This window comes from Peptoniphilus grossensis, assembly GCF_001940285.1.
Lineage (GTDB): Bacteria > Bacillota > Clostridia > Tissierellales > Peptoniphilaceae > Peptoniphilus_A > Peptoniphilus_A faecalis.
In genome coordinates, this window is sequence record NZ_MJIH01000001.1 from 1,845,485 (window position 1) to 1,903,155 (window position 57,671).

60 protein-coding genes, 2 pseudogenes and 1 riboswitch (1 of these 63 cut by a window edge) are annotated in these 57,671 nt (G+C 30.8%); of the genes and pseudogenes, 54 read left to right on the forward strand and 8 right to left on the reverse strand.

Features of this window, described 5'->3' with window-relative positions; translation table 11 throughout:
• Positions 1 to 116, reverse strand: the start of a protein-coding gene (locus BIV18_RS08855; RefSeq protein WP_075660242.1) for a stalk domain-containing protein. It extends 793 nt beyond the left edge of the window; the window shows 116 of its 909 coding nt (coding positions 1-116); it begins with the start codon at positions 114 to 116; its stop codon lies beyond the left edge, outside the window.
• Positions 117 to 202: 86 nt separating this feature from the next.
• Here BIV18_RS08855 and BIV18_RS08860 point away from each other — a divergent pair, with 86 nt between their 5' ends.
• The 5 genes from BIV18_RS08860 to BIV18_RS08880 all read left to right on the forward strand — a co-directional run bounded on the left by BIV18_RS08860 (position 203) and on the right by BIV18_RS08880 (position 5,093).
• Positions 203 to 1,156, forward strand: a complete 954-nt coding sequence (locus tag BIV18_RS08860) for an AEC family transporter (protein WP_075660243.1) — start codon at positions 203 to 205, stop codon at positions 1,154 to 1,156.
• A 41-nt stretch (positions 1,157 to 1,197) separates the two neighbouring features.
• Positions 1,198 to 1,290: riboswitch (SAM riboswitch) on the forward strand.
• A 120-nt stretch (positions 1,291 to 1,410) separates the two neighbouring features.
• Complete coding sequence (gene metK / locus BIV18_RS08865) at positions 1,411 to 2,583, forward strand: methionine adenosyltransferase (RefSeq protein WP_075660244.1); 1,173 nt, start codon at positions 1,411 to 1,413, stop codon at positions 2,581 to 2,583.
• Positions 2,584 to 2,688: 105 nt separating this feature from the next.
• Entirely contained in the window at positions 2,689 to 3,645 is a 957-nt protein-coding gene (locus tag BIV18_RS08870; RefSeq protein ID WP_075660245.1) for a histidine racemase CntK family protein, read from the forward strand.
• A 116-nt stretch (positions 3,646 to 3,761) separates the two neighbouring features.
• On the forward strand, positions 3,762 to 4,679 hold the full coding sequence (locus tag BIV18_RS08875) for an SAM-dependent methyltransferase (protein WP_075660246.1): 918 nt from the start codon (positions 3,762 to 3,764) through the stop codon (positions 4,677 to 4,679).
• Positions 4,680 to 4,814: 135 nt separating this feature from the next.
• Positions 4,815 to 5,093, forward strand: a complete 279-nt coding sequence (locus BIV18_RS08880; RefSeq protein ID WP_075660247.1) for a non-specific DNA-binding protein Hbs — start codon at positions 4,815 to 4,817, stop codon at positions 5,091 to 5,093.
• Positions 5,094 to 5,374: 281 nt separating this feature from the next.
• Here BIV18_RS08880 and BIV18_RS08885 read toward each other — a convergent pair whose 3' ends face one another.
• Positions 5,375 to 6,535 (reverse strand): ISL3 family transposase, encoded by a 1,161-nt coding sequence (locus tag BIV18_RS08885; protein WP_083635506.1) that lies wholly within the window; start codon positions 6,533 to 6,535, stop codon positions 5,375 to 5,377.
• Between the two features lie 990 nt (positions 6,536 to 7,525).
• Here BIV18_RS08885 and BIV18_RS08890 point away from each other — a divergent pair.
• The 8 genes from BIV18_RS08890 (at position 7,526) to BIV18_RS08925 (ending at position 14,915) form a co-directional block, all read left to right on the forward strand.
• The gene (locus BIV18_RS08890) at positions 7,526 to 7,768 is read left to right on the forward strand and encodes an RNA-binding S4 domain-containing protein (RefSeq protein ID WP_075660248.1); all 243 of its coding nucleotides are present in this window, start codon (positions 7,526 to 7,528) and stop codon (positions 7,766 to 7,768) included.
• 29 nt (positions 7,769 to 7,797) lie between these two features.
• Positions 7,798 to 8,151, forward strand: a complete 354-nt coding sequence (locus BIV18_RS08895; RefSeq protein WP_075660249.1) for an FtsB family cell division protein — start codon at positions 7,798 to 7,800, stop codon at positions 8,149 to 8,151.
• 14 nt (positions 8,152 to 8,165) lie between these two features.
• The gene (locus BIV18_RS08900; RefSeq protein WP_075660250.1) at positions 8,166 to 8,543 is read left to right on the forward strand and encodes a S1 RNA-binding domain-containing protein; all 378 of its coding nucleotides are present in this window, start codon (positions 8,166 to 8,168) and stop codon (positions 8,541 to 8,543) included.
• 43 nt (positions 8,544 to 8,586) lie between these two features.
• The gene (tilS, locus tag BIV18_RS08905) at positions 8,587 to 9,921 is read left to right on the forward strand and encodes a tRNA lysidine(34) synthetase TilS (RefSeq protein ID WP_075660251.1); all 1,335 of its coding nucleotides are present in this window, start codon (positions 8,587 to 8,589) and stop codon (positions 9,919 to 9,921) included.
• On the forward strand, positions 9,908 to 10,444 hold the full coding sequence (hpt, locus tag BIV18_RS08910) for a hypoxanthine phosphoribosyltransferase (protein ID WP_075660252.1): 537 nt from the start codon (positions 9,908 to 9,910) through the stop codon (positions 10,442 to 10,444). Before tilS ends, hpt begins: the two co-directional genes overlap by 14 nt.
• Before the next feature lie 10 nt (positions 10,445 to 10,454).
• Positions 10,455 to 12,398: an ATP-dependent zinc metalloprotease FtsH gene (gene ftsH / locus BIV18_RS08915; RefSeq protein ID WP_075660253.1), complete on the forward strand. Its 1,944-nt coding sequence runs from the start codon at positions 10,455 to 10,457 to the stop codon at positions 12,396 to 12,398.
• 78 nt (positions 12,399 to 12,476) lie between these two features.
• On the forward strand, positions 12,477 to 13,412 hold the full coding sequence (locus tag BIV18_RS08920; RefSeq protein ID WP_075660254.1) for an AEC family transporter: 936 nt from the start codon (positions 12,477 to 12,479) through the stop codon (positions 13,410 to 13,412).
• A gap of 192 nt (positions 13,413 to 13,604) precedes the next feature.
• The gene (locus tag BIV18_RS08925; protein ID WP_075660255.1) at positions 13,605 to 14,915 is read left to right on the forward strand and encodes an ISL3 family transposase; all 1,311 of its coding nucleotides are present in this window, start codon (positions 13,605 to 13,607) and stop codon (positions 14,913 to 14,915) included.
• Positions 14,916 to 15,017: 102 nt separating this feature from the next.
• On the opposite strand, the gene BIV18_RS08930 is transcribed toward BIV18_RS08925, so the two are convergent.
• Positions 15,018 to 17,441: a transglycosylase domain-containing protein gene (locus BIV18_RS08930; RefSeq protein WP_075660256.1), complete on the reverse strand. Its 2,424-nt coding sequence runs from the start codon at positions 17,439 to 17,441 to the stop codon at positions 15,018 to 15,020.
• A 131-nt stretch (positions 17,442 to 17,572) separates the two neighbouring features.
• The gene (locus BIV18_RS08935; protein ID WP_075660257.1) at positions 17,573 to 18,112 is read right to left on the reverse strand and encodes a biotin transporter BioY; all 540 of its coding nucleotides are present in this window, start codon (positions 18,110 to 18,112) and stop codon (positions 17,573 to 17,575) included.
• 177 nt (positions 18,113 to 18,289) lie between these two features.
• Between BIV18_RS08935 and BIV18_RS08940 the strand changes: the two are divergent.
• The 12 genes and pseudogenes from BIV18_RS08940 (at position 18,290) to BIV18_RS08990 (ending at position 29,579) form a co-directional block, all read left to right on the forward strand.
• A pseudogene (locus tag BIV18_RS08940) lies at positions 18,290 to 19,071 on the forward strand (type III pantothenate kinase).
• Between the two features lie 10 nt (positions 19,072 to 19,081).
• Positions 19,082 to 20,005, forward strand: coding sequence for a tRNA dihydrouridine synthase DusB (dusB, locus tag BIV18_RS08945; RefSeq protein ID WP_083635568.1), 924 nt, complete (start codon positions 19,082 to 19,084; stop codon positions 20,003 to 20,005).
• A gap of 171 nt (positions 20,006 to 20,176) precedes the next feature.
• Positions 20,177 to 20,341, forward strand: a complete 165-nt coding sequence (locus tag BIV18_RS10685; RefSeq protein ID WP_178385789.1) for a hypothetical protein — start codon at positions 20,177 to 20,179, stop codon at positions 20,339 to 20,341.
• Between the two features lie 4 nt (positions 20,342 to 20,345).
• A complete protein-coding gene (locus BIV18_RS08950; protein WP_075660258.1) occupies positions 20,346 to 20,639 on the forward strand; it encodes a hypothetical protein in 294 nt (97 codons plus the stop codon).
• Positions 20,640 to 20,824: 185 nt separating this feature from the next.
• On the forward strand, positions 20,825 to 21,298 hold the full coding sequence (gene greA, locus BIV18_RS08955) for a transcription elongation factor GreA (RefSeq protein WP_075660259.1): 474 nt from the start codon (positions 20,825 to 20,827) through the stop codon (positions 21,296 to 21,298).
• A 43-nt stretch (positions 21,299 to 21,341) separates the two neighbouring features.
• Positions 21,342 to 23,216 carry a lysine--tRNA ligase gene (gene lysS / locus BIV18_RS08960; protein WP_178385800.1) on the forward strand — a complete coding sequence of 625 codons (1,875 nt, stop codon included), beginning with the start codon at positions 21,342 to 21,344 and terminating at the stop codon, positions 23,214 to 23,216.
• A gap of 693 nt (positions 23,217 to 23,909) precedes the next feature.
• Positions 23,910 to 25,094, forward strand: coding sequence for a phosphoglycerate kinase (locus tag BIV18_RS08965; protein WP_075660261.1), 1,185 nt, complete (start codon positions 23,910 to 23,912; stop codon positions 25,092 to 25,094).
• Positions 25,091 to 25,834: a triose-phosphate isomerase gene (tpiA, locus tag BIV18_RS08970; RefSeq protein WP_075660262.1), complete on the forward strand. Its 744-nt coding sequence runs from the start codon at positions 25,091 to 25,093 to the stop codon at positions 25,832 to 25,834. The genes BIV18_RS08965 and tpiA overlap by 4 nt, the downstream gene beginning before the upstream one ends.
• A complete protein-coding gene (gene gpmI / locus BIV18_RS08975) occupies positions 25,831 to 27,333 on the forward strand; it encodes a 2,3-bisphosphoglycerate-independent phosphoglycerate mutase (RefSeq protein ID WP_075660263.1) in 1,503 nt (500 codons plus the stop codon). Before tpiA ends, gpmI begins: the two co-directional genes overlap by 4 nt.
• Before the next feature lie 12 nt (positions 27,334 to 27,345).
• Complete coding sequence (gene eno, locus BIV18_RS08980; RefSeq protein ID WP_075660264.1) at positions 27,346 to 28,632, forward strand: phosphopyruvate hydratase; 1,287 nt, start codon at positions 27,346 to 27,348, stop codon at positions 28,630 to 28,632.
• Complete coding sequence (locus BIV18_RS08985) at positions 28,629 to 29,048, forward strand: SixA phosphatase family protein (protein WP_075660265.1); 420 nt, start codon at positions 28,629 to 28,631, stop codon at positions 29,046 to 29,048. The genes eno and BIV18_RS08985 overlap by 4 nt, the downstream gene beginning before the upstream one ends.
• Positions 29,049 to 29,093: 45 nt before the next feature.
• Positions 29,094 to 29,579, forward strand: coding sequence for an FMN-binding protein (locus BIV18_RS08990; protein ID WP_083635569.1), 486 nt, complete (start codon positions 29,094 to 29,096; stop codon positions 29,577 to 29,579).
• A gap of 109 nt (positions 29,580 to 29,688) precedes the next feature.
• On the opposite strand, the gene BIV18_RS10555 is transcribed toward BIV18_RS08990, so the two are convergent.
• From BIV18_RS10555 to BIV18_RS10690, 3 genes are all read right to left on the reverse strand, one after another.
• Positions 29,689 to 30,888 (reverse strand): ISL3 family transposase, encoded by a 1,200-nt coding sequence (locus BIV18_RS10555; protein ID WP_075660266.1) that lies wholly within the window; start codon positions 30,886 to 30,888, stop codon positions 29,689 to 29,691.
• A 179-nt stretch (positions 30,889 to 31,067) separates the two neighbouring features.
• Positions 31,068 to 32,228, reverse strand: a complete 1,161-nt coding sequence (locus BIV18_RS09000) for an ISL3 family transposase (RefSeq protein ID WP_083635506.1) — start codon at positions 32,226 to 32,228, stop codon at positions 31,068 to 31,070.
• A 115-nt stretch (positions 32,229 to 32,343) separates the two neighbouring features.
• Positions 32,344 to 32,484: a hypothetical protein gene (locus BIV18_RS10690; protein WP_178385790.1), complete on the reverse strand. Its 141-nt coding sequence runs from the start codon at positions 32,482 to 32,484 to the stop codon at positions 32,344 to 32,346.
• 280 nt (positions 32,485 to 32,764) lie between these two features.
• On the opposite strand from BIV18_RS10690, the gene prfB reads away from it, so the two are divergent.
• The 28 genes from prfB to BIV18_RS09140 all read left to right on the forward strand — a co-directional run bounded on the left by prfB (position 32,765) and on the right by BIV18_RS09140 (position 55,761).
• Entirely contained in the window at positions 32,765 to 33,880 is a 1,116-nt protein-coding gene (prfB, locus tag BIV18_RS09005; protein ID WP_075660267.1) for a peptide chain release factor 2, read from the forward strand.
• Positions 33,881 to 33,887: 7 nt separating this feature from the next.
• A complete protein-coding gene (gene pyrF, locus BIV18_RS09010; protein ID WP_075660268.1) occupies positions 33,888 to 34,595 on the forward strand; it encodes an orotidine-5'-phosphate decarboxylase in 708 nt (235 codons plus the stop codon).
• Positions 34,592 to 35,221 (forward strand): orotate phosphoribosyltransferase, encoded by a 630-nt coding sequence (gene pyrE, locus BIV18_RS09015; protein ID WP_075660269.1) that lies wholly within the window; start codon positions 34,592 to 34,594, stop codon positions 35,219 to 35,221. Before pyrF ends, pyrE begins: the two co-directional genes overlap by 4 nt.
• Positions 35,222 to 35,272: 51 nt before the next feature.
• Entirely contained in the window at positions 35,273 to 35,653 is a 381-nt protein-coding gene (locus BIV18_RS09020) for a YkvA family protein (RefSeq protein ID WP_075660270.1), read from the forward strand.
• Positions 35,628 to 36,242, forward strand: coding sequence for a DNA-3-methyladenine glycosylase (locus BIV18_RS09025; protein WP_083635583.1), 615 nt, complete (start codon positions 35,628 to 35,630; stop codon positions 36,240 to 36,242). Before BIV18_RS09020 ends, BIV18_RS09025 begins: the two co-directional genes overlap by 26 nt.
• A 53-nt stretch (positions 36,243 to 36,295) precedes the next feature.
• The gene (locus tag BIV18_RS09030) at positions 36,296 to 37,123 is read left to right on the forward strand and encodes an energy-coupling factor transporter ATPase (protein WP_075660271.1); all 828 of its coding nucleotides are present in this window, start codon (positions 36,296 to 36,298) and stop codon (positions 37,121 to 37,123) included.
• A complete protein-coding gene (locus tag BIV18_RS09035; protein ID WP_075660272.1) occupies positions 37,111 to 37,977 on the forward strand; it encodes an energy-coupling factor transporter ATPase in 867 nt (288 codons plus the stop codon). The genes BIV18_RS09030 and BIV18_RS09035 overlap by 13 nt, the downstream gene beginning before the upstream one ends.
• Positions 37,970 to 38,767 carry an energy-coupling factor transporter transmembrane component T family protein gene (locus BIV18_RS09040; RefSeq protein ID WP_075660273.1) on the forward strand — a complete coding sequence of 266 codons (798 nt, stop codon included), beginning with the start codon at positions 37,970 to 37,972 and terminating at the stop codon, positions 38,765 to 38,767. The genes BIV18_RS09035 and BIV18_RS09040 overlap by 8 nt, the downstream gene beginning before the upstream one ends.
• Positions 38,764 to 39,495 (forward strand): tRNA pseudouridine(38-40) synthase TruA, encoded by a 732-nt coding sequence (truA, locus tag BIV18_RS09045; RefSeq protein WP_075660274.1) that lies wholly within the window; start codon positions 38,764 to 38,766, stop codon positions 39,493 to 39,495. Before BIV18_RS09040 ends, truA begins: the two co-directional genes overlap by 4 nt.
• Positions 39,496 to 39,649: 154 nt before the next feature.
• Positions 39,650 to 40,036: an Asp23/Gls24 family envelope stress response protein gene (locus tag BIV18_RS09050; RefSeq protein ID WP_075660275.1), complete on the forward strand. Its 387-nt coding sequence runs from the start codon at positions 39,650 to 39,652 to the stop codon at positions 40,034 to 40,036.
• Complete coding sequence (gene nusB / locus BIV18_RS09055) at positions 40,033 to 40,431, forward strand: transcription antitermination factor NusB (protein WP_075660276.1); 399 nt, start codon at positions 40,033 to 40,035, stop codon at positions 40,429 to 40,431. Before BIV18_RS09050 ends, nusB begins: the two co-directional genes overlap by 4 nt.
• A 1-nt stretch (position 40,432) precedes the next feature.
• Positions 40,433 to 41,884 carry an exodeoxyribonuclease VII large subunit gene (gene xseA, locus BIV18_RS09060; protein ID WP_075660277.1) on the forward strand — a complete coding sequence of 484 codons (1,452 nt, stop codon included), beginning with the start codon at positions 40,433 to 40,435 and terminating at the stop codon, positions 41,882 to 41,884.
• Entirely contained in the window at positions 41,885 to 42,109 is a 225-nt protein-coding gene (gene xseB / locus BIV18_RS09065) for an exodeoxyribonuclease VII small subunit (protein ID WP_075660278.1), read from the forward strand.
• On the forward strand, positions 42,093 to 42,950 hold the full coding sequence (locus tag BIV18_RS09070) for a polyprenyl synthetase family protein (protein WP_075660279.1): 858 nt from the start codon (positions 42,093 to 42,095) through the stop codon (positions 42,948 to 42,950). Before xseB ends, BIV18_RS09070 begins: the two co-directional genes overlap by 17 nt.
• Positions 42,950 to 43,750, forward strand: a complete 801-nt coding sequence (locus tag BIV18_RS09075) for a TlyA family RNA methyltransferase (RefSeq protein WP_075660280.1) — start codon at positions 42,950 to 42,952, stop codon at positions 43,748 to 43,750. The genes BIV18_RS09070 and BIV18_RS09075 overlap by 1 nt, the downstream gene beginning before the upstream one ends.
• A gap of 7 nt (positions 43,751 to 43,757) precedes the next feature.
• On the forward strand, positions 43,758 to 45,419 hold the full coding sequence (recN, locus tag BIV18_RS09080) for a DNA repair protein RecN (RefSeq protein WP_075660281.1): 1,662 nt from the start codon (positions 43,758 to 43,760) through the stop codon (positions 45,417 to 45,419).
• Positions 45,420 to 45,971: an NUDIX hydrolase gene (locus BIV18_RS09085; protein WP_075660282.1), complete on the forward strand. Its 552-nt coding sequence runs from the start codon at positions 45,420 to 45,422 to the stop codon at positions 45,969 to 45,971.
• A complete protein-coding gene (locus BIV18_RS09090) occupies positions 45,964 to 46,764 on the forward strand; it encodes a purine-nucleoside phosphorylase (RefSeq protein WP_075660283.1) in 801 nt (266 codons plus the stop codon). Before BIV18_RS09085 ends, BIV18_RS09090 begins: the two co-directional genes overlap by 8 nt.
• Positions 46,764 to 48,065 carry a thymidine phosphorylase gene (locus BIV18_RS09095; protein ID WP_075660284.1) on the forward strand — a complete coding sequence of 434 codons (1,302 nt, stop codon included), beginning with the start codon at positions 46,764 to 46,766 and terminating at the stop codon, positions 48,063 to 48,065. Before BIV18_RS09090 ends, BIV18_RS09095 begins: the two co-directional genes overlap by 1 nt.
• A gap of 1 nt (position 48,066) precedes the next feature.
• A complete protein-coding gene (locus tag BIV18_RS09100; protein WP_075660285.1) occupies positions 48,067 to 48,699 on the forward strand; it encodes a site-2 protease family protein in 633 nt (210 codons plus the stop codon).
• Entirely contained in the window at positions 48,678 to 49,412 is a 735-nt protein-coding gene (locus BIV18_RS09105; RefSeq protein ID WP_075660286.1) for a segregation and condensation protein A, read from the forward strand. Before BIV18_RS09100 ends, BIV18_RS09105 begins: the two co-directional genes overlap by 22 nt.
• Positions 49,393 to 49,920, forward strand: a complete 528-nt coding sequence (gene scpB, locus BIV18_RS09110; RefSeq protein WP_075660287.1) for an SMC-Scp complex subunit ScpB — start codon at positions 49,393 to 49,395, stop codon at positions 49,918 to 49,920. Before BIV18_RS09105 ends, scpB begins: the two co-directional genes overlap by 20 nt.
• Positions 49,917 to 50,624, forward strand: a complete 708-nt coding sequence (locus BIV18_RS09115) for a pseudouridine synthase (RefSeq protein WP_075660288.1) — start codon at positions 49,917 to 49,919, stop codon at positions 50,622 to 50,624. The genes scpB and BIV18_RS09115 overlap by 4 nt, the downstream gene beginning before the upstream one ends.
• Positions 50,621 to 51,175, forward strand: coding sequence for a tRNA 5-(aminomethyl)-2-thiouridylate-methyltransferase MnmM (gene mnmM, locus BIV18_RS09120; protein WP_075660289.1), 555 nt, complete (start codon positions 50,621 to 50,623; stop codon positions 51,173 to 51,175). The genes BIV18_RS09115 and mnmM overlap by 4 nt, the downstream gene beginning before the upstream one ends.
• Positions 51,172 to 52,362 carry a BaiN/RdsA family NAD(P)/FAD-dependent oxidoreductase gene (locus BIV18_RS09125; RefSeq protein ID WP_075660290.1) on the forward strand — a complete coding sequence of 397 codons (1,191 nt, stop codon included), beginning with the start codon at positions 51,172 to 51,174 and terminating at the stop codon, positions 52,360 to 52,362. Before mnmM ends, BIV18_RS09125 begins: the two co-directional genes overlap by 4 nt.
• Before the next feature lie 85 nt (positions 52,363 to 52,447).
• Positions 52,448 to 53,068: a (d)CMP kinase gene (cmk, locus tag BIV18_RS09130; protein ID WP_075660291.1), complete on the forward strand. Its 621-nt coding sequence runs from the start codon at positions 52,448 to 52,450 to the stop codon at positions 53,066 to 53,068.
• A 3-nt stretch (positions 53,069 to 53,071) separates the two neighbouring features.
• The gene (locus BIV18_RS09135) at positions 53,072 to 53,662 is read left to right on the forward strand and encodes a lysophospholipid acyltransferase family protein (RefSeq protein WP_075660292.1); all 591 of its coding nucleotides are present in this window, start codon (positions 53,072 to 53,074) and stop codon (positions 53,660 to 53,662) included.
• Complete coding sequence (locus BIV18_RS09140) at positions 53,647 to 55,761, forward strand: bifunctional 4-hydroxy-3-methylbut-2-enyl diphosphate reductase/30S ribosomal protein S1 (RefSeq protein ID WP_075660293.1); 2,115 nt, start codon at positions 53,647 to 53,649, stop codon at positions 55,759 to 55,761. Before BIV18_RS09135 ends, BIV18_RS09140 begins: the two co-directional genes overlap by 16 nt.
• Positions 55,762 to 55,861: 100 nt before the next feature.
• Here BIV18_RS09140 and BIV18_RS09145 read toward each other — a convergent pair whose 3' ends face one another.
• Complete coding sequence (locus BIV18_RS09145) at positions 55,862 to 57,172, reverse strand: ISL3 family transposase (protein WP_075660294.1); 1,311 nt, start codon at positions 57,170 to 57,172, stop codon at positions 55,862 to 55,864.
• Between the two features lie 341 nt (positions 57,173 to 57,513).
• Between BIV18_RS09145 and BIV18_RS11470 the strand changes: the two are divergent.
• Positions 57,514 to 57,666: pseudogene (locus tag BIV18_RS11470) on the forward strand (plasmid mobilization protein); the annotation flags it as partial.
• Positions 57,667 to 57,671: the final 5 nt, after the last annotated feature.

Below are 57,671 nucleotides of genomic sequence, written 5' to 3' on the forward strand. Positions count from 1 at the left end.
CCAGTATCCTTTCCATCTAGAACAATACTTTGGCTAGAAACTTTAACACTGGCAAATACATTTACACTTGAAAACAAAATAAGAGATGCGACAATTGTACCCATAATTTTTTTCATAATATTACCTCCTACTTCTATTGTATTTGAAAAGATGACACTCGACAAGAGAAAAAATTTAACCTATAATTTATATAGGTGATTAAATGGAAAACTTATTAATGGGACTTAATATTGTAACTCCAGTTTTTTTTGTTTTGCTTCTTGGATACTTTGCAAAAAAGAGAGGATATATAGATAATAATTTTGTGGACAAGGGTACATGGCTAGTTTTTTATTTAGCTCTGCCCTTTAAATTATTTTATGATATAAAGAGTTCAAGGATTGAATCCTTTCATCTAAAATATGTGGCATATATTTTGTTGGGAATAATTTTTGTAATTTTCATTTCTATTGTTATTGCAAAATCTTTGAGAATTAAGGACAAGAAAAAATTGTCTGCCTTTGTACATTGTGCCTATCGCTCTAATTTTGTCTATGTTGGATTTCCAATTTTAGATATAATTTATAATGGTGCACCTTCAATGGAGCATATGATAATTATAATTTCCTTTGGACTTACTCTTTATAATATTTCAGCAATAATTCTTTTAACTTATTATAGCGAGTCAGAGGAGAAGAGAATTTCAATTATAGATATTGCGATAAAAATTATAAAAAATCCAATGATCATCAGCATAATTGTTGGTGCAATTTTTAATTTTTTACATATTCCAGTTTATCAGGGAGTGGACAAGGCGATAGAAATGGTATCGAAAATTTCTACACCAATGTCCCTTATATTAATTGGTGCTAGTTTAAACTTTGAAAGCTCAAAGAGTGATTTTAAGTTAATGTTTATTTCTGCATTTATTAAGACCATTCTTGCACCAGCAATATTAATTCCAATTGGTGTAAAACTTGGATTTACAAATATGGAACTTGGCATAGCCTTTGTTTTTTGGGCGACACCATGTGCGGCAAATTGTTTCATATTCACAAAGCAGATGAAATCTGATTATGAATTTGCATCAAAGGTAATAACTCTTAGTTTTATAATGAGTATAATTACCTATCCAGTGGGAATATCTCTTATGAATTACTTTAATCTATTGCATTAGATAAATATTAATGCTATAATCATTTTACAACTAAAAATAATACCTTATTGAGAGTGGTGGAGTGAATAGGCACTTTGAAACCCGGCAACCTAGTTGGTGCTAAATCCTACAGAATTTTATCTGAAAGATGAGGTTTGATGATCCTCACTTTTGCGTGAGGATTTTTTTATGAATGCATTTTAATTTTCAAAATTATAAACTTTAAATAAAATTCATACATTAAATCAAGGGTATTTAAAATGGAGGAATTAAAAATGAAAAAATGGCAATTTAGTTCAGAGTCCGTAACAGAAGGACATCCTGATAAAGTTTGCGACCAAATATCTGATGCTATATTAGATAAAATTTTAGCTGAGGATAAAAATGCGAGAGTGGCTTGCGAAACTATGGCATCCACTGGAATGATAGTAATTACAGGAGAAATTTCAACAGATACTTATGTAGATTTTGAAAAGACAGCAAGGGAAGTATTAGAAGATATTGGATATAATAGGGCAAAATATGGTTTTGACGGGAGAACTTGTGCAGTTTTATCTGCAATAAAGGAACAATCTTCTGACATTGCTATGGGTGTTGACAGATTTAAACAAGAAGGAGTTGACGAGCTTGATTCCTTTGGAGCTGGAGATCAAGGAATTATGTTTGGATTTGCTTGCAATGATACAGAAGAATTGATGCCACTTCCAATTTCCCTTGCACATAAACTTGCTAGAAGACTTACTGAAGTGAGGAAAAATAAAACTCTTAATTATTTAAGACCTGATGGAAAGACTCAAGTAACTGTTGAATATGAAGAAGACAAACCAATTAGACTAAAAAATGTGGTAGTATCTTCACAACATGCACCAGAAATTCCAATGGAAAAGATTAGAGAAGATATTATTAGAGAAGTTGTAGAAGAAGTTGTGCCTAAAGAATTTATAGATGATGATACAGAATTCTTTATAAATCCAACGGGAAGGTTTGTAATTGGTGGACCAATGGCAGATGCAGGGCTTACTGGTAGAAAAATTATTGTAGATACTTATGGAGGCTTTGGAAGACATGGAGGAGGAGCTTTTTCAGGAAAGGATCCAACAAAGGTAGACAGGTCTGGTGCATATTACGCAAGATACATTGCAAAAAACTTAGTAGCAGCAGGACTTGCAGACAAAGTTGAGATTGGACTTGCCTATGCCATTGGAATTGCGAGACCAACTTCTGTATATGTAGATACTTTTGGCACTGGAAAATTATCCAATGAAGAAATTGAAAAAATTATAATGGAAAATTTTGACATGAGACCAGCTGCAATTATACGTGACCTCGATTTATTAAGACCAATTTATAGGCAAACAGCAGCCTATGGACATTTTGGTAGACCTGATTTAGACCTTACTTGGGAAAAAACTGATAGAGCAGAAGAGTTAAAAAAGTATTTAAAATAAATAAAATTTAAAAATCTTGTAATTATAACTATCGAGCAAAAAATACTGACTTAGTATGTTATAATATTTAAGAAGCCAAAACTTTATAGTCGAGAAGGGATTATTATGAAGAAAAATTTTAAATATTTTAGAGCAAATCCTTGCGGAAATATTACAGGATTTGTAATTGCACCAGTGTATCCGGGATATAGAAAAGCTTACACAAAGTGCATCATTGAACAAATAGATAAAGATGTTGAACAAGTTGGTTTTATATCTCCAGCATACGAAGGTGCACCACTGAGAATGGACATGATGGGTGGAGAATTTTGTGCCAATGCAACTAGAGCCTATGGACTTTATTCAGCAGGATTTTACGATGTAGATGGACTTGTTGATATTGAAGTATATGTAAGTGGTCACGAAGGAACTACTGATGTAATTGCAGATGTAAAAAATCAAAGGGCTTATGTAGCAATGGAAGCTCCTCTTGACAAAAAAAATGTCGAAATTAATGGAAAAGAATACAAATTAATAGAACTTAACGGCATCAGCCATCTAATTGTTGAAGAAAAAGAAGATAAAAAATTTGTAGATGAGGCTTTAAAGGTTTTAAAAGAAAAATACAAAGCTGAAGCCTATGGAATAGTATTTTTTGACAAAGAAAAACTTCAAGCTATTCCCTATGTATTTGTAGAAGGATCAGAAACTCTAGTTAGAGAAGGATCTTGTGGTTCAGGCACTATTGCAGTAGTAAACTATCTCGTAGAGGATATAAACTCTCTTGACGAAGATTACAAAATTTCAATAAAAAATCCAGCAGGAGAACTTGAAGTTTTTGTTTACGAATTTGGAGACGGCAAAAAGTTATGCGTAGGCGGAGAAGTTGAACTTTCAGAAGTGGAAAACAAATCAATTGATATTCCACAGGAAGTTGTAGCACAGGTTATCGCTGAACACGACAAAATTGTAGAAGAAAGAAAAAAACAAAGGGCTGAAGAAGAAAGAGAAAAGCCAGTTGACGAAAATGATTTAACTGATGAAGAACTTGAAATCATGAGAAAAAAGTTTGGATTTGATTAATTTAAAGTTTTAAAGGAGAGGGCGACCTCTCTTTTTTATGCAATAGATTTTCTTATCATTTTTTCAAATAAAGGATTTTTTTAATTACAGCTGATATAATATTAAAGGTGATAAAAATGATAAATGTAGTTGGGCTAGGCTCCACTTCTGCCAAGGATCTCACTCTTGAAGCAGTAAAAATTATGAAAAATGGAAATAAAAATTTTCTCAGGACAGATAGACATGATTCTCTTTCCTTTTTTAAAGAAAATAATATAAAATATAAATCTTTTGACTATCTCTACGATGAGATGGATAGTTTTGATAAAGTTTATTCTAAAGTAGTCGAGATTTTAATCGAAGAATCTAAAAACAAAGACATAAATTATTTTGTACCAGGCACACCCCTTGTAGCAGAAAAAACAGTGAAGATGTTAATAGAAAAAAAGATCGACATAAATATAATAAATGGAATTTCCTTTATTGAACCAGTGCTTGCAGCAGTAGGAAGAGATGCAGTGGACGGGCTATTGTTTTTGGATTCGGATGCCAATAAATTCGACTTTGATACTAGAAGAGATACTATAATAACTCAAGTTTACAACAAGAGAATTGCATCGGATTTATCCTTAGAACTTCAAGAAATTTATGACGAAGAAGATTTAGCTTATGTTATTACAAATGCAGGTATTAAAGATGAAATTGTAAGAGAAATAAAAATTTATGAACTTCCAAGACTTGACGACTACAATCATCAATCCTGTGTTTATATTCCAAGGAGCAAAGGCAAAAATCTTAATATTATTCTAAATAAAATGTCATCTATTATAAATGAAGAAGATTTATATTTAGATGAAGCTAATTTAAAAAATATAAAAAATGAAATTATAAAAAAGTCCAATTCAATTTCTATGGATTATGAAAATGAAGAAAATATCTTAGCATTGTCACTTTTATTAATTTTGTTAAAGAGTAATGATGGTCTAATTGATTTACGACAAATTTATAATAAAATCTATAAAAGATTGGATAAAATAGCGGATTTTTTTAAATAAATGTAGAAAATAAAGTCAATATGAGTTATAATTGTAACAGTCTTAGGTTTGCGTGCCCTTTATAAGTGCGTGATGTTTTCTGAAACATGGCAATTCTAAGAAAAGATTAAAGAAAATCTTCAAGGAGGATATTAAATGAACAAATCAGAATTAGTAGCAAATATTGCTGAAAAAGCAGGTCTTACTAAAAAAGACGCTGAACAAGCTTTAAACGGATTTATCTCTTCAGTTCAAGAAGCTCTTGCTAAGGGAGAAAAGGTTCAATTAGTTGGATTTGGAACTTTTGAAGTTAGACAAAGAAAAGCTAGAGAAGGAAGAAACCCTAGAAATCCAGAAGAAGTTATTAAGATTCCTGCATCTAAAGCACCAGTTTTTAGATCAGGTAAAGCTCTTAAAGAAGCTGTTAATAAGTAAGATCTAGTGCTTCTTTAAACTAGGTGATAAAGTAGCATGAGAACTACTTATTTTTAGTACAAAATAGTGTAAGAAGGTGTTAATGCCTATCTTGCACTATTTTTTTAGGCTCTATGTCAAATATTGGGGAGACTCGTTAATTCGAGTCTCTCTTTCCATTAAAAAATCAATACTTAGGCGCTATTAGAATATCAAAACTAAAATAACTAAAAAATTACTAAAAATAGGTATAGCAAACAAAACCCCTAGGGGTTTTGCAAAATTTTCCCGTTTTCATATCATTACTTACAAGCAAACATGATTCTCTTTCTAAACAAATTGAAATTTTTCATACCAAAACAATTTCTTTTTAAAGTCTTTATCTTAGTATGAGTACCTTCAAGTGGACCATTAGACCAAGGATAATCAAAAGAATTACATATCTCATCAAACCAGTTATTAAAAGCAGTGATACAAGATTTAAATTCTTTTAAATCAGATTCTTCAGCTCTTCTTATCCATTCCCTTAAAGATTTAGATGCTCTAACTCTATTGGGTTGACTTAGAACATATTGGTAAAACAGTTCCTTTAACCTATATGCTAACTTCAAATCGTTGTTTAAATCAAGCATTAAAGAAACTTCTTTAGCTTGTTCAGTTGTTAAATTAGAAGCAGGTTTTGTAAGTAGACTCCTACTTCTCTTAAAATACTTTCTAAGCTTAGAAGAAATATCTTTTTGAATCCTCTTTCTAACATTCTCTAAAGCCCATGAAACTTGTCTTATGAAGTGATACCTATCAACAATATGGATAGAAGTTTTAAAGAACCTATTCTTAACAGACTTAAAGGTATTGGACATATCACTTACAAAAAACTTAACTTCTTGTCTCTCCTTGTTAGGAACTTTTTTAAAGTATTTAAACAAAAAGTTCTTATCCCTAGTAGGCAAAATATCAATGACAGAGTGCTTATCACCATTAAGAAGAGAAGTTTGATACTTAATATTTCCACTATCACCTTTAAACTCATCTATACACAATACACTTGAAAGTTTTGCTCTTGAAACATATAAACAATGTAAAATTCTCAAAACAGTATTAGAAGAAACATTATACCTACTAGCAATAGAAGAGCTAGAATGAAGTTCATTAAATTCAGCAACAATAGCAAAAACAAGCCTATAAGTCATAGTGTGACCCTTAGCAATAAAATCAAGTTCTCTTTCAAAACGACAACCACAAGACTTACAATCATACCTAGTCTTCTTTAAATGAATAAGACATTTCTTACCATGAATATGAGTATCCTTAATCTTTTGAATCCTATGATCATGAACCCAAATCTTTGTAGAACCACAGTGAGGACAAGTATCCATCTTTGTAACAGAAGCATAAATGTGAACAAATTCCTTATCCTCACAAAAACTATCAAAAATTACATCTTTAAAACCCAACAAATTCATGTTATTATTATTTTGCACTTATATGCACCTCCTAACAAAGTTTGTTGTTATTTTAAGTTTAGGACTAAATGCGTATAAGTGCAATTTTTTTTACATAAAAATATCTGTTAGAGATTTACTCCCCAACAGATATTATAGAGCCTTTTTTTATTTATTATAATGAAGAATTAGAAAGAGGATAATTTTTTAGAGCTTAAGTATATGCAATTAAAAGTTAATTTATTTTTCATTATATATTATTAACAGGTTTGAGAAAAATATTTGCTTTAAGATCTAAAATTAAGAATGGTCAAGGTAACTATATAATAAAAAGAAATAGGTGAATAAAGCATAGTTATATATGTATGTTTCAAAAGAAAAGTGTTTATAAATATAATTGATGGGTATCTTGTTAATAACTAATTACTAGTTTAATGATGAGATAGATTATAGAAAATGGGAGTCTATCCAGTGTGAGAGTTATATTTTAAACTATGATTTCAAAAGGAACTAATTGAAGAACATTATAAGTATGAAATATATGATCCTCAAGGGGGGTATATAACTACAGTACACTGGAGTGGAAGAAGGTAAATTTTAATGCCTAGATATTTTTTAACAGACAAGTATACAATTTTATACTTTATACTACAAATCATGTGTCTTCTAGCTATGTATAGAAGTTTCAAAAAAGGTTATAAAAAGTCAGCGATAGTATTTATGTTAATCTTAATAATATTTAATTATCTTTACTTATCAATAAATTACGTAGTTAAGTGGTAAAATTAAAAGACTTTAGTAAAGATTAAACACTTGCATAGAAATAGATTTTAAAAAGTAATGTAAAAGAAAGGTACTTTTTCGAGCTTTACAATAGCTAATGCTGGGAAGGGAAATTATAAATATATGGTTTAAAGAGAAATCTTAGGCCATATATTTTTTTATGAACAACTCTCTTCTTAGTATTGAAATTTTCTAGTTTTTTTGATATATTCTTATGTGGAGTATATTATGAGATTAGATAAATTTTTAAAAAACTCAAGACTTATTAAAAGAAGAACTATTGCTAAAGAGGCTTGTGAAAAGGGTCTTGTTAAAATCAATGACAAAGTCGCAAAACCATCAGAAGAGGTAAATATAGATGATGTTTTGACTTTAAAGCTCGGCGAAAGAGAAATAAATGTAAGAGTCAAGGATATAACTGATGTAAATAGCAAAAAGGATGCACAGACTCTTTATGAGAGAATTGATTAAAGAGTTGAAATTTAAATTGGAGAGATTTTATGAAGGCTAATAGAAAAAAATTTCCAGTGGCACTTGCCATTATTATTTTGTTTTCTGTTTTATATGGGTCTGTGAAAATTGGTAAATCAATTTCCATGAGAAACCAAAAACTAGAGATAATTTCTGAAAATAAAAAAGAAATTTCCAATTTAAAACTTGAAATAGATAATTTAAATTCAGAACTTGAAAATTCTTCTTCTGCTGATTTTGTTGAAAAGGTGGCAAGAGAAGAGTTGGGCATGGTAAAACCTAGAGAGGTTATCTATGTTGACAAGAACAAAGAAAAAGCTTTTGACAAAGATAAAGTTTTAAATAATGAAAAGAAATCTAATGATAAAGAAAATTTTAAATAAAATAGGAGGAAATTATGGATTTATCGCCAGGCGATATTGTTGAAGGTATTGTAAGTAAAGTTACTAAGTTTGGGGCTTTCGTCGATTTAAAAGAAGGCAAAAGTGGTCTAGTACATATTTCAGAGATTGCAGATACTTTTGTTAAAAATATTAATGATCACATTAAAGAGGGCGACGAAGTTAAAGTTAAGGTTCTAAGTATAGACGAAAAGGGGAAAATTGCTCTTTCAATAAAGGATGCGGTTGAAAAAAAGGAAGAACCTAAAGATGAAAAAGTTGATTCGAGATTTGAAGATATTTTGAGCAAGTTCCTAAAGGAAAGCAATACAAAACTTGATGAAGCAAGAGCGAGATATAATCAAAAGACTAAGAAGAGGAATTCTAGAAATTAACAAGTGGTTGACTATCTTTTGATAGTTCTACCACTTTTTTATTATGGATAAATTATTTTGTGAAAATTTAAAAAAATTAAATATTATTAAAAAGGGCGACAAGTTAACTCTAGCAGTTTCTGGTGGTGCAGATTCAATGTATCTTTTCTATAATTTTATGGACATAAAAGATGAATTGGATCTTGATATCATAGTTTGCCATTTAAATCATGGAATCCGTGAAACTGCAAAAAGAGATGAGGATTTTGTAAAAAATATTTGTGAGAGTTACAAGATAAAATGCATAACAAAAACTGTTAACATGGATAAATATGCAAGGGAAAACAAACTTTCTTCTGAAGAAGCGGGAAGGATTTTAAGGTACAATTTTTTTAGAGAAAACTCTAAGAATAGAAAAATTTTAACTGCACATAATGCCAATGACAGAGCAGAAACTCTTTTATTTAATATTATTAGAGGAACGGGAATTTCTGGATTAGTTGGCATTTCTGAAGTCAAGGGCGATATTTTTAGACCTATCCTAGACATAAAGAGAAGGGAAATTGAAGACTATCTGCATAAAAACAATTTAGCTTATGTAGATGATGAGACTAATTTTGAAGAAATTTACACGAGAAATAAAATTCGCCTAAGTTTAATTCCCTATTTAAGCAAGCTAAATCCAAATATAATTGATTCTCTTTTAAGGCTTTCTAAAAATGCCAGGGACGCAGATGATTTTATTAAAGAAATTGTTGAAAAAAATTATAAAAAAGCTGTTAAAGAAAATTATTTTGTAGTAGATGAAATTATAAAAATTCACAAATTTTTGGCTTGTGAAATAATAAAAAAATACTTAATAGAAAATTTTTACGCAGAAAATATTTTAAATCGAGATAATATTTTAAGTATTTACAATTTATTTTTTGGGGAAAGTGGAAAAGTTCTTCAACTTGGAAGCAATATTTCTGCTAGAAAATCCTATGATAAAGTTTTTATTGAAAGAGAAAAAGCTGAAAGAGAAAAAAGATATGCTAAGTTAAAATTGGGTATTAATAAAACTGATTTTGGAGAAATCTTTATTTCAAGAGATGAAAGAAATTCTGAAGCTCCTTCCTTTATAAAAACTATAGACTGTGATAAAATTAAAGGAAAGCTTTTTATTAGGACAAGGCAGAGTGGCGATAGATTTAAGCCTCTTGGCATGAAAAGAAATAAAAAGGTAAAGGACTATTTTATTGATAGAAAAGTCGATAGATTAAAAAGAGATAAAATAGGAATTGTTTGTGATGAAGAGAAAATCATCTATATTATTGGCATGGATATTTCTGAAGATGTCAAAATAGATGAAAATACTTTGAATAAACTCGTCTTGGAGGTTAGAAATGTCAGATATTAAAGAAGTTATTTTTTCGGAAGAAGAAATTCAAAATAAAGTTAAAGAACTTGGCGAGAAGATTACTGAAGATTACAAGGACAAGGATTTATTTTTGCTTGGAATATTAAAGGGAGCTGTTCCCTTTATGGCAGATATTATGAGAAAAATAGATTTGAATCTTGAATATGATTTTATGGATGTATCAAGTTATCAAGGAACAAGGTCAATGGGCGAAGTTAGAATTTTAAAGGATATTTCTACTTCGATTGTTGGAAAAGATATTTTAATAGTTGAAGACATTATTGATACAGGCATTACTCTTTCTTATCTCACAAAGGTTTTAAAGTCTAGGGGAGCGAATTCTATTGAAATTGTAACTATGCTTTCTAAACCAAGTAGAAGAAAAATTGATTTGCCTGTTAAATACAATGGCTTTGAAATAGAAGATTATTTTGTAATAGGATATGGTATGGATTATAACGAGAAATACAGAGCTCTTCCTTTTATAGGAATATTAGATGAGTCTGTGTATTCAAAACAATGAGGTGATATTATTGAATAAAAAATTTGGGGGAGCTGGATTTTATATTTTACTAATAGTTGTATTAGTGCTTACAATAAAATTTTTTAGTCCACCAGCAAGTGCAGTTGAAGAAAAAAGTTTTACTGAATTTGTAACGGAACTTGACAAAGGAAATGTAAAAAGTGTAACTCTTCAAAATGGAGTGGATTCCGTTGCTAGCGTAAAATTAAAAAATGATGAATCCTTTAGAACTGTAATACCGCAAGAGGCATCAGATACTTTCTATAAAGATTATTTAAAGGAAAAAAGTGATGCAGGAGAGATAAATGTATTGTCTACTCCAACTAAGCAAACTTCTTTTTTAGTTGAGTGGATCCCTACTCTATTGATGTTTGGACTTCTAATTTTTTTCTGGTATAGAATGATGCAACAAGCTGGCGGCGGTGGAGGAAAAGTGAATTCCTTTGGAAAGAGCAAGGCTAAGCTAATTAACAAGGAAGAGGCAAAAAATCTAGTTAAGTTTAAAGATGTTGCAGGACTTGAAGAAGAGAAGGAAGAACTTGGTGAAATAGTTGACTTTCTAAAAAATCCTAAGAAATTTATAAATATGGGCGCAAGAATACCTAAGGGAGTCCTTTTAGTAGGGCCTCCAGGGACTGGTAAGACTTACCTTTCTAAAGCAGTTGCGGGTGAGGCTGGAGTTCCCTTCTTTATCATGAGTGGTTCTGACTTTGTAGAAATGTTTGTAGGTGTTGGTGCATCAAGAGTAAGAGATTTATTTGAAAATGCAAAGAAAAACGCACCTTGTATAATTTTTATTGACGAAATTGACGCTGTTGGTAGGAGAAGAGGTGCAGGTCTTGGCGGTGGACATGACGAAAGAGAACAAACTCTTAACCAACTGCTAGTTGAAATGGATGGTTTTGGAACTAATGAAGGTGTAATAGTAATGGCTGCAACTAATAGAGCAGACATACTTGACCCTGCAATATTAAGACCAGGTAGATTTGATAGAACAGTATATGTAGGAAAGCCTGACGTGCGTGCAAGAAAAGCAATCCTTGAAATACACGCAAGGGGCAAAAATCTTGCAAGCGATGTTGATCTCGAAGTAATTGCAAAGAGAACTCCTGGATTTACTCCAGCAGATCTTGAAAACTTGATGAATGAATCGGCTCTACTTGCTGCAAGGCGTGGCGACAGTGAAATTTCAATGGAAGATGTTGACGAAGCATCTATAAAAGTTCAAGCAGGTCCTGCAAAGAAATCCCGTGTAGTTTCTGAAAAGGAAAGAAAGCTAACAGCAGTTCACGAGTCAGGACATGCAATTGTGTCAAGACTTCTTCCAGAAGAAGATCCTGTGCACATGATTACAATTATTCCAAGGGGAATGGCTGGAGGATTTACAGCCTATCTTCCTGAAGACGACATTTCTTTCATGACAAAGAAAAAAATGGAAGCATCCATAGTTTCACTTCTTGGAGGAAGAGTTGCAGAGTCCTTGGTTTTAGACGATATTTCTACGGGGGCATCCAATGATATTGAGAGAGCTACAAAAATTGCTCGTGCCATGGTTACTCAATATGGAATGAGCGACAGACTTGGTACAATAAACTACGATTCATCTGAAAATGAAGTTTTTATTGGTCGTGACCTTGGCAGATCAAAGGATTATTCTGAAAGGACTGCTGCTGAAATCGACGAAGAAGTTTCTAGAATTGTTAACGAAGCTTATTTAAGGTGTAAAGAACTTTTAAGCGACAACTTAGACAAAATAATTGCACTTTCTGATGCACTTTTGGAAAAGGAAACAATTTATTCGAAGGACTTTGAAAAGATTTTTAACGGTGAAAAATTAGAAGAGGAATCCATTGATATTGACGATTCAATAAAAATCACCGACCTTTCCGAAGAAGCTCGTGAGATAATTAATAAAAAGGGAAAAGAAAAGAAAACTTCAGAAGATGATAATTAAGTGAAGATAATATTTAAGAATTAAATCTAATAGAGTGAGCCTCTGTAAAAAGAGGCTTTTTTTATATATAGGAGGAATATGGAAACTTTTATACTTTTTAAAAATTTAATGATATTTTTAATTATCATTATGATTGCATTTTTTGTTAGAAAGTTTAATAAAGTTAGCAATAAATTACAAAGGGATATGTCCTATTTACTAACAGATATTACAACTCCATGTATCATAATAACATCAATGACAGTGGAATTTACAGAGGACAAATTAATTCAAGCACGAGATACCTTTTTAATTGCAAATATAATTTTTATTTTTTCTTATTTTTTAATATATTTCATAATGAAATTTTATAAAGTAAAAGAACCTAATAAATCACAAATGATGATGGGAGGAATTTTTACAAATTTAGGATTTTTAGGATTTCCGCTAATACTCGCCATGTTTGGCAAAGATGGTCTTTATATAGCATCTATTGTAAATATGGTTTCAAATTACTTTACTTATACAATGGGCATTGGACTTATTAAGAAAAATTCTACAAAAGAAGGAAAACTAAAATTTCGTGATTTTTTCAACAATGCTAATATTGCTACAATAGCTGGGTTAATTATTTTATTTTCGGGCTTTAAAATTCCAGATTTTATTTATAGCGTACTAGAAATTGTAGGCAATGGCACAGGTTTATTTTCTATGATTATAATTGGTTTAATGCTTGGAGAAATGGATATAAAGGATATTTTTGTAGAAAAAAGAGTTTATGTAATGAGTTTTTATAGGCTTATTTTATTTCCAGTAATATTAATAGCTTTATTTTGTATAATGCCTATTAGTATAGATCCCTTTGTGGAAAAAATAATTATAATTTTATTTTCAATGCCAGTTGCATCTATAACGGGAATTTTTTCTACAAAATACGATGTAGATCCTGTTTTTGCAACAAAACTAGTAATGCAGTCGACTATTTTATGTGTTATTACACTTCCTATAATTTTATACCTATATAACTTTTTATAAAAATTTTAAGAAATTATTTTTTGAAAAATTAATCGCTCGAAATATTTTAGACATAAAAAATCTCGGTTCTATAATAAATAGTGTTGGTGAGAAATCATCAGCACTATTTTTGTATGGAAATGTATAAAAAATAGACATAGAAATCACATTCCTATAAAATATAGTTGCAACCAAATACCAAGGAGTGATTCTATGTCTATTAATAATTATATAAAAGATTTGTTGAATATTAAAGATAAAAATATAGTAATTGATACTGAAAATATTATTGTAAAGAAAGTTAAGTACATAGATACTAAATTTATTTATGGAAAATTAACTTATACACCAGAGGTTTGCCCATGTTGCGGTCATGTTAATGAATCTTTTAACATTATAAAATATGGTACTAAGATTTGTAAGATTAAACTTCCTGATGTTTCTAATATACCAACTATTCTTTTTCTAAAAAAGCAAAGATTTTTATGTAAAGAGTGCGGTTCTACCTTTAGTGCTAAAACCAATATAGTTAATGAGTATTCTAATATATCTAATGATGTAAAAAGAAAGATTGCTGTAGATCTTACTAAAATTTCATCCTTTAAGTCTATTGCTGAATCTAATAGTGTAAGCCCTAATACTGTTGTTAGAGTTTTTAAAGAATGGAGTAAATCCTTTAAACAGGACTTTTCTTATCTTCCACCTGTACTATCTATAGATGAATTTAAGTCTACTAAAAATGTATCAGGCGCGATGAGCTTTATTTGTACCAATTCTATTACTGGTGAGATTATTGATATACTTCCTGATAGGAGACTATTTAAATTAGACACTTATTTTCTAAGATTCCCAAGAAGAGTTAGAGATCAAGTTAAGATTGTTGTTTGTGATATTTACTCTCCCTATATGGAACTTGTTAAAAAGGTTTTTAAAAACGCTTGTATTGTTCTTGATAAGTTCCATATTGTTCAAAATTTTACTCGTGCTTTTAATATGGCAAGAGTTCAACTAATGAAGAAGTTTAAAACAGACTCTCATGAGTATAGGTGTTTAAAAAGGTACTGGAAGTTATTATTGCTTCCTAAGGCTAAGTTAATATCAACACATTTTAAGAGTTTTCCTTGTTTTAAAGGATTTATCTCTCAAAAAGAAATAGTTGAACATATTTTAGATTTTGACTATTCTTTCAGGAAGATTTATGACTTAATCCAAAATATTTTATTTGCTATTAGAGAGAAAAATTTTGACACTTTAAAAACTATTTTGCAGGAATTTAAACCTGATGAGTATGGGGAAATATATAGCAAAATTAAGGCAGCGATAAGTACAGCTATCAAACATTTAGAAAAGATTAAGAATACTTTAAATACTAATTACAACAATGGAAAGGTTGAAGGTATTAACAACAAGATCAAAGTTATTAAGAGAATCTCATATGGCTATCGTTCTTTTGATAATTTTAGATTAAGAATTTTTTTATGTTTTTACCATAAAAAAATATATGGTTTAAGCCATAAGACATAAACCATATATCATTAATTTTTATTCACCAACACTATTTGACAAAGAACCAAAATCTCTAAAGCTTAATTAAACTTTAGAGATTTTTACTTTTAATTACAAATTTTATTCCTCATTTTCATCTGTAATTATTGACTTTGAACTAGATTTTTTTCTAGTTTTACTTTCATTTTCATTTGATGATTTCTTCTCATTGTCATTATTTTTGTCATTATCATCTTTTTTATCTTCGCTCTTTTTCTCTTGAGAATCTTTATACCAACCCATTTTATTTGTGTAATGTGGTTTAGTTCCATCGGCAAAGAGTTCTCGCCTTCCGTTAACGTATTTTGTATAAATTCCATTAGGTTCCTCAAATTCCTTTTTATCTAAGTCTTCATGAACAGCTCTCATAATTTGTTTCCAAAGATAAGCTGACTGAGTTGAACCGAAGGATAATTTTTGATTTTTGTCATTGCCAATCCAAACAGAGCAAGTGTAGTAAGGAGTGTAACCGACAAACCAGACATCTTTCTTGTCGTTAGTTGTACCAGTCTTACCTGCAATATCTTGTCCTGCAAAGGATGCATTTCGACCTGTTCCTCGTTTTACAACATCTCTAAGCATATCTGTTAAAATATATGCATTTTGAGGCGTTGTAATTTCTTCTTCTTTAGGATCAACTTGGTAGATAACTTCACCAGTATTTGATTCGATTTTTGAAACTACATAGGGATTTGCATATTTTCCTTCATTGGCAAGTGTAGTAAAAGCACCAGCCATTTCAAAGGGACTTATGCCGTAGCTCATTCCACCTAGAGTTAATGGAGAATAGTCCATGTCATTCCATGTTGGATTGTCTTTCTTTTCTACAATTGTGCTCACGCCAATGGATTTTAGAGTGTCCACCATTTTATTAATTGATTCTTCATCATTGTATACTTTTGAGTATGTTGAATTTTTATTTGCCTTTGCATCTTTATCAGCAGAAATATCTCTTGCAACTTGAAATGCACCAACATTTGAAGATTGACGAAGGAGATTCCTTATAGTAGTCCAACCTTGATAATAATTTCCTGAATTTCTAGGTGAATAGCCAAATATTTTTTCTGGCATTTTAGAGTCAAGATAAACATCGCCTGCAGTTGCTCCATTGTTAAAAGCAGTTAAATAAACTGAAATAGGTTTAATAGAAGATCCAGGTTGTCTAGGAACTAGAGCTCTATTTAACAATCTACCGCCACTTACATTTCTACCACCTACAAGAGCTTTAACTTCATGAGTTTTTTGGTCTATTATAACTGATGCAACTTGTGGTTGAATTACTCCATTTTTGTCGGTGAAGCCTCCATAATAATATTTAGGGTTTGAAACCACTTGTTCCAATGTTCTTTGTATATCGATGTCCATGGGAGTGTAAATTTTCAATCCACCGTTAAATAATTTGCTTGTAGCTTCTTCCTTTGTATAGCCCGAGTTCATTAAAATTTTAATAGTATTTTTTTGAACTACATCTGTGTAGAAAGAGGAAATTCCACTCTCTTTACGAGAACCAATGTTGATGTCGATTTTTTCATTTAAGGCATTTTCATATTCTTCATTAGTAATGAGATTTTGCTCATGCATTTTCTTTAAAACTAATTTTTGTCTTTCTTGAGAAGTCTTATTGAAGACAGCCTTCACTGGAACCATTAAATCATTTTGTATTTGAATAAGATCAAAATTATCTATTTGTCCTAGCTCATTTAAACTTTTTGCAATTTCAATGATTTCATCGGAATTAGGTTTTGAATTTTCATTTTTTGGAAGTAAAACTACTTCGATATTTCCAAGGTCATCCTCTGGACTAATCTCTTGAGTATTGTAAGGGGTGTACTTTTCTGGCAAGTTTGTAACGCCTGCTAAAAGTGCACATTCGGCAAGGTCAAGCTCAGATACATTTTTATTAAAAAAAGTTTTAGCAGCAGCTTGTACGCCAACAGTTCCCTTAGAAAAACCTGCAGAGTTTAAGTAAGCTTCAAGTATTTGCTCTTTAGTAAGGTCTTCTTCTATTTGGTAGGAATAATAAACATCTGTAATTTTTCTCACTACGCTTTTAGAGAAAGAAGTGTACAAGTTTTTCGCAAGCTGCATAGTAATAGTTGATGCACCTTGATCAAAGGATCTGGTTTTTAAGTCGTGGATAAGAGCGCCAACAACTCTTTTATAGTCAACTCCACTGTGTTCGAAAAATCTTTCATCCTCTATCGCCACAATGGCATTTACTAAATTTTTTGGTATATCCTCATAGGGAACAAACTCACTAAACTCATCGGATACCAATGTTTCAATTAGTTTTCCGTCATTTGTATAGATCCTTGAAGTCTCAGAAAGTTGTGATCTGTACTCTGAGGGGTCTATTACGGGAGCTTTTTTAAAAATACCAAGTACAATAGCGGTAGCCATTGAGCCTAAAATAATAATTGCAGCAACAACTATTAATATGAGTATTTTTAATACGCTAGAAAGTTTAATCATTCCACGAGGTTTATTGTTTTTGGAATATTTCATAATAACCTCCTACCAAGATATTATAACAGAATTTTTAATATATAACTATAATTAGAATAGAAAAAATCTCGCACAGAAGCGAGACTTTTCTATTAATTATTCTATTATTTATAAATTATTAAACTTTAAAATTACTTATTTATTACTTTTAAAATTTTTGGTGCAATAATTGCAGCAACAACTGCCTTTACCATATCAGGTATAATAAAAGGTATCATACCTAAAGAAAGTATCTTAGCGACATCCATTGAGTTGCCCATTACATTATTTAATATTAGATACATATAAGGAAGACCTATTGCATAGAAAATTACTTCAGCTAAAATTAATACAAGCATAATTTTTCCAAAGCTTTTTTCACCATGAGCAAATTTAGATATAAATGCAGCCCCTATAATAAAGGCAATTAAAAATCCAAAGCTTGGTTTTAAAAAGGATTCAAAGCCTCCAGTAAAACCTGCAAAAATTGGAATACCAATTAGCCCAAGCAGAACATATATAAAAACTGTAAGTCCCGCATAAAAAGGTGTAAGTAAAAGTCCTGTCATAAATACAAAAAAGTTTTGTAGAGTAAAGGGAACTGGTCCAATTGGAATAGAAATAAATGCTCCTACAGCAATAAGTGCAACTAAAAGTGCAATTTTTGTTATATCTTTTGTTTTAATCTTCATCATTAACCTCCAATTAACATAGTACACAATGTTTACTAGATTGTCAATAAGGTTGACGCAAATATTTATCTTAGATTAAAAAAGATTGAGCAAATAATATTTTTTGGGTAAATAATTAGTTGAAAGAGAATATTATAAAATATATAATAAAAACAATTTGTTATATGAGGTGTAAAAATGTTATTAGTGATAGATGTAGGAAATACTTCCATAACTTGGGGAGTTTATAAGGGAGACGAACTTGTAAATGATTTTAGAACTTCTACTGTGAAGACTAGAACATCAGATGAATATGGTTTAATTTTTATAAACACATTAACTCATGCCAATATTGATCCTCAAGATATAGAAGATGTAATTATTTCATCAGTTGTGCCTAATCTTATGCACACACTTCCTTCTATGGTGAAAAAATATTTTAATAAAAATCCAATGATTGTAAACTGTGAATTAGATTTGGGAATTAATATTAAATACGATAATCCCAAAGAAGTTGGTGCCGATAGAATTGTAAATGCTGTGGGAGCATTAGAAATTTATGGCAAAAAATCAATAATCGTAGATATTGGAACGGCAATGACTTTTTGCGTAGTTGATGAAGAAAAAATTATCTTGGCGGACTTATTATGCCTGGCATAGGAATTTCTGCTGAAGCACTGTTTATGATGACTTCAAAACTTCCAAAGATAGAAATTATTGCGCCAGATAAGGTTATTCAAGCAAATACAGTTGGAGCTATGCAATCAGGTTTATATTATGGTTTTAAAGAAATGATCGATGGAATAGTTGCTAAACTTTTAAAAGAACTAAATTGGAAGGAAGAAGACACTAATATTATTTCAACTGGTGGTTTCTCAACAATGCTTACAAGTGATTCAAGGTATAATTTCATAATCAATAGATTTTTAACTCTTGAAGGACTAAAAATTATATATGAAAAAAATAATAAAATAGATTGAGAGTGATTTTTTGTTAAAAATTTTAGCACCAATGGCAGGCTACACCGACATTGCATTTAGAGAAATTGCGACTGAAAAGGGTGCGGACATAACAGTAACAGAAATGGTTTCAGCCATGGCAATTGTCTATGAAAATAAAAAGACAATGGACCTTTTGAAAATATCTCCAAAGGAGAAAAAAGTTTCTGTGCAAATTTTTGGAAGTGATCCAAAAATTATGGGCGAGGCTACGTGTATTTTAAATGATTACAATTTTTCTTATGTAGATATAAATATGGGCTGTCCTGCTCCAAAGATTGTAAAAAACAAATCAGGTTCCTATCTTTTAAGTGACCCATCCTTAGTATATGATATTGTAAAATCTGTTGTAGAAAATTCAAAAAAACCTGTTTCTGTAAAAGTAAGGAAGGGAATAAAGGGAATTTCTTCTATGAAAGCTATAAGAAACATTGAAGCAGCTGGAGCATCCTTTGTAACAGTTCACGGCAGAACAAGAGAAGAATATTACACAGGAAGAGCCGATTGGGATTTTATAAAAGAAGTAAAGAAAAATGTAAAAATTCCAGTAATTGGAAATGGCGACATTAAAAACCCAGAAGATGCAGTTGAAAAGATTAAATATTCTGGAGTAGATGGAGTTGCAATTGGTCGTGGTGCAATTGGAAATCCCTACATTTTTAATCAAATCGAAGAACTTTTAAAAACTGGATCTTATAAAACCCCCACAGATAAAGAAAAACTTCTCTTAATGATTGATGAATTAGAGCGAAAAATAAATTATAGAGGAGAAAAACTTGGCATCCTAGAGATGAGAAAGGTCTACTCAAATTATTTTAGGGGTATGAAGGATTCAAAGGAAATAAGAAATAAATTAAATACTCTAAAGGACAAGGATGAGATAATAGAAGTTATAAGAAATTATATGAATTTTTGATATATCTATTGCTTAATAGTTTTATACTTTGTTATTTTTTAATAAAAAGGGTAAATAGATTAAAGAGAAAAATAAATAGTAAAGTGATATTGGCGGTGATTTCGATGGATAACTGAATTTTTATTTAATTTGTTACATAGTTTAAATGAAAAGAATTAGGAGCAAATATTTATGGAAAAAAGATTTTTATGTTTTTTATTGGGATTTATTTTTTCAGAACTAGCTAGATATCATACAGGAGTTAGTTTATATCTCACAGAAAGATACCAATATGGTGAATATGAAGGCTATGGCAAATGGTATTTAATAGATGCTGACTATAGGTTTTGGAACTAATCATATGTTATTAGAAATTTTTAAATTCTTATGGATTATTGTATTTATTTTAAATCATAAGAAAAATATTATAAAGAGAATACCATTTTTAATTTTTCTACTAATTTTGATAATTCTTTTAATGATTTTGATATTTGATTATTTTTTGGCAGGATTAAATGATAATACTTTTTTGGAAGACTTAACATACCATGAAATATATGACTTATTTATTTGTGCTTGCGTAATAGATAATGCAATATATTACACTCAAGAAAAGCGTAAGGTAAAAAAAGAAAAAATTGAAAATAAAGAATGAAATTTACTCTGCAATATAATTTAATATTGCAGAGATTTTTTATTTTGAAGAAAAAGACTAAACAAATTCTCGAAAACTTTAAATTCTTGACATTTAAAGAAGTTTCGACTATAATAGCTTAGATTAAAAGGTTTTTGTTAAGGGCGGCTGACGCCTTATTTTTTATATATTGAGGAGAGAGAATTTTGGCAAAGGATATATTTTTCACACCGGAAGGTTTAGAAAAAATCGAAAATGAAATTGAGTATTTAAAAACAGTTAGAAGAAAAGAAGTTTCTGAAAGAATTAAAGTAGCTTTAGGCTATGGCGATCTTTCAGAAAATTCTGAATATGACGAAGCTAAAAACGAACAAGCACAAGTTGAAGAGAGAATTGCAAAACTTGAAATGATGGTTCGCAATGCAAAAATTATAGATGAAAAAGACTTAAATACAGAAGTTGTCAACATTGGTTCTAGCGTAAGAGTTAGAGAAGTTGATACAATGGAAGAAGACGAATACACAATTGTTGGTTCAGCGGAAGCAGATCCTCTTGAAGGAAAAATTTCAAACGAGTCACCAGTTGGGTCAAAATTAATTGGCAATCATGTTGGCGATGTAGTTGAAGTTGAAGTTCCAGATGGAATTATTAGGTACGAAATTTGTGGAATAACTATTTAGGAGGCAATTTGTGAAAAAGACAGAAGATGCAAATCTAAATGAGATGCTTTTGTTAAAAAGGCAAAAGCTTGAGGAATTAAAAAGTGAAGGTAAAGATCCCTTTGTAAAGGAAACTTATGATGTAACTGCTCATTCAAAGGATATCAAAGAAGGATTTAATGAAGATGAAGAGAGAGAAGTATCCATTGCTGGTCGTGTAATGAGCAAAAGACGCCATGGCAAAATTTGTTTTTTAGACATTAGAGATTCAGTGGGAACTATCCAAGTATTTGCAAGAAAGGATGTCCTTGAGGATAAATATGAGGAAGTTAAGGGATTAGATATTGGAGATATAGTTGGAGTAAAGGGAGTTGTATTTAAGACAGAAGCTGGTGAAATTACTGTTCGTGCAACTGACTTAACTTTGCTTTCAAAATCACTTCAAATTCTTCCAGAAAAATTCCACGGACTAAAGGATCCTGACCTAAGATATAGACAAAGATATGTGGATCTAATTGTAAATCCAGAAGTAAAAGATGTATTTATTAAGAGAAATAAAATCATAAAAAAAATTAGAGAATTTTTAGATAATAGGGGATTTTTAGAAGTTGAAACTCCAATACTTGGAACTGTGGCAGGTGGAGCAAATGCTAGACCTTTCTACACTCATCACAATACCCTTGACATCGATATGCAACTTAGGATTGCCAATGAATTATTCTTAAAGAGATTAATAGTAGGTGGATTTGAAAAAGTTTATGAAATGGGCAAGATGTTTAGAAATGAAGGAATGGATCCAAAACACAATCCTGAATTTACAAATATTGAACTCTATCAAGCCTATGTTGATTACGAAGAAATGATGAGGATAACTGAAAATTTATTTGAATATGTTGCAACAGAAGTTCTTGGCACAGATACAATAAATTATCAAGGTACAGAAATTTCACTAAAGGCACCTTGGAAGAGAATAACGATGATCGATGCAGTTAAAAAATATGCAGATGTAGACTTTAACAAAATTGATACAGATGAAAAGGCAAGAGAAATCGCTAGAGAAAAGGGACTTGAAGTTTCTGAAAATGATACTTGGGGCAAGCTTCTTTCTGAAATGTTTGAAGAATTCTGTGAAGAACATCTTGTTGAGCCAACATTTGTAATTGGTCACCCAGTAGAAGTTTCTCCACTTGCAAAGAGAAATCCAAAGGATCCAAGACTTACACAAAGGTTTGAAGCTTTTATCAACACTTGGGAATTTGCCAATGCCTTTTCTGAACTTAACGATCCAATTGACCAAAGAGAAAGATTTGAAGCACAAGTTGCAGAAAAAGAAGCAGGAGACGATGAAGCACATCCAATGGATTCAGATTTCATCAATGCAATTGAAGTAGGTCTTCCACCAACAGGAGGACTTGGGATTGGCGTTGACAGAATGGTAGTACTTTTGACAGACCAACCTAGCATAAGAGATGTTCTTTTATTCCCAACAATGAAACCAATAGGAAAAGAAGTTGCAGAAATAAATGAAAATAAAGCAGCAGATGAAAAATCAAAAATAAAACTTGACCTTTCAAAAGTAAAAGTTGAACCACTTTTTGAAGATTATGTTGACTTTGATACTTTCTCAAAATCTGATTTTAGAGTTGTAAAAGTTAAGAACTGCGAAGAAGTTCCAAAGTCAAAAAAACTATTGAAATTTACATTAGATGATGGTTCTGAAAAGAAAAGAACAATTCTATCAGGTATTAAAAACTTCTACTCAGCAGAAGAATTAGTAGGAAAAACATTATTGGCAATTACAAATCTTCCTCCAAGAAAAATGATGGGCGAAGAATCTTGTGGTATGCTATTGTCAGCAATATGCGATTATGATGGAGAAGAACTACTAAACCTAGTGATGTTAGACGACAATATCCCAGCAGGGGCAAAATTATATTAATAAAGGAAAAGGAACTGATTTAAAGATCGCAGTTCCTTTTTTATGTTAAAAATTTTATTGATTTTTAAAGTGTTTTAAAAGATTTAATATTTTAACTAATAAAACAATCTTGATAACATGCAAAACAGTATAGGGAATTAGACTCGTAAGAATTCGTACACTTTCAGAATATTTTTCCATAAAATCACATCTCCTTAAACAACTCTTTTAATTTATTTAATATTAAAATTAAAAGTAATATTTCAATAATATTAAAAAGATAGTGAGGATGAATTAATGTAAGAAATTTTAATATTTGCATTTTCATAAATTACCCCTTCTAACCTCCCTTAATTTAAAATACAAATTAGCGTTTTTATCCAAATAAAATGTCTCTGTTTTTATATCGTTTAATATTATGAAACATATTTTTCATCTTCCTTTTAATAAAATTAAAAAATTTATAACGACTTAATTATTACTTAAATTATTAGCAAAAAACTACATATAATTCAACGATTTATTTGTTTAATATAGTACGATAAAATAAATCAAAAAGTCAAGTATTTTACATTCTATTAATAATACATTTATGAAATTATACTTCACGATAAATTATAAATATTAAACTATTCTACAAATATAAACTCTTTTTAATTTATGGTATAATTTAATTGATAATTTTAATGAGAAATCAAAAGTAAGAGGTGTAATGTGAAAAAGACTATTAGGGATTTTGATTTTAATGATAAAACTGCATTAGTTAGAGTTGATTTTAATGTTCCACTAAAGGCTGGCAAAGTTAATGGAGAGGATAGAATTGTAAAAGTCATTCCTACTATTAATTATTTAATAGAAAAGGGTGCAAAAGTTGTGCTTATGAGCCACCTTGGAAGGCCTAAGGGTGAATACAAAGAAGAATTTTCTCTTGAACCAGTGGCAAAAAGAGCTTCTGAACTTTTAAAGAAGGATGTTAAATTCATTGCTTCAAGGGAAATTGTTGACGAAAAGGTTCTTGAAGAAGTTAAAAAACTTAAAAAGGGTGAAATAGCTCTTCTTGAAAATCTTAGATTTGTAGAGGGCGAAGAAAAGAATGACGTTGATTTTGCAAAAAAACTTGCTTCTCTTGGAGATATTTTTGTAAATGATGCCTTTGGAATAGCGCACAGAACTCATGCTTCAAATGTTGGTGTTACTAAATTTTTACCATCTTGTGTGGGATTTTTAGTTGAAAAAGAAATAAAATATTTTGACGATGCTCTTAAAAATCCAGAAAAGCCCTTTGCTGCAATTCTTGGAGGATCGAAGGTTTCTGACAAAATTGGTGCAATTGAAAATTTGCTAGAAAAAGTTGATGTGCTTGTAATTGTTGGTGCTATGGCGAATACTTTCTTAAAGTCAAAAGGGCTTGAAGTTGGTAAATCTTTAGTTGAAGATGATAAACTAGACCTTGCTAGAGAATTTATGGTAAAGGCAATTGACAAGAGCGTAGATTTAATTTTGCCAAGAGATGTAATTGTTGCTCCAGAGCTTTCTGAAAATGTAAAGGGGACTTTGAAGAATGTAGAAGATGTAAGTGAAGGTGACATGATCCTAGATATTGGAAGCGAGAGCTTAAAAGATATTGAAGCAGCTATAAGAGATGCAAAGACAGTTGTACTAAATGGACCTTGTGGAGTTTTTGAAATAGAAGAATTTTCTCATGGAACTATTGAACTTGCAAAAATCTTAGCAAATCTTGATGCAACAGTAATTGTTGGTGGGGGAGATTCTGTTTCTGCAGTTGAAAAGGCTGGTGTTGCAGATAGATTAACTCACATTTCAACTGGTGGTGGCGCAAGTCTTAAAATGCTTGAAGGTAAAAAGCTTCCTGGTATTGAGGCAGTTGAAGAAGCATGAGAAGAAAATATATTTGTGGAAATTGGAAGATGAATAAAACTTCTAGTGAGGCTCTTGCATTTGCAAATAAAATAAATGATTTTGAATTTGAAAATGTAGATGTTCTTATTGCACCAAGCTTTGTTTCTCTCGAAAGTTTTAAAAAAAGTGTAAAAGATAAAATTGAAGTAGCTGCACAAAATGTTTCTGAATTTGACGATGGAGCCTTTACTGGTGAAGTTTCGACTAACATGCTCAAAGATATTGGAGTTAGGAATGTAATCATCGGTCATTCTGAAAGACGAGAAAAATTTTTGGAAAGCGATGAGATTGTAAATGCAAAGATAAAAAGAGCCCTTTCTGATAATTTATTTGTTATTCTTTGCCTTGGTGAATCTCTTGAAATAAAAGAAGAAAATAAAGAATTAGATTTTGTAAAAAATGAACTGCTAAATTCCCTTAGTGGTGTAGAAAATCTTAAAAATATTGCCATTGCCTATGAACCAATTTGGGCAATTGGCACTGGAAAAACTTGTTCTCCTGAAGATGCAGAAAAGATGTGTAGAGAAATTCGAGAAATTATAAATAAAAATTATGGAGAAATTTCTAAAGAAATTAGAATTTTATACGGCGGATCTGTAAAACCATCTAATGCAAAAGAAATTTTGGCAAAAGAAAATATTGACGGAGTCCTTGTTGGAGGCGCAAGCCTTGATGTCAATGATTTCATTGAAATAATAAAGTGTGGTGAAAATTTATGAAGCCAACTATGCTGATAATTTTGGATGGGTTTGGGATAAATGAATCTAAAATAGGAAATGCAGTAAAACTTGCAAAGACTCCTACTCTTGACGAGCTTTATAAAAATTCACCTCATACAGAAATTTTTGCTAGCGAAGAATATGTAGGTCTTCCTCATGGACAAATGGGAAACTCTGAAGTTGGACATTTAAATATAGGTGCAGGAAGGATAATTTATCAAAATCTTACAAAGATAACTGAGGCGATTAAGTCAGGCGAATTTTTTAAAAATCCTGAATTTAAAAGAGCTATTGATAGCGCAAAGAAAAACAATTCAAAAGTTCATTTAATTGGACTTGTGTCAAAGGGTGGAGTTCACTCACATTTTGATCATCTGAAGGCTCTTATAAAATTAATGGCAAAGGAAGGAATAGAAAAAACTTATATCCACGCAATAACAGATGGTCGTGATGTATCGCCACATGCTGCATTAGAAGATATTAAAGAACTACAAAAGGAAATAGATAAAATAGGAAAGGGAAAAATTGCTACAATTTCCGGTAGATTTTATGCCATGGACCGTGACAACAGATGGGAAAGGATTAAGAGATATTACGACAACCTCGTGTCAAAGGTGGATTTTGTAGATGAAAATATTTTAGATTATATAAAATCTTCTTATGATAAAGATATTACTGATGAATTTTTATTGCCTGCAAAATTCGTAAAAAATTCTGAAATTGAAGAAAAGGATTCAATAATAATTTTTAACTTTAGACCAGATAGAGTTAGACAAATTACAAGAGCCTTAGTTGACGATGACTTTAAAGGATTTGAGAGAGAAAAAATAAATACGACTCTTGTAACTATGACAGAGTATGATAAAAATATTAAAAATAAATTTGTTGCCTTTAAAGATGAAATCCCAAGGGACACTTTGGGTGAAATTTTGGAAAAAAATAAAATAAATCAGCTTAGAATTGCAGAGACAGAAAAATATGCACATGTTACATTTTTCTTCAACGGTGGAAGAGAAAAGCCCTTTGAAGGGGAAGACAGAGTTCTTATTCCATCCCCAAAGGTTGCAACTTATGATCTAAAACCTGAAATGAGTGCCAATGAAGTTACGGATGCTGTAATTGCAAAATTAAAAGAAGATAAATACGGAGCAATAATTTTAAACTTTGCAAATCCCGACATGGTTGGACACACAGGAAATTTAAGGGCGGCAATAAAAGCTGTGGAAACAGTTGATGCAAATTTAGGCAGAATTTTAAGAGTTTTAAAGGAAAAAGATGGTGTTGCAATAATAACTGCCGACCATGGAAATTGTGAATATATGATTGACAAAGAGGGAAATGCTGTCACAAGTCATAGCACAAATCCTGTTCCACTTTTCCTTTTTAATAAAGATGCAAAACTAAGAAGTGGCGGGGCACTTTGTGATCTTTCGCCAACAATTTTAAAAATCATGGGAATTGAAAAGCCAGAACTTATGACTGGCGAAAGTTTATTTTAAATAGGAGGAATTATGAGTTTAATTGATTATGTTTATGCTAGAGAAGTTCTTGATTCAAGGGGAAATCCAACTGTTGAAGTAGAAATTGGAACAGTTAATGGCGGATTTGGCTCTTCAATTGTGCCAAGTGGTGCATCGACTGGCGTTCACGAAGCTGTTGAACTTCGTGACGGAGAAGAAAGATATAATGGCAAGGGTGTTGAAGAAGCTGTTAAAAATGTAAATGAAAGAATTGCCGAGGAATTAATTTGTTTTGATGTATTCGATCAACTTGGAATCGACAAAATGCTAATAGAACTTGACGGAACTGAAAACAAGGGAGAACTTGGAGCAAATGCAATCCTTGGAGTTTCAATTGCAGTTGCGAAAGCTGCAGCAAATGAAGCAGGACTCCCACTTTATCAATATCTTGGCGGAGTAAACTCAAAGACAATGCCAATTCCAATGATGAATATAATAAATGGTGGCGAACACGCTGATAACAATGTGGATATACAAGAATTTATGATCATGCCAATTGGCGCAGAAACTTTCAAGGAAGCACTTAGAATGGGAGCAGAGGTTTACCACGCACTTAAAAAGGTTTTAAAGGACAAGGGACTTTCAACTGGAGTTGGAGATGAAGGTGGATTTGCACCAAATCTTGAATCCAACAAAAGGGCTTTTGACTGCATACTTGAAGCAGTAAAAGCAGCTGGATATGAACCAGGTAAGGACATTGTACTTGCAATTGACGCAGCGGCTTCAGAATTTTATGATGTAGATAAGAAAAAATATATCCTTGCAGGCGAAGGCCGTGAATTTAGTTCAGAAGAGCTTTCAAAGTTCTATGAAGAACTAGTAAATGAATATCCAATTTATTCAATAGAAGATGGACTTGCAGAAGACGATTGGGATGGTTGGAAGCATATTACAGAACTTCTTGGAGATAAAGTTCAATTAGTTGGCGATGACTTTTTCGTTACAAATACAAAAAGGCTCCAAGAAGGAATTGAAAAGAAATCTGCAAACTCAATTTTAATTAAATTAAATCAAATAGGAACAATCACAGAAACACTAGATGCAATAGAACTTGCAAAAAGACATAATTACACTGCAATAATTTCTCATAGATCGGGAGAAAGTGAAGACTCAACAATTGCAGATTTAGCAGTTGCAACTAATGCAGGATTTATAAAAACTGGAGCACCAGCAAGAAGTGAAAGAGTAGCAAAATACAACGAACTTCTCCGAATAGAAGACGAACTTGGTGATCTTTCAAATTATCCCGGCTTTGATGCCTTTTACAATTTAAAATGAAAATTTATTTTATAAGACATGGCGAAGCAGAAATTTATGCAGATGACGACTTCAAGAGAAAGCTAACTACTATTGGCAAGAGAAAATTGGAAGAATCCTTTAAAGTATTTGCAAATAATTTAGAGGATAAAAGATCTTATAAAATTTATTCATCACCCCTTGAGAGGGCAAAGGAAACTGCAGAAATTTTAGCAAAACATCTTGACTTTACTTATGAGGTCAAGGAATATCTCGCTGGTGGAAAAATAAGAGATATTTTAAAAAGCTTAGATAAAGGGGAAAATTATATATTTGTTTCACATGAGCCCTTTATTTCAAATTGGATTTATCAACTAACAGGCGAAATGAAAATTATTTCGAGAGGAAGTATAAATTTGGTAGAAATTGATTTGTCAAAGTTTTTAAATTTAGAATGATTTTGGCAAGTTAGTTAATATAATTTTATTATTAAGGAGGACATTATGAAGAAAAAATTTACAATGGCTACAGTTGCAATGTTGTCACTAACACTTGTGGGATGTGGCGGAGCAAAAAACAATGCAAAGGAAAATGCGGCAAAGGAAAACAATAAGAAAGTAGAAGCAACTGCTAATGCAAAAGCTGAAACAGCAGCAATGCTTAAAGATGGAACTTATACAGGAAAATCTTCTGAAGACAAATACGGGGGATATGTTGAAGTTACTATTACAGTTGCTGACGGAAAAATAAGTGATACTGTTGTTAAAAATCTTGACAAAGAAGGAAAAGAAAAGGGCGAAGATTACGGAAAAGAAGCTGGAGAGGATGGATACAAAACTGCTCAAATGACTCTTGAAGCTTCTCAAAAATATGGAAAAGAGCTTACTGAAAGGGGTTCAGTTGAAGAAGTGGAAGCAATAAGTGGTGCAACACAAAGCTACGATCAATTTGTTGAAGCAGCAAATAGCGCTCTAGAACAAGCAAAATAATTTTTTAGGCATTGGGAGACCAGTGCCTTTATTTTTATAAAGATATAGACCTCTAGAAAACGGTTCTTTGTCAAATAGTGTTGGTGAATAAAAATTAATGATATATGGTTTATGTCTTATGGCTTAAACCATATATTTTTTTATGGTAAAAACATAAAAAAATTCTTAATCTAAAATTATCAAAAGAACGATAGCCATATGAGATTCTCTTAATAACTTTGATCCTGTTGTTAATACCTTCAACCTTTCCATTGTTGTAATTAGTATTTAAAGTATTCTTAATCTTTTCTAAATATTTGATAGCTGTACTTATAGCTGTCTTAATTTTTCTATATATTTCCCCAAACTCATCAGGTTTAAATTCCTGCAAAATAGTTTTTAAAGTGTCAAAATTTTTCTCTCTAATAGCAAATAAAATATTTTGGATTAAGTCATAAATCTTCCTGAAAGAATAGTCAAAATCTAAAATATGTTCAACTATTTCTTTTTGAGAGATAAATCCTTTAAAACAAGGAAAACTCTTAAAATGTGTTGATATTAACTTAGCCTTAGGAAGCAATAATAACTTCCAGTACCTTTTTAAACACCTATACTCATGAGAGTCTGTTTTAAACTTCTTCATTAGTTGAACTCTTGCCATATTAAAAGCACGAGTAAAATTTTGAACAATATGAAACTTATCAAGAACAATACAAGCGTTTTTAAAAACCTTTTTAACAAGTTCCATATAGGGAGAGTAAATATCACAAACAACAATCTTAACTTGATCTCTAACTCTTCTTGGGAATCTTAGAAAATAAGTGTCTAATTTAAATAGTCTCCTATCAGGAAGTATATCAATAATCTCACCAGTAATAGAATTGGTACAAATAAAGCTCATAGCGCCTGATACATTTTTAGTAGACTTAAATTCATCTATAGATAGTATCGGTGGAAGATAAGAAAAGTCCTGTTTAAAGGATTTACTCCATTCTTTAAAAACTCTAACAACAGTATTAGGGCTTACACTATTAGATTCAGCAATAGACTTAAAGGATGAAATTTTAGTAAGATCTACAGCAATCTTTCTTTTTACATCATTAGATATATTAGAATACTCATTAACTATATTGGTTTTAGCACTAAAGGTAGAACCGCACTCTTTACATAAAAATCTTTGCTTTTTTAGAAAAAGAATAGTTGGTATATTAGAAACATCAGGAAGTTTAATCTTACAAATCTTAGTACCATATTTTATAATGTTAAAAGATTCATTAACATGACCGCAACATGGGCAAACCTCTGGTGTATAAGTTAATTTTCCATAAATAAATTGGCTCTATGTCAAATATTGGGGAGACTCGTTAATTCGAGTCTCTCTTTCCATTAAAAAATCAATACTTAGGCGCTATTAGAATATCAAAACTAAAATAACTAAAAAATTACTAAAAATAGGTATAGCAAACAAAACCCCTAGGGGTTTTGCAAAATTTTCCCATTTTCATATCATTACTTACAAGCAAACATGATTCTCTTTCTAAACAAATTGAAATTTTTCATACCAAAACAATTTCTTTTTAAAGTCTTTATCTTAGTATGAGTACCTTCAAGTGGACCATTAGACCAAGGATAATCAAAAGAATTACATATCTCATCAAACCAGTTATTAAAAGCAGTGATACAAGATTTAAATTCTTTTAAATCAGATTCTTCAGCTCTTCTTATCCATTCCCTTAAAGATTTAGATGCTCTAACTCTATTGGGTTGACTTAGAACATATTGGTAAAACAGTTCCTTTAACCTATATGCTAACTTCAAATCGTTGTTTAAATCAAGCATTAAAGAAACTTCTTTAGCTTGTTCAGTTGTTAAATTAGAAGCAGGTTTTGTAAGTAGACTCCTACTTCTCTTAAAATACTTTCTAAGCTTAGAAGAAATATCTTTTTGAATCCTCTTTCTAACATTCTCTAAAGCCCATGAAACTTGTCTTATGAAGTGATACCTATCAACAATATGGATAGAAGTTTTAAAGAACCTATTCTTAACAGACTTAAAGGTATTGGACATATCACTTACAAAAAACTTAACTTCTTGTCTCTCCTTGTTAGGAACTTTTTTAAAGTATTTAAACAAAAAGTTCTTATCCCTAGTAGGCAAAATATCAATGACAGAGTGCTTATCACCATTAAGAAGAGAAGTTTGATACTTAATATTTCCACTATCACCTTTAAACTCATCTATACACAATACACTTGAAAGTTTTGCTCTTGAAACATATAAACAATGTAAAATTCTCAAAACAGTATTAGAAGAAACATTATACCTACTAGCAATAGAAGAGCTAGAATGAAGTTCATTAAATTCAGCAACAATAGCAAAAACAAGCCTATAAGTCATAGTGTGACCCTTAGCAATAAAATCAAGTTCTCTTTCAAAACGACAACCACAAGACTTACAATCATACCTAGTCTTCTTTAAATGAATAAGACATTTCTTACCATGAATATGAGTATCCTTAATCTTTTGAATCCTATGATCATGAACCCAAATCTTTGTAGAACCACAGTGAGGACAAGTATCCATCTTTGTAACAGAAGCATAAATGTGAACAAATTCCTTATCCTCACAAAAACTATCAAAAATTACATCTTTAAAACCCAACAAATTCATGTTATTATTATTTTGCACTTATATGCACCTCCTAACAAAGTTTGTTGTTATTTTAAGTTTAGGACTAAATGCGTATAAGTGCAATTTTTTTTACATAAAAATATCTGTTAGAGATTTACTCCCCAACAGATATTATAGAGCCAATAAATTTAGTATCTATGTACTTAACTTTCTTTACAATAATATTTTCAGTATCAATTACTATATTTTTATCTTTAATATTCAACAAATCTTTTATATAATTATTAATAGACATAGAATCACTCCTTGGTATTTGGTTGCAACTATATTTTATAGGAATGTGATTTCTATGTCTATTTTTTATACATTTCCATACAAAAATAGTGCTGATGATTTCTCACCAACACTATTTATTATAGAACCACAATTTACTCAACTATTGTTAAGTAGTTTTTTTATGCAAATTTTTATAAATTATATAAAATAAAAAATAATATTTTCGCTTAATAGAAAAATAATAGTGAGATTTAGACATCTGTGTTATACTAAAATAAGCAAAATAAAGGAGGATTTTTATGGAGCAAAATATCTATTTAGATAAGGAGCGTCTGGAAAATTCCAAAGAGACTACCAAATCTTTGGGAAAATCTCTTGAAATTGATTCTCTTAAAGAAAAGGTTGTAGAACTTAATAAAAAACAAATGGAACCAGGTTTTTGGGATGACAATGAAAGTGCCCAAAAAATTATAAACGAAACAAATTTATATCAAAAGAAGATAGATCAATATGATGAGTTAAGTGAATTAATTGTCGACGCACAAGACCTTATTGACCTTATGGAAATTGAAGATGATTATTCTTCTTATACAGATTTTCAAGATATGGTGGATGAGATTGAAAAGAAGACTGCTGATTTTAAACTCAATACTCTATTAAATGGAGAGTATGATTCTCACAATGCTATTCTTTCTATACATGCAGGTGCAGGTGGTACAGAGGCACAAGACTGGGCAAGCATGCTTCTTAGAATGTATACTAGATATGCTGAAAACAAGGGATTTAAAATTGAAACTCTCGATATTTTAAAGGAAGACGAAGCTGGAATTAAGTCTGTTACTCTTAGAATTTTTGGCGACAATGCCTATGGATATTTGAAGGGTGAAAAGGGCGTGCATAGACTTGTGAGAATTTCTCCCTTTGATTCTAATAAGAGAAGGCATACTTCTTTTTCATCTGTGGATGTCTTTCCGGAACTTGATGATGACACTGAAGTTGAGATAAAGGAAGAAGAGTTAAAGATCGACACATATAGATCTTCGGGAGCCGGTGGACAACATGTTAATACTACTGATTCTGCTGTTAGAATTACACATATTCCTACTGGAATTGTTGTTCAATGTCAAAATGAACGAAGTCAAATTCAAAATAGAGAAAAGGCAATGAATATGCTAAAAGCAAAACTTATTGCTCTTGCTGAAGAAGAAAAAAAAGAAAAAATCGAAGATCTTCAAGGCAATTATTCACAAATTGCATGGGGTTCACAAATTAGATCCTATGTATTCCAACCCTATACAATGGTAAAAGATCACAGAACCAATGTAGATGTTGGCGATGTTGAAAGGGTAATGGATGGAGATTTAGATATTTTTATTAATGCCTACTTGCAAAAAAAGGCAACAGGAGAAAGCTGAGGTTAAAATGGCAAAGGATGTAATTATTGCTCTTGATTTTCCAAGTAGTAAAGTAACTCTTGATTTTTTGAAAAATTTTAAGAATGAAAAAGTTTATGTAAAGGTTGGAATGGAACTTTTTTATAGGGAAGGGCCAAGTATTATTAAAGAAATAAAAAGACTGGGACATAAAATATTTTTGGATTTAAAAATACATGATATTCCTAATACTTGCAAGGGTGCGACAAATTCTCTTATTTTACTTGATGTTGATATGATTAATTTTCATATTGCTGGTGGCAAAAAAATGTTAACTGAAGCAAGTGAAGTTGTTAATAGTAAAAAGCCAGAGCTAATTACTCTTGGTGTTACTATGCTAACTTCTACTGTGGAAGAGGTTATGCACAATGAACTTAAAATTGACAGAGAAAAATCGCTTGAAGATGTTGTTCTCGATTATGCAAAACTTGCAAAGGAAGCTAAACTTTCTGGAATAGTATGTTCTGCACTTGAAGTTCCTAAGATCAAAGAAAATCTAGGAGCAAATTTTATTACTGTTACTCCTGGAATTAGAAAGGTAAAAGGGACTGACGACCAAAAGAGAGTTGTAACTCCAAGCAAGGCACGAGAACTTGGCTCTGATTATATTGTCGTTGGAAGACCTATTACAAAGGCTGAAGATCCATTAAAAGAATATAAAGAAATAAGAAGAGATTTTTTAGGGGGAGAACAATGAAAGGAATCGCAAAAATTTTATTAAAATTAAAGGCTGTAACACTTTCACCAGAAAGACCATATACTTGGGCATCTGGAATAAAGTCACCTATTTATTGCGATAATAGACTTATACTTTCTTATCCAGAAGACAGAAAAGTTGTTGAAGATGGACTTGTAGATTTAATTAAAGAAAAATATCCTGATGTAGAATATATTATGGGAACTGCAACTGCAGGCATTCCTCATGCTGCTATTATCGCTGATAAGATGGATCTACCCATGGGATTTGTAAGATCTTCAAACAAGGATCATGGCAAGCAAAATAAAATTGAGGGTGCTAAAATCAAAGGTGCAAAAGTTGTTGTAATTGAAGATTTATTTTCAACTGGTGGCTCATCAATTGAGGCTGCAAAGGCGCTAGAAGATGCGGGTTATAATGTCTTAGGAATAGTAAGTATTTTCACATATAATATGAAAAAGGCTGTTGAAAATTTCAAAGATTCAGGTTTTAGTCATGATTCTCTCACAAATTTTGATGAACTTATAGAAGTTGCTCACGAAATGGACTATATTAAGGAAAGTGAAATTAAAAAGTTAAAATTATTTAGAGAGAATCCACAGGATTCATCGTGGATGAATGATTAATTTATTTTTTGGGTAAAGGGAAAGTGAATTTTGACTTAGGGGGAAGAAAAGTTGAATTATTATAGAACTTTAAGAAGGTTAATGCCTTATGCCAACCAAATATTAAAGAATAAAGATAGATTAAATAAAGTTGTTGGGGAGTCCCTATCAAAGACAAATAAATTGGACTTATTTAAAAAAATTTCAAGAGAGCTTAAACTTGCCCTTGGTCTAGCAATTGACTATTCTAATGGAAGCTATAAAGATGTAAAGAAGAAAGATATTATTTTAATTGTGGCAGGTTTTTTATATTTATTAAATCCTGCAGATATTATTCCAGATTTTATTTTATTCTTTGGATTTTTTGATGATTTAAGCGTTCTAACTTTTATCCTAAAGAAGTTTGATAAGGAATTAGAAAAATATGATGCATGGAAAAATACTAGAAACTGACTTTTTCAGAAGAGATACAGTTGAAGTTGCAAAAAATTTATTAGGAAAGAAAATTATCAGAAATATTTCTGGTAATTTTTTCTATGCAAAAATTGTGGAAACTGAAGCTTATTTAGGTCTTAATGACAAAGCTTGTCATAGCTATGGTGGGAAAATTACTGAGAGAAATAAAATCCTATATAAGGATGGAGGCCACATTTATGTATATTTAATTTATGGGATGTACAATCTTTTAAACATTGTGACAAAGAGTGAAGGAGAACCAGAAGCAGTGCTAATTCGTGCAGTTGAACCTCTAGGAAATTTTGACGGATTTGCCATTAATAGATTTGGAAAAAGTTATAAAGAACTTTCAAATTATCAAAGAAAAAATATAAGCAATGGACCGGGAAAACTTTCTTTAGCTCTTAATATTGATAGAAGTTTAAATGGGAAAATTCTATCTCCTGATTATCTTTATATAGAAGATGGTGAAAAAGTAAAAAATATAATTACTTCAAAAAGAATTGGGATAGATTATGCGGAAGAGGATGCGGATCTTCCCCTTAGATTTTACATAGGGAACAGTCAGCATATTTCAGTTAAATAATGTGGATTTTTGTTAACTTATAAAGTATAATGGGTTAATGTAAAGGTGATGTAATGATTAGCATAAAAAATCTGTCTTTTAAATACGATTATGAAGACGAAAATGCAAAGCAAATTTTAAAAAATATTAATTTAGAAATAAATGAGGGCGAGTTTGTGGCACTGCTTGGGCATAATGGTTCAGGCAAGTCAACTCTTGCCAAGCTTATAAATGGACTTTTAATTCCAGGCGAAGGTGATGTAATTGTAGATGGGATGAACACTAAAAATGAAGAAGAAATTTGGAATATTAGAAGAAATGCGGGCATGGTTTTTCAAAATCCTGACAATCAATTAGTTGCGACAATTGTTGAAGATGAAGTTGCTTTTGGTCCTGAAAATCTTGGAGTTGATCCAGTAGAAATTAGAAAAAGGGTGGACAAGGCTCTACTTGATGTCGGCATGAGTGATTACAAAAAAAATGCACCTCATCTTTTATCAGGTGGGCAAAAACAAAGAGTTGCCATAGCAGGGATTCTTGCCATGAGTCCAAAATATATAATACTTGACGAGCCAACTGCCATGCTTGATCCAAGTGGAAGGCGAGAAGTAGTCGATACACTTGTTAAATTAAATAAGGAAGAAAACAAAACTATCATCTTAATAACTCACTATATGGAAGAAGCTGCAATTAGCGATAGAGTTATAGTAATGGAAGATGGGAATATTGTTCTGAGAGGAAATCCTAGAGAAGTTTTTTCACATGTCGAGGAAATAAAAAAATTGGGTCTGGATGTTCCACAAGTAACGGAACTTGCATATGAATTAAAAAAAGAAGGTATTGAAATTTCAACAGAGGTTTTAAATATCGAAGAAATGGTGAAGGAAATATGTCACTTATAGAAATTAAAAACTTAACACATATTTATAGTGAGGGTCTTCCCTTTGAGAAGATAGCAATAGATAATTTAAATTTAAATATCGAGGAGAATGAGTTCATTGGGTTAATTGGTCATACTGGATCTGGAAAGTCAACTTTTATTCAACATTTAAATGGTCTTTTGAAGCCAAGCAGTGGAGAAATAATTGTAGACGGAACTAAGGTTGACAAGTCTAGCTCTAATTTAACTGAACTTAGAAAAAAAATAGGTTTAGTGTTTCAATATCCAGAGTATCAACTTTTTGAAGAAACCATAGAGAGAGATATTGCCTTTGGTCCAAAAAATTTAGATTTAGATGAAGATGAAGTTCTAAAAAGAGTTAAGTCCTCCATGGATTCTGTGGGTCTTCAATATGAAACTTATAAAGACAAATCTCCCTTTGAACTTTCTGGAGGGCTCAAGAGAAGAGTCGCAATAGCTGGTGTACTTGCCATGGAACCAAAGGTTTTAATACTTGACGAACCAACTGCAGGACTTGATCCAAGAGGTCGTGATGAAATTTTAGGAGAAATAAAAAGTATTCACGAAAAAAGAAAAATTACAGTTATTCTAGTTTCTCACTCTATGGAAGATGTGGCAAAAATTGCGGAAAGAATTATTGTAATGGATAAGGGAAAAGTATTTTTAGATTCCAATCCAAGAGAAATTTTTAGAAATGAAGACAAACTTATTTCCGTTGGACTCGGAATTCCACAAATTACATCTCTTATGAGGGCGTTGAAGAAAAAGGGACTGGACATTAATGAGGACTCAATAACAGTTGAAGAAGCTAAAGAGTCGCTGATAAAATATTTGAGAGGTGTTTCTCATGTTTAAAGATATTACAATTGGACAATACTTTCCTGGGGAAACACTGGTTCACAAATTTGATCCAAAATTAAAAATTCTTACAATGATGTTATTCATCGCCTCATTATTTTTTATTGGTTCAATTTATATGTATATACCTGTGGTAATTTATTTATTATTAATTATTTATGTGGCAAAATTACCAATGGGATTAGTTTTTCGTGGGCTTAAGCCATTGAGATGGATTATTCTTGTAACATTTATAATAAATTTATTTTTCACACCAGGTGAAGCAAAGTACACTTTAGGATTTTTAAAAATTTCCCAAGCGGGGATTGACCTTGCGGTATTTATGGGCATAAGACTTGTTTTATTAGTTCTTGGTACAAGTTTGCTTACTTATACTACCTCTCCAATTGAATTGACAGATGGGATCGAGTCGTTATTAAGACCCTTTAGAAGAATTGGAGTGCCAAGTCACGAAATAGCAATGATGATGACAATTGCCCTTAGATTTATACCGACACTAATTGAAGAAACTGACAAGATTATGAAGGCACAAATGGCGAGAGGTGCAGATTTTGAATCGGGAAATATTGTAAAGCGTGCAAAAAATTTAGTTCCATTACTTGTTCCTCTTTTTATAAATTCCTTTAGAAGAGCGGAAGAGCTTGCCACAGCAATGGAAGCAAGATGTTACAAAGGTGGAAATGGCAGGACGAAAATGAACGCATCAAAAATTGTCAAGAAAGACGTAATTATTTTTGTCGGCAATATAATTTTTTATGCAGTAATAATTTTGGTTTCTAAATTATGAATATTTTAATAAAAATAACTTATGACGGCACAAATTTTCACGGTTTTCAATTGCAACCAGATGAGAGAACTGTTGAAGGCGAACTAAATAAGGGTCTTGCAAAAACTTTAAATAAAGAAGTAAAAATTTTTTATGCAGGAAGAACTGACAGAGGAGTTCATGCTCTTGGACAGTATGCAAATTTTTATTCAGACACCACAATTGACATTGGAAATCTTCCAAAGGTTATAAATTTTAATTTACCAGAAGATGTTTCTGTTGTTGATGCAAAATATGTCCCTGAAGATTTTCACGCAAGATACGATGCGAAGTTAAAAAAATATCGCTATGTTGTACATTTATCTAGATACAGAAATGCTCTACTTTTAAATAAAGCCTATGAGTACCCCTATAAGGTTGACCCAGAGAGAATGAGAAGGGCTCTATCTTATCTTATAGGAGAACATGATTTCAATTCTTTTATGGGAAAGGGTGCAGTGGTCAAGGACTCGATAAGGACTATTGATAAAATTGACGTAATTGAAGAGGGAGATTTTTTGTATTTAGATTTTGTCGCTAAGAGCTTTCTAAAAAATATGATACGCATAGTTACTGGTACAGCTCTTGAAATTGGAAGAGGTCAAAGAGAAATTGAATATATGAAAGAAGCCTTGAAAATGAAAAAAAGAAAGGCAGCTGGACCAACAGCACCAGCCTGTGGACTATATTTAGTAGATGTAAAATATTAGCCCACAGGCTTTTTATTGTAAAAATTTTTTGAACCATCTTTTATTTTATAAAGGGGAAAACTTTACAACTTTAAAAAATTGTGGCAAAGTGCAATAAATTGATAATATAAAAAGTATTTGGTATAATTATTTTAGTTAATTTGGAGGTGTAATAGTGGATAATAAATATCTTGTTAATGGTAATGAGGCTGAAGGCAAAGTTAAAATTTCTGAAGATGTCATTGCTACAGTTGCGTCTGTTGCAGCTGAAAGTGTTGATGGTGTTGTAAAAGTTGGATCTAATTTTAAGTCTCAAGTTACGGACATTTTAAATACAAAAAACTTCAATAGAGGAGTCAAGGTTAATATTGGTGAAAGAGAAACTATTGTAGATGTATATATTACTATTGAGTACGGAATAAAAATTGTTGAGGTTTCTGAAAGGGTGCAAGCGCAAGTTAAGGAAGCCATTGAAAACATGACTGACTTTGATGTTGTTGAGGTAAATGTTCATATATCAGGCATCGCTGTTAAAAATTCTGAAAAGACGAATGTAAAATGAGCAGAAAAAAAGCGAGAATAGGTGCAATGCAGGCATTGTTTTCCATGGATATAAATAATGATTTTTCTCTAGAAAATTTAAATTTATTTATGGAAAACAATCACTTCTTAGGTGATGAATCTGACTACATCAATAGAGTTATACCAGATATTTTAGAAAAACTTGATATTGTTGATGAAACAATTGAAAAGAATTTAAAGGGTTGGACTATGGCTAGGCTTGCAAAGGTGGATAGGCAAATTTTAAGGATTGCTGTTTATGAATTTTTATATAAAGAGGACATTCCACCAGAGGTTTCTATTAATGAAGCTGTTGAAATTGCAAGGCTATATAGTTCCGACGATTCACCTAAATTTATTAATGGAATTTTGGGAACTATTTACAGGAGTTTTTAATTTGGCAAAGATTGCTTTTAATGTAAGTGAACTGAATAATTACATCAAAAAGCTGATTTCAATGGATTATATCTTAAGAGATATTACAATTACTGGCGAGGTTACTAATTTAAACATTCATAACAATGGGAATATTTACTTTTCTTTAAAAGATAAGTTTGCACGAATTGATGCAATGACAAGTCAAGATGATGTAAACATTGAATTCTTCGACGGTGTTAAGGTAATGGCAAAGGGGACTGTTACTTATTACGAGAGAAGTGGCAGGATTTTTTTGTATGCAACTGAAATCGAGTTAGATGGAGAGGGAAATCTCTATCAAAAATATTTGAAACTAAAGGAAAAATTAAAGGATGAGGGACTTTTTGATGCTTCTCACAAGAAAAAAATCAAGAAGTATCCGTCTTCTATTGGGATAATTACTTCTACAAGTGGTGCAGCTATAAAAGATGTTGTAAATCTTTTTAGAAAAAGGAATAAAACCTGTGATATTTATGTTTTTCCAAGTCTTGTTCAAGGTGATGTAGCTAGTTGTAATTTAATTCGTGGTGTAAAATATTTTAATGAAGTTAATAAAGTAGACACTATAATAATTGCTCGTGGTGGAGGAAGTTTTGAAGACTTATTTGCTTTTAATGACGAAAGTCTTGCGAGAGAAATTTTTGCGTCAAAAATTCCAGTTATTTCTGCGGTAGGACACGAAATTGACTACACTATATGTGATTTTGTATCGGATCTTAGGGCAGCTACGCCTACGAATGCAGCTGAACTTGCGACAATTAGTGAAGATGAAATTTTATCGCAACTATCTAAAAAACTATCTGATTTAAATAATTTAATGGAGAGAAGAATTAGTTACAGTCATATAAAACTTATTAATTTATACAAAAATATTTCTCTAGAAAATCAAGTTCACAAGATAAATTTCATGACTCGAAATCTTTTGTATAGAGAAACTTTACTAAACAATTCTATAAAAAAGATTTTACAAAATTATTGCTATGGTCTTCAAAATAAAAGATTTTATTTGCAAAACTTCAAGCTCAACAAGTCAAAGAAAATAGAAAATTACTCTTATAAACTTAAAAATATTTCTGTAAAATTAAATTCTAAGCTCGGTAAAGATAGAGAAAATTTAAACTTTAACAAAAAACTTTTAAATTATTATTTTAAATCGCAAATAAAGGATAAAATTGACAAATTTAATGATTATGGAAAATTTATTTTAGATTACGATTTAGAAGAGAGATTAAAAAAAGAAAAAGAAAGGCTAAATTTTTTGAATATAAGACTAAATTCAGCCTATGAGAAGATTAATAAAGTTGAGATTTTGACAGAAGATGGTTTAGAGCTAAATTCTGCTAAAAATGTTAAGATTGGAGAAATTATTTCTCTAAAATTTAAGGACGGTAGTGTGAAATCAAAGGTTCAAAAAGTGAAAATGAGGGATTAAATGCAAAGGGATTATGAAAGTTCTTTTAGGGAACTTGAAAAAATTATAAAGGAACTTGAGTCTGAGGACATTAGTCTCGAAGATTCCATAAAAAAATACGAAGAAGGCATTGAACTATATAAGTATTTGAACAATACATTAAAGGCCTACGAAGGAAAGATTAAAACTATTGCAGAAGAAAATTCTAAATATATTGAGGACAATAAAGATGACAGATATAGATAGTTTACTTGAAAAATTTAATAATTATTTGAGTTCTTTGCTTGAATACGACGAAAGCTCACAACATAAAGTCATTGATTCCATGAAATATTCACTATTTTCTGGCGGAAAGAGAATTAGACCGATGTTAACTCTTTTGACTTTTTGCGAATTTTCAGATGATAGTTTAGATAAAATTCTTCCTTTTGCTGCTGCAATTGAAATGATACATACTTATTCTCTAATTCATGACGATCTTCCAGCAATGGATAATGATGATTTTAGAAGAGAAAAGCCAACGAATCACAAAGTTTACACTGAAGGAATTGCAATTTTAGCGGGAGATGGACTTTTAAATATGTCCATGGAAACTCTTTTAAGACATATTGAAAATATTGAAGATAGCAAAGATCTAAAACTTGCAATAAGGGCAATGAAATATATTTACAATGCAACTGGCGTAAATGGAATGATTGGCGGACAAACTATTGATATAGATTTTAATGTTTCAGATTATACAGAAGAAATTTGCGAAAATATGTACAAGCTAAAGACAGCTGCTCTTATAAGGGCTTCTATTGTAGTTGGAGGCATAATCGCAGGTGTAGAAGCAGATAATATCACAAAGCTTTCTAAGTTTGGCGAATCCATTGGTATTGCATATCAATTTGAAGATGACCTTCTTGATGAAGACAAGGATCCAAATTGTGGTGAAATAAATATGCTTTACTTCAAGAGTAAAGAGGAACTAAAGAGTGAAATTATTGAATTAACGAAGATTTCTTATGATGCCTTAGAAGACCTTGAACTTAAAGACAACTTGCTAAAAAGTTTTGTTGCGAAGTTAATAAACAGGAGCAGATAATGGCAAAAACACGTGCAGATGTATTATTAGTTGAAAAGGGTTTAATTGATTCACGAGAAAAAGCCAAGAGATTAATAATGGAAGGCAAGGTTTTTATTGGCACTGAAAGAGTGGAAAAGCCAGGAACACAATTAAAAGATGATGTAAAAATATATATTAAGGGATTAGAAGATACCTTCGTCTCAAGAGGAGGTCATAAGCTAGAGAAGATGATTGACGATTACGAAATAGACCTAAAAGATTCTGTGTGTGTTGATATTGGTGCATCAACTGGTGGTTTTACACATTGTATGTTAAAGCATGGTGCAAAAAAAGTTTATGCCATTGACGTTGGTTACAATCAACTTGATTATAAACTTAGAATGGACGATAGAGTTGTATCTCTTGAACGAACTAATATTAGATATTTTGACACAGAATTAATTTCTGAAGAAGTAGATTTTATTTCCATAGACGTTTCCTTTATTTCCCTTGAACTTGTGTTACCCATTGCGAAGGAAATTTGCGGAGAAAAGGGCGAAATTGTCGCATTAATAAAGCCACAATTTGAAGCAGGAAAGGGAAAGGTTGGCAAGGGCGGAATTGTAAAGGATAAAAGGGTACATATCGAAGTTATTGAAAAAATAATTGAACTTGCAAAAAAATTGAACTTAAATATTTTAGCTTTGACAAATTCTCCAATAAAGGGTACAAGCGGCAATATTGAATTTTTAATATATCTATCAAATTCTGATAAAAATAATGAAAATTTTGATGCAAGTGAAATTGTAAATAATGCTTATAAAAATTTAAATGATTAGGTGAAAAATGCTTTTAGAGTTAAATATCGAAAATTTTGCAATAATTGAAAATATGAAAATTGAGTTTGAAACCGGTTTAAACGTATTAACGGGAGAAACTGGTTCAGGTAAATCAATTATCATAGATTCTCTGGGACTTGTCCTTGGTCAAAGAGCGAATAAGGATATTATAAAAAAGGGAAAAGACAGAGCTTTTATAGAAGCTGTTTTTTCTTCTTATGATGACGAGACAAAAAAACTTTTATCTGAATATGGAATTGATTCAGGGGATTTAATTGTAATTTCAAAGGAAATTAGATATAAGGGTCCTTCTATTACTAGAGTGAATAATAGGACGGTAACTTCTCAAATATTATCAAAAATTTCAACTCATTTAATTGATATTTTTGCACAACATGAGTCTATTTCACTTATGGACAATAAAAATCAGTTAAGATTAATTGACGATTTTTCTGGCAAAGAGCAAAGAGATTTGCTTTTAAAGATAAGGCAAATTGTTCAAGAAATAAATGATTTGAGAAGTGAATATCAAGAAAAGTCAAGTTTAGAAAAAAACAAGGATAGAGAAATGGATCTATTAGAGTATCAAATCAAAGAAATTGAAGATGCGGCTTTAACAGATTATGACGACCAAGAACTCTACGACGACTTCAATGTTTTAAACAATATGACTGACACTTTAATAAAATTATCAGAAGCAAAGGCACTTATTAATGACGGTTATGAAAATGTATCTGCTGAAGATATTTTAGATAAAATAATTGTAAATATAGTCGATGTTACAAAATTCAACAAGGATTTAAAGGCAACTGAAGAAGAACTTGAAGACATTAGATATAGATTGTCTGATATCGCAAAGGAGCTCGACAGATATATTAATTCTAGAGAAGTGGACGAGGAAAAACTCCAATACTTAAGAGAAAGAATTGATTTAGTAAATAATTTAAAATTAAAATATGGGAATAATGTTAAAAAGATTAATTCTTTTTATGAAGAAATAAATGAAAGACTTGTTTTTTTGCAGAACTTTGAAGACAATTTGCAAAAACTTTTAAGCAAAATAAAAAACCTTGAAGGTGAAGCTTTAAAAGTTGCAAAAAAAATTAGCGACAATAGAAAGAAGACTGCCAAAGTTTTAGAGAAAAAAGTGGAAGAAGAAATTAATAAATTAAATATAAAAGATGCAAAATTCAAAATTGATTTGAAAGAAAAAGACTTGTCAAGTGATGGAATTGACAAAATAGAATTTTTAATTGCACCAAACTTGGGTCAAGATTTAATGCCTCTAGCAAAGGTTGCATCTGGCGGTGAAATGAGCAGAATTATGCTTGGCTTTAAGAGCATCATCGCTGAAAAAGATAACATTCCTACTCTTGTTTTTGACGAAATTGATACGGGAATAAGTGGAAAGACTGCACAAATTGTTGGCAATAAAATAAAGGAAGTTGCAAAAAAAAGACAGGTCATAGTAATTTCTCACTTGCCACAAATTGTTGCACTAGCAGATACACATTTTGCAATTAAAAAAGATGTGGTAAACAACAGTACAATTTCAACAATTGATAAATTAGATTATGAGGAAAGAGTACAAGAAGTTGCAAGATTAATTGGTGGTATGAATATAAGTGAAGTTGCAATAGAAACTGCAAAGGAAATGATTGGTGATTAAATGGCAAATTCAAACAATGAAGAGAGAACTATGAAATCCACGAAGATTTTTGACGGTAAGGTCTTACAACTTAGAGTGGATACAGTTGAGATGGAAGGTCAAAAGTATACTAAAAGAGAAATTGTGGAGAGACAACCTGCTGTTGGCATAGTTGCAATTACTGAGGATGACGAAATTATTTTAATAAGACAATATCGAAAGGCCATTGATAAAGAAATTTACGAACTTCCAGCAGGAATGGTGGATTTTGGAGAAGAACCACAAAAGGCAGCTCTTCGAGAGTTAAAAGAAGAAACTGGTTATGATGCAAAAAAATCTGATTATTTGCTTGAAATTTATTCATCTCCAGGATTTACAAATGAAAAATTATTTATTTTTTACGCAGAAGGACTTATTGCAGGAGATCAAGATCTCGACGAGTTTGAACATTTGACAGTAGAAAAAGTAAAATTTAAAGAAGCCTTAAAATTAATAAACTTAGGCGAGATAATAGATTCAAAAACTGTTGCAGGAATTTTGTATTACAATAATTTTAGGAGGGAAAATGGATAATTCTATTAAATATATAAAAGAAAGAATAAGCCTAGAGCCTGAAATTGGAATTGTACTAGGTTCAGGTCTTGGAGATTTTGCAGATTCAATCGAGAATAAAATTGAAATACCTTATAAGGATATTCCAGGTTTTCCAGTTTCTACAGTTAAAGGGCATGACGGAAAATTAATTTTTGGAAAAATAAAATCAAAAAATGTCTGCGTAATGAAGGGAAGGATTCATTTTTACGAAGGCTACGAAATTTCCGATGTAGTATATCCAATAAAGGTTCTTGCAGATTTAGGGATTAAGACATTGATCCTCACTAATGCTGCGGGTGGAGTTAATATGGATTTTAAACCAGCAGACCTTATGATTATTACAGATCACATAAATTTAATGGGTAAAAATCCATTAATTGGACCTAATGACGATGCTATTGGGCCGAGATTTCCTGACATGACTGATTTATACACTCCGGAACTTGTCAATATAGCTGAAAATTCTGCAAAGAAACTTGGCATTAATATAAGAAAAGGCGTTTATATGTATTTTACAGGGCCAACTTATGAGACAGCTGCTGAAGTAAAAATGGCAAGGACACTTGGAGCGGATGCTGTTGGAATGAGTACTGTTCCTGAAGCAATTATTGCAAGGCATAGAGGACTTAAAATTTTAGGAATTTCAACAATTACAAATATGAGTACGGGAATTTTAGATACACCACTTGACCATGCAGAAGTTGTAGAAGTTGGAAAAGAAGTTGCAGGCAAATTTAAAGAGCTTTTAAAAGAAATAATTGAGGAGATTTGATGAATTTTTTAGACATTATTCAAAAGAAAAAAGAAAATAAAATTTTAACTGAATATGAAATAAATTATTTTATAGAAAATTATGTCAAAGGTGAAATCCCAGATTATCAAGTTTCCGCTTTTTTGATGGCAGTTTATTTTAACAAACTAAATTTAGATGAAACCTATTATTTAACAAAGGCAATGATAGATTCAGGAGATAGAGTTGATCTATCTGAGGTGCCTGGATTAAAAGTAGACAAACATTCCACAGGTGGCGTGGGAGATACTGTTACCCTTGTGCTTGGGCCATTAATTGCTTCAGTTGGTCTTGTTTTTGCAAAAATGAGTGGCAGAGGTCTAGGCCATACTGGTGGAACTCTTGATAAGCTTGAATCCATCCCTGGATTTAATATAAATATTAGTGGAAAAAACTTTGTTGAAATTTTAAAAAAATCAAATATTGCAGTAATTGGTCAAACAGAAAATATTGTACCTGCTGATAAACTTTTATATGCATTAAGAGATGCGACGGCAACAGTTGATAATGTAAGTTTAATTGCATCATCAATCCTTTCAAAAAAAATTGCATTAGGAACAGATGCCTTAGTCCTTGATGTAAAAGTTGGAAACGGCGCTTTTATGAAAGATGTGCCATCGGCAGTTGAGTTGTCAAAACTAATGGTGAGCCTTGGGAAAAAATTTGGTAGAAATACAAAGGCAATTATCACTAGTATGAACGAACCTCTCGGCGATGCAATTGGAAATAGCCTAGAGGTAATAGAAGCTATAAATGTCTTAAAGGGCCGTGGATCAAAACATTTAAAAGAAATTTCTCTAAAAATTGGTTCAAAGCTAATGATAATAGAAGGAATTGTAAAAACTGAGGACGAAGCAATAAAAATTCTTGAAGGAAAAATCAAGGATGGATCTGCAATAGAAAAATTCAAGGAAATGGTTGAACTTCAAGGTGGAGATCCAACATACATTGACGATGTAGATAAATTTAAAAAGTCATCAATAATAAAGGACATTTATAGCGATGAATCGGGATATGTAAAATCAATTGAAGCAATTGAAATTGGAATTGTGTCAAGAGACCTTGGAGCGGGAAGGCATAAAAAGGGAGATGTACTCGATTTGAGTGCAGGAATTTACCTTCATAAAAAAGTTGGCGACTATGTAGAAAAGGGCGAAAAAATAGCTACAATCTATACAGAAAGGGAAAGCGAAGTAGTAGGAGCAATAGAAAAGATTAAAGGTGCCTACGCTTTTTCTGACAAAAGAGAAGATTATAAATTAATAATAGAAGAGATTGATTGAGATGAGAAATTTTGATATAGCATCAATTTTAATAAATATTATTGCACTTATGATTGCCATAATTCCACACGAAATAGCACATGGATATGTTGCATATCTGTGTGGAGATACAACTGCAAAGGACGATGGAAGACTTAGCTTAAATCCACTTCACCATATAGACCCTATTGGTTTAATTTCTATGCTTGTTTTTAGATTTGGATGGGCAAAGGCTGTGCCAATTAACCCCTATAGATTTAAGGGAAATAGAAAAGTTGCATCTCTTTTAGTTTCACTTGCAGGAGTTTTCACTAATTTTATTCTTGGATTTATTTCTGGGATTATTTTAGTTTATTTAAATTATAGATCTTCTTTTTTAGTTCCTCTTTTCACATCAATTTTTTGGTACAATATTATGCTTGGCGTATTTAATTTAGTGCCATTGCCACCTCTTGACGGATCAAAGGTATTGGCCACACTTTTACCAGAAGATTTGGAATATAAATTTTATAAAAATGAAAAATACTTTTATTTTGTGCTAGTTATAATGATTTTTTCAGGAGTAGTGGACAAATTTATTGCGCCGATCATCGAAAGTATTTTAAAGGGAATTATTTATCTGGGAATTAATCTATGGAATACAATATTGTTTTAAAAACTTATGAAGGTCCAATGGATCTTCTTTTAGATTTAATAAAAGAAAAGGAAATAGATATTTACGACATACCAATTTTCACAATCACAGAAGAATTTTTAAAATATATTGAAAATATGAAGAAGTTAAACCTAAACCTTACTTCAGATTTTATTTTAATGGCGTCAACCCTTTTGGAGATAAAATCAAAAATGCTCCTTCCCAAAAAAGAAAGTACAGATAATGAAGAAGAAGTAGAAGAGGACCCTAGACTTGACCTAGTAGAAAGCCTTTTGGAGTATAAAAAGTATAAGGAGGCTTCTGAAATTTTAAAAACTCAAGAAGAATACGAGTCAAAATCCTTTTACAAGTTAAAAACAGAAATATTTTCAATGAGTGAAATAGATTTTTTAAAGGAATCCAATGTGGAAAAACTATCCCTTGCTTTTTACAATATATTAAAAAGATACAAGGACAAGGAAGTCATTGGAATTGAGAGGGAGTATTTTAAAATTGAAGATGCTTCTAGAAAGATAAAACAAGCATTAAAGGAAAATAAAAAAATAAAATTTAGCGAACTTTTAGAAGACATAGTTTATAAAGTTGATGTCATAACTTATTTTTTAGGAATGCTTGAACTTATTAAAAACGAATATATCATCGCAAATCAAAGCGACAATTTTGGCGATATTTTAATTGAAGAGAGAAAATACAATGGACAAGAACAGGCTTAAATCAATAATTGAATCAATACTATTTATTTGGGGAGATCCCATAAGTTTAGAGGATATTGCAAGCACTCTTGAGCTGAAAAAGGACTATGTAAGGGAAATTCTTATGGAGATGAAAGAAAATTATAAGAATGAAACATCGGGACTTAGGCTTAGAGAAATTGATGGAAAATTTCAAATTGGAACTAAACAAGAAAACGAGCCCTATTTAAAAAACTTAATTAAAGAAAAAAATGAGAAAAATCTTTCAAAGCCTGCCCTTGAAACTCTTTCAATAATTGCCTATAAGCAGCCAGTTACAAAGGTTGAAGTGGAAGAATTGAGAGGAGTAAATTGTGATAGCACGATCAAAGGTCTTCTTGATTTTGATTTAATAGAAGTTTCTGGCAAACTTGATAGAATTGGACATCCAAATTTGTACAGCACAACTGATAAATTTTTACAAAAGTTTGGCATGAGAAATTTGGAAGAACTGCCTGACCTAAAGGAATTAGAGGAGGAATCTAATTGAGATTACAAAAATATATGGCTCATTGCGGAGCTGCATCTAGAAGAAAGTGCGAAGAATATATTCAAGAAGGACTTGTAAAAGTAAACGACAAAATTGTAACAGAACTTGGCACAAAAATCGATCCCAATGTTGATAGAGTTTATTTAAGGGGGAAGAGGTTAACTCTTGAAGATAAAAAAGTTTATATGATTTTAAACAAACCAATTGGAGTTGTAACAAGTGCAAATGATGAGAAAGATAGGCAAACTGTAACAGACCTTGTACCTGACGATTACAGAGTTTACCCCGTAGGAAGACTTGATATAGATACAACGGGTTTAGTACTGCTGACAAATGACGGCGAGCTTGCAAATATTTTAATGCACCCAAGATATAAAATCGGCAAAAAATATATTGTTACAGTTGAGGGAACGCCCAACGCTCATGAACTTTCTCTACTGCGTGAAGGCCTTGACATAAGGGATTTGAAAACTTCGCCAGCTAATGTCAGAATTTTAAAAAATTTTAAACAAGATTCTATTTTAGAAATAGAAATTTTTGAGGGACAAAATCATCAAGTCAAGAGGATGTTCGACTACATTGGCCATAGTGTAAAGAAGCTAAAGAGAATTTCCATGGGAAAAATTGAATTGCTAGACCTTGAAGTTGGAAATTATAGATATTTAAATGAAAATGAAATAAAATATTTAAAGGGATTAAAATGATTGTAAAGGAAAAATATTTTGAGATAGTGGATGAAGTGCTATCTCATAATTTTTTAGGTAAAATTGCAGTTGATGCTACTGTTGGAAGGGGCAATGACACTTTAAAACTTTTAAAGGCAGTGGGAGAAAAGGGCTTCGTTTATGGTTTTGATGTACAAGAAGATGCAATTTCATCGGCTGAAAAAATTTTAAAGGATTTTAAAAATTATAAATTATTTTTGGAGAGTCACGAAAACATTGATAAAATAGAAAAATTTGATTTAGTAATTTATAATCTTGGATTTCTTCCAGGCTCTGATAAAAAAATTACAACTTTAAAAGATTCGACTATTATTTCATTAAAAAAAGCCAAGAAAAAAATAAATTGTGGAGGAATAATAATTGTGGTTTCATACTTAGGACACGAGAATTCTTTTGAAGAAAGAGAAGGAGTTGACGATTTTATAAAAAATATTGACCAAAGAGAATTTAAAGTAGAAAAAAGAGAATTTTACAATCAAAAACACAATCCACCAATTGTATATTTAATCGAGAAGAAGGCAAAGTCATGAAAATAGCAATTATTGGCGGAGGACCTGCTGGAATGATGTGTGCCATAAAGGCGGCGGAAAATCATGAGGTATTTCTCTACGAAAAAAATGAAAAATTAGGTAAAAAATTATTTATTACGGGCAAGGGAAGGTGTAATCTAACAAATTATTGTGACGAGAGAGAGTTTTTAAAAAATATTGTAAGGAATAAAAATTTTATGTATTCATCAATTTATTCACTTTCGCCCTTTACAACTTATTATTATTTTGAAGAACTTGGACTACCGCTGAAAGTTGAACGTGGAAATAGAGTTTTTCCTGCAAGTGATAAATCTTCTGATGTAATAAAAATTTATGAAAAAAAATTAAGGGAAAGGGACGTAAAAATAAAACTAAATTCTGAAATTAAAAGCATAAAAAAGGATAAAGATTTTTTTATTTTAAATGATAGAGAAAAATATGATAAAATTGTTATTGCAACAGGTGGGCTATCCTACAAACTAACAGGTTCAACGGGAGATGGATATAAATTTGCAAAAAAATTTAATCACAAAGTAGTGGAGCCTGTGCCAGGCCTTATTGGGATAAATTTATACAATGGATTTAATTTAGCAGGACTAACTTTAAAAAATGTCGAGTTGAAAGTAATTAAAGATAAAAAAATAATTTCAAGGGAATTTGGCGAGCTTCTTTTCACTCACAGAGGAATTAGTGGTCCAATTGTACTGACGACTTCAAGTAAAATAAATAGATTAAAAGACTTTGAAATATATTTAGATTTAAAACCAGCTCTAAATAATGAAAAACTAGACAATAGAATTTTGCGAGACTTTTGCGAAAATAAAAATAAAAATATAGAAAATGTAATGAGATTATTATTGCCTAGAGATTTAATTTCCTATGTTCTTGAAAACGCAGAAATCGAGAAGGAGAAAAAAGCAAATCAAATAACGAAGGAAGAAAGGGAAAGATTAGTTAAAACTATAAAGAATTTCAAATTAAAATTTGAAAGTTTAGAGGATATTAATAGAGCAATAATTACTAGTGGTGGCGTGGATGTAGTTGACATTGATCCAAAAACAATGGAGTCAAAAATTGTAAAGGGACTTTATTTTATTGGTGAAGTGCTTGATGTAGATGCATTGACTGGTGGATTTAACATTCAAATTGCAAACTCAACTGGTTATAATTGTGGGATTAATTTGTAATCCTTTACCTTTACTTATTTCTTAAAATAAAATATAATTATACTAATCACTACTATATATTGTAGTGATTTTTTTGGAGGTAAAAATGAAAATTGCAATAGATGGGCCAGCAGGCTCTGGCAAAAGTTCCATTGCAAAGGAAATTGCAAAGAGACTTGATATTTTATATGTTGATACGGGTGCAATGTATCGTGCCATAACTCTCAAACTTTTAAAAGAAAATGAGAAAGATTATGAAAAAGTATTAAAGGAAACAAAAATAAATTTTGATGGCGATAAAATATTTTTAGATGGAAAAGATGTATCAAAAAGGATAAGAGAAAATGAAATTTCTAATAAAACTTCTGAGTTATCTAAGAAAAAAATTATTAGAGATTATTTAGTAAAAATGCAAAGAGAAATTGCTAAGGACACCGATGTAGTTATGGAAGGAAGAGATATTGGTTCAGTGGTTTTAAAGGATGCTGAATATAAATTTTTCTTAACTGCAAATGTAGAAACTCGTGCAATGAGAAGGTATAAACAAATTGACGATGATAAAGTTACTTTTGAAGAAATTTTAGAAGATTTGAAAGTAAGAGATTACAACGACTCTCACAGAGAAAATTCTCCTCTTGTAAAGACAGATGATGCAATATTAATCGACAGCACAAACTTAAATGCTGAAGAAACTATAGAAAAAATTATATCTTATGTAAAAAGGTGATCTATGTTTTACAAATTTATACAAGTTTTTATTGGTTTTTTTGTAAAATTAATTTTTAGAGTTGAAGTTTTTGGTATGGAAAATATTCCAAAGGAAGAAAAAAGACTTATAATTTGTGGAAATCACAAGAGTAACTTAGATCCAGTTACAATTTCTGCAATTTTTCCAAGACAAATTTTTTGGATGGCAAAAAGGGAACTCTTTAAAAATAAATTAGTTGGTGGATTTTTAACGAAACTTGGAGCTTTCCCAGTAGATAGAGAAAAAAATGATTTAAAGGCAATAAAAACTTCCCTCACAATTTTAAAAGATGAAAAAGTTCTTGGAATTTTTCCAGAGGGAACTAGAGTAAGTGAAATTGACTACACAACAATAAAATCAGGCATTGCACTTATTGCACAGAAAACTGACTCAGAGATTCTTCCAGTTTTTATAGAAGGAGAATATAAAGCTTTTAGAAAAATAAAGGTTTATTTTAGAAAACCAGTAAAAATTAATAAAGAAATAAAATATTCAAATGAAGAATTAGAAAATATTTCTCAAGATATTATGAGAATGGTCTATGGTGAAGAAATAAAATGGAAATTATTTTAGCAGATGTAAGGGGATTTTGTGGCGGCGTTAAAAGAGCTGTAAAAATGGCCTTTGACAACGCAGCAAAAGGAGTCTATTCTTACGGAGACTTAGTCCACAATGAGTTTGTGGTAAAGGAATTAGAAAAAAAGGGCGTACTTACAATTGACGACACAAATATTGAAAATTCAAAGGTAATTATACGAAGTCACGGAGTTCACAAGAAAATTTTAGATAAATTAGAAGAAAAAAATAATGAAATAATAAATTGCGTATGCCCAAAGGTAGAAAAAGTTTATAATATAGTAGATAATTTCTATAAAAAAGGTTATAATATAGTAATTATCGGGAATAATAAACACCCTGAGGTAATAGGGATTAATTCCAGATGCAATGACTCTGCAACTATTATTTCCAATTTGGAAGATATAAAAATTCCAGAAGGGAAAACCCTTATTGTCTCTCAAACAACAAATAATGTAGATTTTTTTGAAAAAGCAATAAATATTATAAAAGATATTTCAAAAGATGAAGTTTTAGTTTATAATACTATATGTAATGCAACTTTCAAGAGACAAGAAAGTATTAGGAATTTATCAAAAAAAGTTGACGCCGTAATTGTACTTGGTGGCAAAAAAAGTTCTAACACTAAAAAACTTGCAGAAATTGCAAAATTAAATTGTAAAAATGTATTTTTAATTCAATCGATTAATGATATTGATTTAAATATATTTAAAAAATTTAATAAAATTGGTATTACCGCCGGAGCATCCACACCGGAATCGGTAATCAAGGAGGCTGTTTGTAGGATGGAAAATTTTGACAAAGGTGAGATGATGGAAGCCATTGATAATTCTTTTAAAAGGATTAGAAAGGGCGAAGTAGTAACTGGAGAGGTTTTATATATAACTGATTCAGAAGTAATGGTAAATCTTGGATACAGATCAGATGGTATCATTTCAAAAGATGAACTTGCAGGAGGACCAGATGTTAATCCAGCAGATCTTTATAAACAAGGTCAAGAAATTGATGTATATGTTTTAAAGATGGACGATGGAGATGGCAATGTTGTTCTTTCAACAAAAAGAGTTGCTGATATGAAAATTTGGGATGAAGTTGAAGAACTTTATAATAACAAAGAAAAGATTACAGTAACTATAAAAAACCAAGTAAAAGGCGGACTTACTGCAGATTTCAGAGGATTAAATGTATTTATACCAGCATCTCATGTTTCTGTTAGATTCCAAAAAGATTTAAGCAAATTCGTTGGAGAAGAATTTGAAACTGAAATTATCGATTTTGACAAGAGAAAGAAAAGAATTGTAGCTTCAAGGAAGAATGTACTTCAAGAAGAATTAGACAAAGTTCGTGATGAAGTATACGACAAGCTTAAAGAAGGAGACATTATAGAAGGAACTGTACAAAGATTAACTAACTTTGGTGCTTTCGTAGATGTTGGAGGTGTTGACGGACTTATCCATATTTCTGAACTTTCATGGAATAGAGTAAAACACCCATCAGATGTTGTATCACCTGGAGATGTAGTTAAAGTACAAGTTCTAAACGTTGATAAAGAAAAAAATAGAATCGCACTTGGACTAAAACAAACTATGGAAAAACCATGGGATGTGTTCAAAAACGAAGTTAAAATTGGCGATGTAGTAAAGGGCAAAGTTGTAAATCTTCTCGATTTTGGTGCTTTTGTAAGACTTGAACAAGGCGTTGATGGACTTCTCCATGTATCACAAATTGCAAGAGAACATGTTGAAAAACCACAAGATAAACTTTCTATTGGCGAAGAAGTTACAGTTAAAGTAACTGACATTGATGAAGAAAATCAAAAAATTTCTCTTTCTATCAAGGCTCTAATTGAACCTGAGGTAAAAGAAGAAGACGAAGAATCTAAACCAAGAGAAAGAAAACCAAGAAGAGAAAGAAAAGTAGCTCCAAAAAGAGAAAAGAAAATTGAAGAACCAAAACAAGATGACTTCAACATGACTATTGGAGAAATGCTTGGACTTAACTTTGCTGACGCAGATTTAGATTCTGAAATTCTCGAAGACGGAAAAGAAATTTCAGCTTCAGAAAAAGAAGAAACTGAAAAATCAACAGAAGAATAAAATATTTATAAAGAGAGAATTAGTCTCTCTTTTTTATTTTGTGTTAAATTTTGGTTCTTTGTCAAATAGTGTTGGTGAATAAAAATTAATGATATATGGTTTATATCTTATGACTTAAACCATATATTTTTTTATGGTAAAAACATAAAAAAATTCTCAATCTAAAATTATCAAAGGAACGGTAACCGTAAGAAATTCTTTTAATAACTTTGATCTTGTTGTTAATACCTTCAACCTTTCCATTGTTGTAATTAGTATTTAAAGTATTCTTAATCTTTTCTAAATATTTGATAGCTGTACTTATAGCTGTCTTAATTTTTCTATATATTTCCCCAAACTCATCAGGTTTAAATTCCTGCAAAATAGTTTTTAAAGTGTCAAAATTTTTCTCTCTAATAGCAAATAAAATATTTTGGATTAAGTCATAAATCTTCCTGAAAGAATAGTCAAAATCTAAAATATGTTCAACTATTTCTTTTTGAGAGATAAATCCTTTAAAACAAGGAAAACTCTTAAAATGTGTTGATATTAACTTAGCCTTAGGAAGCAATAATAACTTCCAGTACCTTTTTAAACACCTATACTCATGAGAGTCTGTTTTAAACTTCTTCATTAGTTGAACTCTTGCCATATTAAAAGCACGAGTAAAATTTTGAACAATATGAAACTTATCAAGAACAATACAAGCGTTTTTAAAAACCTTTTTAACAAGTTCCATATAGGGAGAGTAAATATCACAAACAACAATCTTAACTTGATCTCTAACTCTTCTTGGGAATCTTAGAAAATAAGTGTCTAATTTAAATAGTCTCCTATCAGGAAGTATATCAATAATCTCACCAGTAATAGAATTGGTACAAATAAAGCTCATAGCGCCTGATACATTTTTAGTAGACTTAAATTCATCTATAGATAGTATCGGTGGAAGATAAGAAAAATCCTGTTTAAAGGATTTACTCCATTCTTTAAAAACTCTAACAACGGTGTTAGGGCTGACACCATTAGATTCAGCAATAGACTTAAAGGATGAAATTTCAGTAAGATCTACAGCAATCTTTCTTTTTACATCATTAGATATATTAGAATACTCATTAACTATATTGGTTTTAGCACTAAAGGTAGAACCGCACTCTTTACATAAAAATCTTTGCTTTTTTAGAAAAAGAATAGTCGGTATATTAGAAACATCAGGAAGTTTAATCTTACAAATCTTAGTACCATATTTTATAATATTAAAAGATTCATTAACATGACCGCAACATGGGCAAACCTCTGGGGTGTAAGTTAATTTTCCATAAATAAATTTAGTGTCTATGTACTTAACTTTTTTGACAATAATATTTTCAGTATCAATTACTATATTTTTATCTTTAATATTCAACGAATCTTTTATATAATTATTAATAGACATAGAATCACTCCTTGGTATTTGGTTGCAACTATATTTTATAGGAATGTGATTTCTATGTCTATTTTTTATACATTTCCATACAAAAATAGTGCTGATGATTTCTCACCAACACTATTTATTATAGAACCTTAATTTTGGGAGACTCGATAATATCGAGTTTTTTTATTGTAAAAATAAATAACTATAAATAAAAAATAATAATTTCCATAAGAGCAAAAAGCAAATTAAATAATAATGGAATATAACCTTCAAAAAGCTTCATTAAATATTAATAAGTAGCTAAAGCATTTAAATTAATTGTATCAAAGTACAAAAAGTGCAACATATGTCTTGACAGTTAAGAGAAAAAAGTTTTTGAAAAGAAAAGGAAACTTGTTAATTGCAAAACTATGTCCCACTTTCTTAGAAAATTTATATTGGAAAAAGAGATTTATGTTGTTGATTTAGAACCCTTTAGAAATCTACAATGGATACTTGCAAATGAAACAAATAATAAAGT

Coding starts and splice junctions, on each gene's coding strand:
- BIV18_RS08860 (WP_075660243.1), top strand. CDS start 203: ATGGAAAACTTATTAATGGGACTTAATATTGTAACTCCAGTTTTTTTT.
- metK (WP_075660244.1), top strand. CDS start 1,411: ATGAAAAAATGGCAATTTAGTTCAGAGTCCGTAACAGAAGGACATCCT.
- BIV18_RS08870 (WP_075660245.1), top strand. CDS start 2,689: ATGAAGAAAAATTTTAAATATTTTAGAGCAAATCCTTGCGGAAATATT.
- BIV18_RS08875 (WP_075660246.1), top strand. CDS start 3,762: ATGATAAATGTAGTTGGGCTAGGCTCCACTTCTGCCAAGGATCTCACT.
- BIV18_RS08880 (WP_075660247.1), top strand. CDS start 4,815: ATGAACAAATCAGAATTAGTAGCAAATATTGCTGAAAAAGCAGGTCTT.
- BIV18_RS08885 (WP_083635506.1), bottom strand. CDS start 6,535: ATGAATTTGTTGGGTTTTAAAGATGTAATTTTTGATAGTTTTTGTGAG.
- BIV18_RS08890 (WP_075660248.1), top strand. CDS start 7,526: ATGAGATTAGATAAATTTTTAAAAAACTCAAGACTTATTAAAAGAAGA.
- BIV18_RS08895 (WP_075660249.1), top strand. CDS start 7,798: ATGAAGGCTAATAGAAAAAAATTTCCAGTGGCACTTGCCATTATTATT.
- BIV18_RS08900 (WP_075660250.1), top strand. CDS start 8,166: ATGGATTTATCGCCAGGCGATATTGTTGAAGGTATTGTAAGTAAAGTT.
- tilS (WP_075660251.1), top strand. CDS start 8,587: ATGGATAAATTATTTTGTGAAAATTTAAAAAAATTAAATATTATTAAA.
- hpt (WP_075660252.1), top strand. CDS start 9,908: ATGTCAGATATTAAAGAAGTTATTTTTTCGGAAGAAGAAATTCAAAAT.
- BIV18_RS08920 (WP_075660254.1), top strand. CDS start 12,477: ATGGAAACTTTTATACTTTTTAAAAATTTAATGATATTTTTAATTATC.
- BIV18_RS08925 (WP_075660255.1), top strand. CDS start 13,605: ATGTCTATTAATAATTATATAAAAGATTTGTTGAATATTAAAGATAAA.
- BIV18_RS08930 (WP_075660256.1), bottom strand. CDS start 17,441: ATGAAATATTCCAAAAACAATAAACCTCGTGGAATGATTAAACTTTCT.
- BIV18_RS08935 (WP_075660257.1), bottom strand. CDS start 18,112: ATGAAGATTAAAACAAAAGATATAACAAAAATTGCACTTTTAGTTGCA.
- BIV18_RS10685 (WP_178385789.1), top strand. CDS start 20,177: ATGGAAAAAAGATTTTTATGTTTTTTATTGGGATTTATTTTTTCAGAA.
- BIV18_RS08950 (WP_075660258.1), top strand. CDS start 20,346: ATGTTATTAGAAATTTTTAAATTCTTATGGATTATTGTATTTATTTTA.
- lysS (WP_178385800.1), top strand. CDS start 21,342: ATGCTTTTGTTAAAAAGGCAAAAGCTTGAGGAATTAAAAAGTGAAGGT.
- tpiA (WP_075660262.1), top strand. CDS start 25,091: ATGAGAAGAAAATATATTTGTGGAAATTGGAAGATGAATAAAACTTCT.
- gpmI (WP_075660263.1), top strand. CDS start 25,831: ATGAAGCCAACTATGCTGATAATTTTGGATGGGTTTGGGATAAATGAA.
- eno (WP_075660264.1), top strand. CDS start 27,346: ATGAGTTTAATTGATTATGTTTATGCTAGAGAAGTTCTTGATTCAAGG.
- BIV18_RS08985 (WP_075660265.1), top strand. CDS start 28,629: ATGAAAATTTATTTTATAAGACATGGCGAAGCAGAAATTTATGCAGAT.
- BIV18_RS08990 (WP_083635569.1), top strand. CDS start 29,094: ATGAAGAAAAAATTTACAATGGCTACAGTTGCAATGTTGTCACTAACA.
- BIV18_RS09000 (WP_083635506.1), bottom strand. CDS start 32,228: ATGAATTTGTTGGGTTTTAAAGATGTAATTTTTGATAGTTTTTGTGAG.
- BIV18_RS10690 (WP_178385790.1), bottom strand. CDS start 32,484: ATGTCTATTAATAATTATATAAAAGATTTGTTGAATATTAAAGATAAA.
- prfB (WP_075660267.1), top strand. CDS start 32,765: ATGGAGCAAAATATCTATTTAGATAAGGAGCGTCTGGAAAATTCCAAA.
- pyrF (WP_075660268.1), top strand. CDS start 33,888: ATGGCAAAGGATGTAATTATTGCTCTTGATTTTCCAAGTAGTAAAGTA.
- pyrE (WP_075660269.1), top strand. CDS start 34,592: ATGAAAGGAATCGCAAAAATTTTATTAAAATTAAAGGCTGTAACACTT.
- BIV18_RS09025 (WP_083635583.1), top strand. CDS start 35,628: ATGCATGGAAAAATACTAGAAACTGACTTTTTCAGAAGAGATACAGTT.
- BIV18_RS09030 (WP_075660271.1), top strand. CDS start 36,296: ATGATTAGCATAAAAAATCTGTCTTTTAAATACGATTATGAAGACGAA.
- BIV18_RS09035 (WP_075660272.1), top strand. CDS start 37,111: ATGTCACTTATAGAAATTAAAAACTTAACACATATTTATAGTGAGGGT.
- BIV18_RS09040 (WP_075660273.1), top strand. CDS start 37,970: ATGTTTAAAGATATTACAATTGGACAATACTTTCCTGGGGAAACACTG.
- truA (WP_075660274.1), top strand. CDS start 38,764: ATGAATATTTTAATAAAAATAACTTATGACGGCACAAATTTTCACGGT.
- nusB (WP_075660276.1), top strand. CDS start 40,033: ATGAGCAGAAAAAAAGCGAGAATAGGTGCAATGCAGGCATTGTTTTCC.
- xseB (WP_075660278.1), top strand. CDS start 41,885: ATGCAAAGGGATTATGAAAGTTCTTTTAGGGAACTTGAAAAAATTATA.
- BIV18_RS09070 (WP_075660279.1), top strand. CDS start 42,093: ATGACAGATATAGATAGTTTACTTGAAAAATTTAATAATTATTTGAGT.
- BIV18_RS09075 (WP_075660280.1), top strand. CDS start 42,950: ATGGCAAAAACACGTGCAGATGTATTATTAGTTGAAAAGGGTTTAATT.
- recN (WP_075660281.1), top strand. CDS start 43,758: ATGCTTTTAGAGTTAAATATCGAAAATTTTGCAATAATTGAAAATATG.
- BIV18_RS09085 (WP_075660282.1), top strand. CDS start 45,420: ATGGCAAATTCAAACAATGAAGAGAGAACTATGAAATCCACGAAGATT.
- BIV18_RS09090 (WP_075660283.1), top strand. CDS start 45,964: ATGGATAATTCTATTAAATATATAAAAGAAAGAATAAGCCTAGAGCCT.
- BIV18_RS09095 (WP_075660284.1), top strand. CDS start 46,764: ATGAATTTTTTAGACATTATTCAAAAGAAAAAAGAAAATAAAATTTTA.
- BIV18_RS09100 (WP_075660285.1), top strand. CDS start 48,067: ATGAGAAATTTTGATATAGCATCAATTTTAATAAATATTATTGCACTT.
- BIV18_RS09105 (WP_075660286.1), top strand. CDS start 48,678: ATGGAATACAATATTGTTTTAAAAACTTATGAAGGTCCAATGGATCTT.
- scpB (WP_075660287.1), top strand. CDS start 49,393: ATGGACAAGAACAGGCTTAAATCAATAATTGAATCAATACTATTTATT.
- mnmM (WP_075660289.1), top strand. CDS start 50,621: ATGATTGTAAAGGAAAAATATTTTGAGATAGTGGATGAAGTGCTATCT.
- BIV18_RS09125 (WP_075660290.1), top strand. CDS start 51,172: ATGAAAATAGCAATTATTGGCGGAGGACCTGCTGGAATGATGTGTGCC.
- cmk (WP_075660291.1), top strand. CDS start 52,448: ATGAAAATTGCAATAGATGGGCCAGCAGGCTCTGGCAAAAGTTCCATT.
- BIV18_RS09135 (WP_075660292.1), top strand. CDS start 53,072: ATGTTTTACAAATTTATACAAGTTTTTATTGGTTTTTTTGTAAAATTA.
- BIV18_RS09140 (WP_075660293.1), top strand. CDS start 53,647: ATGGAAATTATTTTAGCAGATGTAAGGGGATTTTGTGGCGGCGTTAAA.
- BIV18_RS09145 (WP_075660294.1), bottom strand. CDS start 57,172: ATGTCTATTAATAATTATATAAAAGATTCGTTGAATATTAAAGATAAA.